This window comes from Amycolatopsis sp. NPDC051758 (assembly GCF_044453095.1).
GTDB lineage: Bacteria > Actinomycetota > Actinomycetes > Mycobacteriales > Pseudonocardiaceae > Amycolatopsis.
Map to the genome: position 1 here is coordinate 1 of NZ_JBITCJ010000008.1, position 55,813 is coordinate 55,813.

Here is a 55,813-nt window from a genome sequence, read left to right on the forward strand (position 1 = left end):
GGCCCCGCCCACATCGTGGTCCCGGGTGTGGCGGGCCGCCGGCGTGCCCGCCCCCGCCGCGGGGGGCGTGGCCTTGGGGCCCCCCCGCCCCCCCCCGGGGGGGGGGCCCCCGGGGGGCCCCCCCCCCGCCGGTACGGTGACGGCGTGAACCCGCCGCCGGATGGCGAACGCCGACGCCCTCGTGTGCTGGTCGAGCTGGTCTTCCTGGTGCTGTGGTTTCTGCTCTTCGCGCGTCTCGACGCCGCGGTGGGCAAAGACTTCGCGACTGCCCACGCCCATGCGCTGGCCCTCCAGTCCGCGGAACAGGCACTGCACATCAACATCGAGCGCAGCGCGAACGACTGGCTCGCTGGGAACCCGCTCCTCGCTCAGTTGGCGGTGTACCTGTACCGGCTGTACTACGTGGTGGTCGCCGGTGTGCTGCTGTGGGTGTTCGTCCGGCACGCCGGCGTCTACCGCCAGGTCCGCCGGACGATGGTCGCGATGATGGCCCTCGTGCTGCCGGTCTACTGGGCGGTGCCGATGTCGCCACCTCGCTTTTCGCTGCCGGGTGCCGTCGACATCGTTGCCCGGTACGACATCCTGGCCGTGGAGAGCTGGACACATCCCACCCACTACACGGCCATGCCCAGCATGCACGTGGGCTGGTCCCTGTGGTGCGCCTACGCCGTGTGGTCGGCGCTGCGGGGCACCCATCCACGCCTGGCACTGGTGCCGTGGCTGTTCCCGCTGCTCATGACGGCGATCGTGGTCGGCACGGGGAACCACTACGTTCTCGACGTCGCGGGCAGCGTCACGCTGCTGGCCGTCTCGATCCTCGCCGCGTCGTTGTGGGGCCGCTTCGCACCAGGGCGACAACAAGAAGACTGACGGCCCGGTCAGAACAGGGTCGCGGGCTCCACCGGCTCCGGCTCGGGCAACGCCTCGAGCCCCGGCACCAGCGCTCGCACGTCGTCGTGGAACCGGCGGGCCAGCGCCGGCGCGTCGACGTTGTCGGGGGTGTGCAGGAAAACGGTCGGCGACCGGCCTTCGCGCAGCCAGCCGGCGACCACCGCGGTCCACGGCCGCCACCCTTCGACCGTCTCCTCGACCGAGTCGCGGCCCAGGTAGCGGACGATCGGCCGGTCGGTCAGCGCCCGCGTCCGCCGCGGCAGCCGCGGTTTCTTGGCCCAGGCGTCCTGCTCGGCTTCGCTGGTCGGTGGCTTCCGGAAGAAGACGGTGGTGTCGAACGGCACCCACTCGGCGGCCGCGCCGGCGAGCGCCCCCTCCAGCAGCGACGTCGAGCCGGCGTCGGTGAAGAACCCGGGGTGACGCACCTCCACGGCACGCCTGCGGTCGGCGGGGAGCCGGCGCAGGAAGCGGCGCAGGTCGTCGACGTCCGAAGGGCCGAACGAGCCGGGCAGCTGGGTCCACAGGACGGCCCGCTCGCCGAGGGGTTCGATCGCGTCCAGGAACGCCCGCATCTCGGCCTCGACCCCGGCGAACCGGCGCTCGTGCGTGACGACCTTGGGCAGCTTGACCACGAACCGGAAGCCGGGGCCGGTCTGCTGCGCCCAGCTCTCGACGGTGTCCCGGGCGGGTGTCGCGTAGAAGGTGGTGTTGCCCTCGACCGCGGTGCACCAGCCGGCGTAGGCGCGCAGGCGCTCCTTGGCCGGCAGCGACTGCGGCACGAACCGCCCGTGCCAGGCCTTGTGCGTCCACATGGCGCAGCCGACGTGAAGACGCATCACTCCCCCTTCGTGCGGCGGCGGGGCGCCGCCGAGCGAGGGGGTGTCGAGCGCATGTGGTCCCGCACCGGCGCCAGCAGGCCGGCGAGGGTCTCGACGTCCTTGCGCGAGAGCGGCTCGAAGAGCAGGCCGCCGACCACTTCGACGTGCCCGGGCAGCACTTCGGCGAGCCGCGCGCGCCCGGCATCGGTGATGGTGACGGTGGTGCTCCGCTCGTCGTCCGGGGACGGGGTGCGCACGACCAGGCCGGCCTTCTCGAGCAGGCCCGCCTGGTAGGTCAGGCCGCTGCGGCTGTAGACGACGCCGTCGGCCAGGTCGGTCATGCGGTGGCTGCCCGACGGCGAGTCCCCGAGCCGGGCCAGCAGCTGGAACTGCACGTAGCTGAGCTCACCGGCCTCGCGCAGCTGCTGCTCGACCGCGTGCCGGAGCAGGCTGGTCACCTCGATGAGGTCGAAGTAGGCGCCGAGCTGCACGGGGTCGAGCGTCGGTGGTGCGTCTGACATGACCGGAGCTTACTGCTTTGAATTCGAAGGGGTCTCTGCTGCACACTGGCGCCATGTCCCTGTCCGAATTGGGCGCCGCGGTCCGCTGGTTGCGCGAACACACCGAGCCCGTGGCCGCCGGGCTGCCGGCCGGCGGCCTGCGCACCACGGGACGGCGGGTCCGCGGACTGCGCCGGGAGGAGCTCGCCGAGCTGGCCGGGGTGTCCGCGGACTACATCCGGCGGCTGGAGCAGGGACGGCGGCACCCGTCGGCCGGTGTGGTGACCGCCATCGCCCGCGCGTTGCGGGCCGGCCGGGCGGACTACGAACGGCTCTGCGCCCTCGCCGGGTATGCCGCGGTCGACGGGCAGGTGCCGCGCGACGCCGGGGCGGCGGCGACGCAGCTGCTGGAGCGGTTCGACGGCACCCCCGCGTTCCTGACCGACGCGGCGTGGAACGTCGTCGCCGTCAACGGCGCGTGGCTGGCGCTGGGCGGCGGGACGGCGGCCGGGTCCGCCCGGGACTGGAACGTCGCGTGGCGCACGTTCTGCAACGCCCGCGGGGAGATCGACCGCACCGAGGAGCACCAGGCCGGCTTCCAGGCCGTGCTCGCCGCCCGGCTGCGCGACACCTACCTGCGCTACCCCACCGACGCGTCGCTCGCCGAGCTCGTCGACGAACTGCGGAGCACCAGCCGGCCGTTCGACACCCTGTGGCGCACCCCGAAAACGGCCTCCGCCTACGAGAACCGGGCCGTGTTCAGCCATCCCGATGGTGACGCCATCACACTCGACGGCGCCCTGCTCGAGGTGCCCGGTGACGGCCTGATGGCGGTGGTCCTCACCGCGGCGCCGCACTCGGCCGACGCGGCCCGGCTCGACGAGGTCGTCCGCGCGTCGGGCGGGCCGGCCGTGGTCAGGGTGGGCCAAACCGGCCCAGGCTGACCGGGCCCGCACCCACGATCCTGAGGTCCGCGTGGATCAAGGTCGCCGCCGGACGGCGGTGACCGGTATCACTTGCTTCGAATTCGAAGCAGCAGTACCGTGATCCGTAGTTGCTTCGAATTCGAAGCGAACCGGACTCAGCAAAGGTGAGAACTCCGATGAAGGCAGTGCGTTTCCACGAGTACGGCGCCCCCGACGTCCTGCGCTACGAAGACGTGGAGCAGCCGGCTCCCGGGGCCGGGCAGGTCCGGCTCCGCGTCGCCGCGACGTCGTTCAACTCCGTCGACGGCAACATCCGCGGCGGTTTCATGCGCGAACCCATCCCGGTGGAGCTGCCCCACACCCCCGGCATCGACGTCGCCGGCACGGTCGACGCGCTCGGCGAGGGCGTGACCGGCATCCAGGTCGGCGACGACGTTGTCGGCTTCCTGCCGATGGACGGCAACGGCGCCGCCGCGGAGTACGTCCTAGCGCCGGCCGAGGTCCTCACGCCCGCCCCCAAGAGCGTCCCGCTGGCCGACGCGGCCGCACTGCCGCTGGTCGGGCTGACCGCGTGGCAGGCGCTGTTCGACCACGCCGGGCTGCAGTCCGGACAGCGCGTGCTGATCAACGGCGCCGGCGGCGCGGTCGGGGGTTACGCCGTGCAGCTGGCCAAGGGCGCCGGCGCCTACGTCATCGCCACGGCGAGCCCGCGCAGCGGCGACGCGGTCAAGTCGGCCGGCGCCGACGAAATCGTCGACCACACCACCACCGGGGTGACCGCGGCGGTGACCGAGCAGGTCGACGTCGTGCTCAACCTGGCGCCGGTCGACCCGGCCGAACTCGCCGCGCTCGTCACGCTGGTCCGGCCGGGCGGGGTCGTGGTGAACACGACGGTGTGGATGCCCGCTCCCGCCGACGAGGAGCGCGGCGTGCGCGGCATCAACCTGTTCGTCCGCAGCGACGCCGGCCAGCTGGCGAAGCTGGTGGCGCTGGCCGACCGCGGCGAGCTGCGGGTCGACGTCGCCGAGCGGGTGCCGCTGCCCGAGCTGCCGGCACTGCACGCCCGGGCCGCCGAGGGCGCGGTGCACGGCAAGGTCGTCGTCGTCCCGGCGAGCTGACCCCCGAGGGGTGTGCTCAGCTGCCGAACTGCTGTTTGACACCACCGATGAAGGTGGTGTCATCGGCAGCGGCACGGTTGGCGAGCAGCTCGGCCGCGTACGGGCCCGCGGTGTAGCGGAGCCGGTCCGTCCCGTCGGTCGCCGCCCGGTAGACGACCTCGGGCTCGTCTCCGCGGAAGTGCGGCAGGACGGCCTTGGTCGTGTCGAGCAAGCCCAACACGTTGAGGTCGTACTGCCGCCGGATCTTGTCCGCCGGTACCTGGCGGACAGATCCCTCACCGTCTCCCACGGGATGACCACTCGTGCCGGTCATTCCTCCTTCGGTGCCGCCCGCAGCCGGGCGGCGTAGAGCTTCATGAGCGGGACGGGCGCGAACGAGCCGACGACCACGACGAAGAGCAAGGGCCACCACAGGTCCAGCACCACCATCAGCACGACCCCGGCCGCGATCAGCGCGGCGTACCCAGCCGAGAACACGATCACGAACCGGCGATACTTGCGCAACACGAACGCCGTCTGCTCCGGGTCCGGCTCCGCCGCGGGCTTCGCTGCGGCTCGCAGGTCCAGCGCGTAGGCCGGGACCGCGTAGGGCGGCTCACGCCACCGTCCGTGCGGGAAGAGGACCACCATGTCGCGGTCGGTCCCGCCGATCCAGGCCTGCCGGTCCGGCTCGTGCTTCAGCGGCACCGAGCCGTGTGACGACGTCGCCGCGCGCAGCGTGATCCGGGTGCCGTCGCGGTAGACGACGTTGATGTCCGGCATGTGCCGGCCGCGGCGGATCGGATAGTCCGGCACGACGGTCACCGACGCGATCCGCCAGCCGGTGGCGCGGACCGCGCGATAACGGCGCCGCCAGTTCACCGCGGCGATGACCGAAAGCACGAGCCCGCTCACCCCGGCGACCAGCCCGATCACCAGGGCCCACAGCCAGGTCTGGTCGTTGTTGGTCTCCTCCAGCGTGCGCACCCGATCGGGGTCGTCCCGGTCGTAGACGACCGTGATCGGCTGCCCTTCGGCGTACGGCCGGCCGGAGTCCCAGATGATGTCGGCGTACCGGTAGCCACCGGAGCCCGCCGGGTACACCACGTAAATGGTGTCGTCGCCCCGGACGTGCCGGTAGACGCCCAGCACCTCGCCCGTCACGCGGACCCCGGTCTTCAGCAGGTGGTCGGACGAGGCGCTCATCGCGAAGAATCCCGCGCCCACCCCGGCGAGCACGGCCATCCAGACGAGCACCAAGCCCACCGAGCGCAGCACCAACGTCCGCAACCGGGTGGTCTCGACGTCGAGGTCGACCTGCCCTTGGCCGTCGTGTCCGGCCGGCTCCGGCAGCCAGCGCTCGGGCTCGGCGACCAGCGCGGCGCGGCGCCGGTCGTGCCGCCGCCCGAGGGCGACGCAGCCGAGCATCAGCGCGACGGCCAGGACGAAGACCATGAGCTCGCCCACGAGTTCGCCGTCCTCGAAGACGTAACCGGGGGCGGTCAGCGCGTAGACCGTCCCCGCCGCGTCACCGAGCGCGACCAAGCCGAAGACGATCGCTCCGGCCAGAAAGGTGTTCTGCCACCGGCGGTGCGTCGTCGCACCCCGGTCCATCCCCAGCGTCATCGCCTCACCGTAGACCCGGAAAACCCGCCGCGAACTGCGATGAAGCAGACACCGGGAGAAGGCAACCGGCCGGGCCCGCCAAGCGTGTAAGCGAGCAGTGCCTACTGCGACGCCTGGAAGCCGCCGATCTTCTGCTCGAGCAGCTCGGCCAGCCGCAGCGGGGTGCGGTCCTCGAACGCCGGGCCGATGAGCTGCACCCCGACCGGCAGGCCCTCGGGGGACCGGCCCGCGGGGACGGCGGTGGCGGGCAGGCCGGGCATGGTGGCCAGGCCGGCCCAGACGAGCTGGTCGAAGTACGGGTATTCGGCGCCGTCGATGGTGATGTGCCGTTCCATCGGGTTGGGGTGGTGGTCGTGCGGGAACGCGGGTGTCGGCGTGATCGGGCACACCACGGCGTCGAACTCGGTGAACAGCTGCCGCCAGCCGTGGCGGTGGAGCTCGCGGCGGCTGTCCGCGTCCATCCAGTCGCGGTGGCTGAACAGCATGGCGCGCAGCCGCACGGCGTCAAGACTCCGGTCGTCCGCGCTCATTCCGGCGACGCGGGTCCGCAGCTGCTCGAGCGATTCGACGGGAAACCGCGCGACGGAGCCCGAGATCAGCAACTGCATGTAGAGCGTCGCGGCCTCGGTCGGATCGGGCAGCAGCGGACTGTGCCGTTCGACGCGGGCGCCGCCGTCGACGAGCGCGTCGGCCACCCGGTGCACGCCCGCGCGCACGGCGGACCCGGTCGGGATGAGCGGATGGTCGTCGACGACCAGGACCCGGAAGTCGCCGAGCCGCTCGTGACGCGCGGGCGGCAGCGCCAACCGGTGCGCCACGCCGAGGGTCAGCGGGTCCGGTCCGGCCATGACGTCGAGCAGGAGCGTGAGGTCGCGGGCGGTGCGCGCCATCGGACCGACCACGGCGAGGTCGAGGTCGACCGGCAAGGCCGGCTCGGCCGGCGGGACCATGCCGCGGTTGGCCACCAGCCCGAGTGTCGGCTTGTGCGCGTACACGCCGCAGAAATGCGCGGGGGTGCGCAGCGAGCCGGCGATGTCGGAGCCGAGGGACAGCGCGCCGAACCCGGCCGCCAGGGCCGCCGCCGACCCGCCGGAGGACCCGCCCGCCGTGCGCCCGCGGTCCCACGGGTTGGTGGTGGTGCCGTAGATCTCGTTGAAGGTCTGGATGTCTTGCAGCCCCAGGGGCACATTGGTCTTGCCGAGAATCACCGCGCCCGCGGCCTTGAGCCGCGACACCTGCACCGCGTCCTCGGCCGGCAGGTAGTTCCGGTGCGGCGGCATCCCCCAGGTCGTGGGCAGCCCGGCGATGTTGTAACACTCCTTGACCGTCACCGGAACGCCGAGCAGCGGCCGGTCCTCACCCCGCGCACGTGCCTGATCGGCACCGCGGGCGGCGGCCCGCGCACGGTCGAAGTCCGGCACACAGATCGCGTTGATCACTTCGTCGTCGCGCTCGATACGGGCGATCGCTTCGTCGGTCAGTTCCACCGACGTCACTTCACCGGAACGCAACGCGGCAACGAGTTCTTCGGCTGATCGAAAGCTCCATTCCATGAATCGGGAAGTTATCGGCCTGCCGTGGCAGCCATAAAATCCCGCTTCGCGCAACGGAAAAGCCACTCGTCTTACCACCGAAAGTGGCCCGCCGCAGGTCACAGCACTGAAAGCGGGGGCCCTGTTCTGGACAAGCCACGGACTTCCGCATCGCGCAACAGGATGCACGTCTCAATTCGTGGCCGCCGACCGTCGGCTTTCCGATCGCCCATTGGGCTTTCTCCAACACATCGTCCCGGCGAACGGGTCGCCGGTCGAGGACCTGGCCCGCCGCGCCGCGGAGTGGTTCACCCGGCCGAAGCGGGGACGATGGGCCGGCTAGCCCGACTTCCTCATCGTCCGAACGTCCACGCCACCATCAACGGGAACTCTTCACGCCAGAATCCGTCACCGTGTGATCCAACCCGCTCCTTCGACACGACATCCGCCCCCGCAGCGCGCAGAGCGGCCGCCCACCGGGTCGCGTTCTGGAAGAAGAACGGCTCCTGCGTGCCCGCAACGAGGTACGTGCGCGGCAGCGAACCCGGCATGGCGGCAGGTGGCCGATAACCTCCGCCGGGCGAGGCGGCCAAGACCGTGCCGTAGACGTCCGGATGTCGAAGCCCCAGCGCCAGCGCCAGCTCTCCGCCCGCCGAGACACCGCACACCGCGGTGCGCTCGGCAGGCAGGGTGACGTCGAACCGTGAGCGCACCCATTGACCGACTTCCTCGCCGAAAAACCGTTCGTGCGCCAAGAACCGCTCCGGATCGAAGCCGGGTGAGTACTCCTGAAGCCGGCGGGTCTCATCGGCCGATCGGTGCACCCCGACGATCATCGTCGGCGGAACGTCCGCTTCGAGGTCACCACCCCAGGGTGAGATCAGCCGGCCGTCGCCGGCGAACACCACGGCCTCAGGCCGATCCGCCGGGAGGTAGACCGTGACCTCGCGACCGCCGTCGTACTCGAACGTCTCGGTGACCAGCTCGCCCGGGAGTGACATCTAGCGGGCGTCCTCGAAGCGCTGGTTGCCCAGCACACCCAACAGCTGCAGCTTCTCGAACGCCTCCGTGCGCGGCGCCGCGGTGAGCACCAGCAGGGCCTGCGACTGGTCCTCGGTGAACAACGCCTGGCAGTCCACCTCGATCTCGCCCACCTGCGGGTGTACCAGCACCTTGTGGTCCACGAACCGCTTCGCCACCTCGTGGCGCTCCCACAGCCGCGCGAACTCCGCGCTTTCCCGCAGCAGCGCCCGCACCAGCTCCCCCGCCCGTGAAGCCGGGCCCATCGACCCGTGCGCGGCACGCAGGTTCGCCACCAGTGCGCGGCTTTGGCGCTCGCGGTCGTGTTCCGGGTAGATCAGGCGCTCCTCCGGATCGGTGAACCAGCGGTAGATCTCGCTGCGCGCCAGGCCTTTGTAGTCGGTCCGGCCGCCGTAGAGCGCCTCGGCGAGGCGATTCTGGACGAGGATCTCGCCGAGGTTGGACAGGATCAGCGCGGGTGTGTCCGACAGCCGGTCCAGCACCCGCAGCAGCGCCGGCGCGACGTGCGTGGCCGTCACCGCCGACGAAGGGGCGTTGCGGCCGGCCACCACGAACAGGTAGTCACGCTCGTCGTCGCTCAGCCGCAGCGCGCGGGCGAGCGACGCCAGCGTCTGCTCGCTCGGCTGCGGACCGCGCTGCTGCTCCAGGCGCGTGTAGTAGTCCGTCGACATCGCGGCCAGCGACGCGACCTCCTCCCGCCGCAGCCCGGCCGTCCGGCGGCGCGCCCCCGGCGGCAGGCCGACGTCCGCCGGCCGCAGCTGCTCCCGGCGGCGCCGCAGGAAGGCTGCCAGCTCCGTTCGATCCATACCCCCAGTATCCCGCTGCTCCGGACGCCTGCCAGGGATCGCCGGTCCCCCGATATCCGCTCTCTGGCGACGCCGGGGACGGTGGCCGAAGCTCGGGGCATGAACATCACCGGAAACACCGTCTTCATCCCCGGCGCCACCAGCGGCATCGGCCTGGCCCTCGCGCTCGCCCTGCGGGAGCGGGGCAACACCGTGATCGTCGGCGGCCGGCGCACCGAGCTGCTCGAGAAGATCGCCGCCGAGCACCCGGGCATCGGCACCGCGGCGATCGACACCGCGGACGCCACGAGCGTCGAGGCCGCGGCGAAGGACGTGCTCGCCCGCTATCCCGAGCTGAACGTGCTGGTCACCATGGCCGGCGTGATGCGCGTCGAGGACTGGCACCGGCCCGAGACGTTCCTCGAGTCGGCCGAGAACGTCGTGACGACCAACGTGCTCGGCCCGATCCGGCTGATCGCGGCGTTCGTCGAGCACCTGCAGAGCCGGCCGGACGCCACCATCGTCACCGTCTCCTCCGGACTGGCCTTCGCCCCGCTCAAGGTCACCCCGAGCTACGGCGCGTCCAAGGCGGCGATCCACATGCTCAGCGAGGCGCTGCGGCTGCAGCTGGCCGACACGTCGGTGCAGGTGCTCGAGCTCGAGCCGCCGTCGGTGCAGACCGACCTGCTGCCCGGCCAGGCCCAAAACGAGCACGCCATGCCGCTCGACGAGTTCGTCACCGAGGTCATGACCCTGCTGGAAACCCGGCCGGACGCGAAGGAGATCCAGGTCGAACGGGTCAAGTTCCTCCGCTACGGCGAAGCCCGCGGCGACTACGACCAGGTCGTCGCGACCCTCAACCAGACCGATCCGCACGGGAGCTGACCACCCCGTAGGTCTCTATGCAGCCGGGCGGCCGTCCGCGACGCTGGACCGAGCAAGCGCTTTCCCGGCTCCGGAGGAGTTCGCATGGACAAGGTGTTCAGCCGTCGCACCGCTTTGGTCACCGGAGCGAGCGTCACGGCCGGCCTGGTGTTGCCGGGCGTGGCCCACGCCCACGAGACGGACGGCGTGGGCTTCGTCCTCGGCGCGGTGACCCTCGACGGCGGTGAACAGGTCACCTCGCTCACCCTCGCCACCTCCCGGTTCGGGCCGATCGACCCGGCGAGCCTGACCACCGGCACGTTCAGCGTGCACGCGAAGGCCACCAGCCCGATCGACACCGGCGGCCAGGACATCGGGTACAACCTCGACCGGCCGGTGACGGCCGCGCGGCTCGACCACCGCGGGAACGTCGTGCTCGAGCTGAGCCACGGCGAGGGCCAGCCCGGCGGCGGCACGCTCGGCTACCTCAACAGCAAGAGCCGCAACTTCCGGCTCGACCTCGTCTACACCGTGACGCAGAACGCCCCGGTCCGCCTGCGGCACGGCCGGCCGCTCACCATCACCCGGTTCACCCAAGGCCGGCTGGCCAACCCCGAGGTCGACGCCTTCACCTACCACGCTTCGCGCTCCGGGATGAAGTACCGGCTGTACTCCCCCGGCCGACGACACGGCCGGCGTCCGTTGGTCGTCTGGCTGCACGGCGGTGGTGAAGGCGCCTCCCTGCCCGACAACTACTACGACAACGAGACCACGTTGCGCGCCAACCGCGGCGCACTCGGCTTCGCCACCCGGGAAGCGCAAGCGATCTTCGACGGCGCTTACGTGGTCGCCCCGCAGAGCACGGCCGCCTGGATGGACGACGGCCCCCGGTTCGCCCCGCTCATCAACGAGATCATCCGGGACGTGCTGCGCACCCGGCCGGTCGATCCCAGGCGCGTCCACGTCGTCGGCTGCAGCAACGGCGGTTACATGAGCCTGAAGATGACCACGGTTTACCCCGGCACGTTCGCCGCGTCCGTCCCGATCTGCGGAGTTGTCGCCGCCCGGGAAGCGGGCGGCCCACCGCTGATTCCCGACGCCGAACTGGCGGCGATCAGCACCCCCACGTGGCTGGTCGCCTCCCGCGACGACGACACGGTGGACCCGCAGGCCAACACCGTCCACGCGCACGAACTCATCCCCCGCTCGTCGCTGACGCTCTACGACCACGTCGTCTGGAACGGCCACCAGTTCCCCGGTCACTGGTCGTGGATCTACGTGGCCCGCAACGACCCGAGCCTCGACGGCACCCACGTCTGGCAGTGGCTGGCCCGGCAGCACCGCTGAACGGGCTCAGGGACGTCGGAGCGGGACCAGCTGCAGGGTGGCGGCCGCGGCCGAGGCACTCACCATGTTTCCGACCCCCGCGTCACCGAAGCCGCCGTACTTGACGCGGTAGGCGGCATCAACGGCGGCGCGCTGCCCGGGGCTGCCCTCGCCGACGTCCTCGACCGCGACGTCGGCCTCCAGGCCCTCGACCCGGACGTGCGCCCGGCGAGTTCGCAGCGCCTGGCCGAACCACCCGGTGTCGCGCCGGTGCCAGGTCCGGACGTACACCCGCGAGCCCGCGCACACGACCCAGATCGGCACCGCTCGCCGCAGCGTGCCGTCGGCGCGCCGGACGCCGATCTCGAGTTCCTGGGCCGCGTCGAGCAGCTCCAGTTCCGCTGAACTCCACAGTGCTTCGCCGACTTGGTTCTCTGCCATGGGAAAACCGTAAAACCTCGACCGAGATCGAGGTCAAGATTCCGGACCGTCAGCCGATCGTGGACCTCACCCGGACAGGCGCAACCCACCGATGTCGTGTAGAAGATCATGAACCACACCACACCGGAAAGGACCGCCGCATGGCCGTCGCCGAAGATCTCGACCGCGCCACCGACTCGAAGTGGGACTGGGTCGCCGAGCAGACCCGCACGTACCTGGCCTCGGGCGGCACCGAGGGCCACGAGTCGAACGGGCTGTACACGCTCGTGCTCGCCACGACCGGCCGCAAGACCGGCGAGCCGCGGCGCACCTGCCTGATCTACGGCACCTCGGGGGACGACCTCGTGGTGGTCGCCTCCAAGGCGGGCGCCGACGAGGACCCGGCGTGGTTCAAGAACCTCGAGGCGAACCCGGAGGTCGGACTGCAGGTCGGCACCCGCCGCTGCAACGCCCGCGCACGCGTCGCGGGCCCGGGCGAGCGCGAACGGCTCTGGGCCCAGATGGCACGCACGTTCCCGCTCTACGACGAATACGCGCAGAAGACCGACCGCACGATCCCGGTCGTCCTGCTCACCCCGCGGGACTGACCACTCCCGAACCGTAGATCGAGCCGGCCCGCTCGGGGTGGTCGATGAACGGGTTGCGGTCGTCGGTGAGGTTCCCGGGCGCCTGGCCGACCGGGGAGCTGCCAGCGTCGAAGTCCTTGTTCCCCCGCTCGGCGTGGACCGAGACGTCTTCGGCGCGCAGGTGGTGCAGGTCCGTGCCCGGCCCGGTCTCGGTGCCGAAGTCGCCGGGGGACTTGGCCCAGACGTGCTCACGGTTCCAGTCGTCGGGCTCGCCGCCGTTGGCGGTCTTCGCCTGTGAGCGCCCGCTGTAGAGCAGGACGACGTTCGCCGGGTCGGCGGGATTCTCGTCGGCGGCTTTGATCCCGTCCCACACCGGCGCGCTCACCGCCGCCGGCTCAAGAAGTGACGGGCAGGCGGCCGGCATCGTCATCCCGGACCATCGGGATGGGTCAGGTCGTAAGCGCGGGAAACCTTCTGCGGAACCACCATCCGCCACGCGTCCACGACGAACTCGCGAGCCTCGATCGGGTCCAGCGCGGCAAGCTCGGCGTCAACCCAGTTGAACCGCATGTCCGACTCCGACGGCAGCCGGAACTTCGCCGGCTCGCCGGCGACCAGCGCGGCACGCTCCTCCTTCGGGAACGCGAACCCCATCACCGCCTCGTCGAGCGAGAACGCGACATAAACGATCTGCTTGACCCGGAACTTCAACCGGCCACGCACGTACACCGGATAGGACCGCTCGAGCTCCGAGCCCAGAGGAAGCACATCCCCGATGACCGCCATGCCCCATCTTCCCATGCCACGAAGCCGGCGGGGCCCGGTGAACGAGCCCCGCCGGCGGATGGTCAGCTGATCGGTTCTATCCACACGTTGCGGAACCGCACGTTCTCACCGGGGTCTCCGTGGTCCTGCAGCCGGATCGCGCCCGGGCCGGCACCTTCGGGATCGCCGGCTCCGGTCGATCCGGTGATGCCGACGTCGTTGTGGACGGTCACGCCGTTCCAGACGACGGTCACCCTGGCGTTGTCGGTTTTCGTCCCGGCGCTGTCGAACCGTGCCGCGCGGAACGTGACGTCGTAGGTCTGCCACGTCAGCGGCGCTGTCGCGGCGTTCACGTCCGGCGCCTTCTGCGTGTAGATCGCGCCGGCCTCGTCGTTGGCGAGGCTGGTGTCACCGAAGGAGTCGAGCACCTGGAGCTCGTAACGGTCCTGCAGATACACGCCGCTGTTGCCCCGCGCCTGCCCGGTCACGTTCGACGGATAGCTCGGCTCGTACCACTCGACGTGCAGCTTGAAGTCCCCGAACTTCTGCCTGGTCCGGATGTCCCCGCCGAGTGACTCCATCGAGCCGCCGGAGACCGGCCACGGCGCCGCTCCACCGGAGCGGAGTTCCCACGCGTTCAGATCGGTTCCGGTGAACAACGGGATCCGGGTGGCCGCGGTGACGGTGATGTTGTCGAGGTTGACGTTGCCGACGTCACCGCTGTCGAACCGGTAGGAGATCGAGTTCGCACCCGCCGTCAGCGGCAGCACTTCCGGCTGGCGTGCCCAGCTGTCCCACGTAGTCGTGCTGGCCAGCCGGGTCTGCCGGACCTTCGTGCCGTTGACGTAGACGCTCACGGACTTCGTCCCGGCGCTGGGATTCGGGCCGTTCGCATACCGCAGGCCGACGTTGTAGCTCCCGGCCGTGGGCACGTTCACCGCGAAGGTCGTGGACGCGCCCTGATTCCAATACCCGTCGACGAATCCGGTGGCTTCGTAACCCGTGTGGTCGGTGTTGACGCCCGCGCCGCCGCTCAGCGTCGCGCGCTCGGCTTCGTAGGTCACGGCGGCCGGCGCGCCCCCCACCGTCGAGTTGAGGGTGTACCACGCTTCCGTGCTCCACAACGCCGTGCCGGATTCGGACGCGAACGGCCGCGGCGACCGGACGTGGACGACCCGCCCGGGCAGCAGCCCGGAGATCTGCAGGGTGACCTTCTTGCGGTCGGCGGACACCGCCGCGCCGGTCACGGTGAGGGTCTGCTCGTCGACCTTGGGGCCGCCGTACGTGGCCGTCGGCGCGTAGCGCCATTGCGAGACCTGGTACTTGGTGATCAGGTCCTGGGCCGTCGCGGCGGACAGCGGCTGCGTGTATTCGAACTCGAACCCACCCGGGACCGCCCGCATGGCGAGGATGTCGAAGGTGTTCGTGCCGTTGGGAGTCAGCTTCTGCAGGCCGTAGGCGAGCTTGCCCGGCTGGCCCCAGTTGCCGCCGCCGTCGATCCCGCCGGTGTAGATCGCGCCGTCCGGGCCGAGGCTGATCCGGCTGACCCCGGACTCGAGGCCCTGGGTCATCCGGAAGACCGCACCCTGGTACTCGCCGTTGACCTTCTCCAGGTAGACCCGCTGCAGGCCGCCGTAGGTCACGTCACCGTAGACCAGCTGGCCGGCAAAGGTGCCTTGGGTCAGCTGGACCGGGTTGCTGGGCGAGTTGGCGATTTCGTTGTGCGGCAACCACACCACCGGCGCGGTCACCGGCTGCGCGTCGAACGGGCCCGCCGGGTTCGTGTAGTGGTTGAAGAACCGGTTCTGCTTGATGCGCACGAGTTTGTTCGCGGGCAGCCAGGCACCCTGGTTGTCGGTGACGAAGATGTCGCCCTCCGGACCCCAGCCGATGCCGTGCGGGGTGCGCAGGCCGCCGGCGATGGTCGAGACGGCGCCGGTGTTCTTGTCGACCTTGAGGGTGACACCGCGGCCCGGCGCGGGCTGGGGGTTGGTGGTCGCCCCGCCGAGGTCGATCGCCACCGACAGGTTGACGTAGAAGAATCCGTCCTTGTACAGCAGGCCGAAGGCGAATTCGTGGAAGTTGCCGCTGAACGGCCAGGTCGCCACCGTCCGGTAGACGTCGGTCACGCCGTCGCCGTTGGTGTCGTTGAGTTCGACGAGCCGCGTCTTCTCCGACACGTACAGCTTGCCGTCGACGTACTTGATGCCCATCGGTTCCTTCAGCCCGCCGGCGATCCTTTGCGTCCGGACCCGGGACGGGTCGGTGGTGCCGGTGGCGTTGCTGATCAGCTGGACCTCCCCGGCGGTGTTGTCCGAACCACCCCAGGTGGCGATGGCGAGCCGGCCGTCCGGCAGCCAGTCCATCCCGGTCACCTGCGGCTGGAAGCCGCCGGGGCGCAGGTCGGTCAGCGTGAAGCCGGGGTGGACGCCGGTCAGCGGCAGGCCGTCACCGGGAGAGTCGGCCGTGCCTTCGCATTCCTTCTTCCCCGGCGAGGTCACCCGGACGACCCCGGCGTCGGTGCTGAGCACCGAGGTGGGCACCACCACGAAGGCCGACGAGCCGGGAGGCTGCCATTCCAGCGTGATCTGCTGGTCACCGGCGTTGTCGAAGTGCTCGATCCGCAGCGCGTGGTAACCGGTGGTCAGCTGGACCGAGCCGGTCACCGCGGTCGCCCCGTGCAGGCCGTCGTTGGTGATCACCACCTGCCCGTCGATGCGCAGCCGGGAGCCGTCGTCACTGGTCAGCCGGAACTGGTAACTGCCGGCGGTCGCGATGGAGATGTTGCCGGTCACTTCGGAGACCAGGAAGTCGCTGACGCCGAAGTCGGCGGTGCTGGTCCAGTTGATCGTCGGCGTCAGCTTGTCGACGTTGGGGGTCAACCCGGGCTTGATGGTGCACAGCTTGCTCAGTTCGGTTTGCATGTCGAACACCCGAAGGGTCACGCCTGGCTCTTGCGGTGGGACGGCGGCGTGAGCGGGTGTGACGACGGCGGCCGACAGGGCTGTGAGCAGGACTGTTACCACCAGAACCGCTCGGCGGCATCGTTCGCGGGCAGCCAGAAGCATCGTTGCTCCTCGGGGAAGAGCCAGGCTCTCTACCTGACGCTCGGTGAGCGTAGGGAGAACTTTTGCATCAAGTCAACGAAAGTATGTCCCGTTTGAGCGAAATTACGCCGTCTAGACGCGTAAGTGCCCGTGCGCTCGGCGTCGCGGAGACGGCTCCTCGGCCGTCTCGTTTCCGTGCTCTACTTTGGAGAGCCGTCGTTTCCGGCGGTGTTCGGAGGGGGCAGTACGTGGTCACGATGGTGCGTTTGCTGGGGGAAGTGGACGTGCTGGTCAACGGGCGGCCGGTGGATCTCGGCACACCGCGCCAGCGATGCATCATGGCGGTGCTCGGGCTCGAAGCGGGCCGCGTCGTGCCGGCCGACCGGTTGGTCGGACGCGTCTGGGGCTCCGACGTCACGCCGCGGACGCGGACCACCCTGCACGGGTACATCTCCCGGTTGCGCGCGGCGATGGCCGGTGCCGACGGGATCAGCCTCGCGCGCCGTTCCGGTGGTTACGCCCTGATGACCGACCCGGAGCTGGCCGCGGTCGACGTGCACCTGTCCCGTGAGCTCCGCACGAACGCCCGGGATGACGACGAGCGAGCGCTGCCGTTGCTCACCGAAGCACTGGGGTTGTGGCGGGGAGAGTCGCTGACCGGGGTGGGCGGGGAATGGGCCGAAGCCGAACGCGAGCGGCTCGAGCAGGAGCGGCTGGTCACCTGGCAGGACCTCGTGGACGCCAAGCTCCGGCGCGGGTTCGGGGAAGAACTGGTGGTCGCGCTTTCGGCCCATGCCAGGGAGCACCCGCTCGACGAACGAACCGCGGGCCAGTACATGCTGGCGCTGCACCAAGCCGGACGGAGCGCCGAGGCGCTGCAGCACTACCAGCACGTCCGCAGCCTCCTGGTCGACGAGCTGGGTGCGGACCCCGCCGCCGCGCTCCAGGAAGTGCACCGGCAGATCCTGGCCGCCGACCCGGCGCCGGCACCGGTGGCCGACCCGCCGGGGGCGGCGAGTGAGCCGGTGCTGCCGCGGCAGCTTCCCGCCGCGCCGGCGTCGTTCGTCGGCCGCCGTGCGGATCTGGCCGATCTGGACGGTTGGCTGACCCCGCCGGGTGCTGCCGCCACCGTGGTGATCTCGGCGATCACGGGCGCCGGCGGGATCGGCAAGACCTGGCTGGCCCTGAGCTGGGCGCACCGCCACGCCGACGAGTTCCCGGACGGCTGGCTCTTCGTCGACCTTCGCGGGTTCAGCCCGGCGGACGAGCCGATGGCCCCCGAAGTGGCGGTGCGGGGGTTTCTCGACGCGCTGGGTGTGCCGTCGGCGCGGATCCCGCCTGCCTTGCACGCGCAGACCGCGCTGTTCCGCAGCCTGGTCGCGGACAAGCGGATGCTCCTCCTCCTGGACAACGCCGCCACCACCGCCCAGGTCGAACCGCTGCTGCCGGGGACCTCGACCTGTGCTGTCGTGGTGACGAGCCGAAAGCGGCTGTCGGGTTTGATCACCGGGCACGGGGCCCGGCAGCTGCTGCTCGACGTGCTCACCGACGGCGAAGCCCGCACGTTACTGGCCGACCGCCTCGGTGCGGCCCGGCTCGCCGCCGCCCCGGCCGCGATCGACGAGCTGATCGGGCTCTGCGGCGGGTATCCGCTGGCGTTGAGCATCATCGCGGGCCAAGCCCACACTCGCCCGCACCTGCGGCTGTCGGTGCTGGCGGACGAGCTGCGCGAACTGGGTCTCGGTGCGCTGGAGGACGACGACCCGACCGCCAGCCTGCCCACCGTGCTGTCCTGGTCCTACCGGACCCTCACCCGCGATCAGGCCGCGATGTTCGCCCTGCTCGCCATCTCACCCGGCGCCGACATCAGCCTTACCGCCGCCGCCGGTCTCGCCGGATTCCCGTCGACGAAGGCTCGGGCTCACCTGCGCGCGTTGGAGGACGCTTCCCTGATCACGCAAGACGCGCGCGGCCGCTACGGCATGCACGACCTGATCCGGCACTACGCCGGCGACGTCGCCCAGCGAGACCTGACCGGAGAAGAGCGCGCCGCGGCTCTGCGGCGAACCATCGACTTCTACATCCACACCGGCTACGCCGGCGAACGGCTCCTGGCGCCCTACCGCCAGCCGATCCGGCTCGAGCCGCCGGCGCCGGGAAGCCGGCCGCAGCCGTTGTCCGACGTGGCGGGAGCGGTGGCCTGGTTCGAGTCCGAATACGCCACTCTGCGGGCTGCCCAGCAGCTGGCCATCGGGCTCGGCTGGCACCGCGAGGTGTGGCAGCTGGCCTGGACCTTGATCACGTTCCACTATCGCCGGCGTGATCGCGAGGAGCGCCGGGCGGTCTGGCAGATCGCGTTGGAAGCCGCGGAGCGGCTCGGTGATCCCGAGGCTGTCATCGTCGCCCACTCGTACCTCGGCCACGCGCATGCCGAGCTCACGAGGTACGAGGAGGCTGCCGAACACCTGCGCACCGCTCTTGCGCTGGCCGAGCAGCACAACGACCTGGCCGGCCGGGCCTACGCCCACTACCTGTTCGGACAGGCCCTGGGGTACCAGGAGAAGCACCGGACGGCGATCGACCACGTTCACCGGGCGTTGGAGCTGTTCCGCACGCTCGACCAGCCGGTGTGGGAGGCGTTTGCGCTCAATCACCTCGGCTGGCATCTCGCCTGTCTCGCCGAGCACGAGACGGCTCGTGAGCACCTCGAGGCCTCGGTCGCCTTGCACCGGCGGAATCATTCGACGCCGAACGACGCGTATCCCCTGGGCAACCTGGGCTACGTCGCCCACCACACCGGCCGGTTCGACGAAGCACTCGGCTACTACGCAGAGTCCCTCGCCCTGCTGCGTGAGTTGGGAGACTTGCGCTACGTCGCCGTGGCGCTGGACTGGATCGGCCAGACCCACTACGCGCTCGGGCACTACGACCACGCCGGCGCGAAGTGGAAGGAAGCAGTCGAGCTCTACCGAGAGCAGGGCCGCGATCACGCGGCGAACGGGCTCCAGGACCAGTTGGACGCCTTGGAAAACCGATCCTGAGCAGCGAGGCTCACAGGCCCAGATCGCGGCCGACGATCTCCTTCATGATCTCCGTGGTGCCGCCGTAGATGGTGGAGATGCGCGAGTCGAGGTAGTCGTGCGCGATGCGGTATTCGAGCATGTAGCCGTAACCGCCGTGCAGCTGCAGGCACCGCCCGACGATGTCGACGTACTGCTCCGTCGTCCAGAATTTCGCCGCCGCGGCGTCCACAGCGGACAGTTCGCCGCGGGAATGCCGGGTGAGCAGATCGTCGATGTAGCTGCGGCTCACCCGCACCGCGGTGACCATTTCCGCCAGTTCGAAGCGCGTGTTCTGGAACGACCCGATCGGCTTGCCGAACGCCGTGCGCTGCTTGACGTAGTCCAGGGTGCGCTCCAGGACACCCTCCGAGGAGGCCACGGCGTTGGCGGCGATCGAGATCCGTTCCTGGGGCAGGTTGCGCATCAGGCCGAGGAAGCCCGCCCCCTCCTCGCCGAGCAGGTTGGCGGCCGGCACCCGGACACCGTCGAAGAAGAGCTCGCTGGTGTCCTGGGCGTGCAGGCCGATCTTCTCCAGGTTGCGGCCGCGGGAAAAGCCGGCGCGATCGGCCTCGATGACGAGCAGGCTGAGCCCGCCGTGGCGGTCCGTGCCGGTCCGGACGGCGGTGACGACGAGGTCGGCGTTCTGGCCGTTGGAGATGAAGACCTTGCTGCCGTCGACCACGTAGTCGTCGCCGTCGCGGACGGCGGTGGTGCTGATCCCGGCCAGGTCGCTCCCGGTGCCGGGCTCGGTCATCGCGATCGCGACGATGAGCTCTCCGGCAGCGATGCCGGGCAGCCAGCGGGCCTTCTGCTCGTCATCGGTCAGGTCGGTGAAGTAGGGCACGACGATGTCGTTGGAGAGCGCCACGCAGGCGAGCCCGTCCGACACGGGGTTGCGCGAGAACTCTTCACCGATCACGGCGTTGAAGCGGTAGTCGGTGATGCCGCCCCCGCCGTACTCCTCGGGAACGGAGAAGCCGAGGATGCCGGCGCGGGCGGCCTCCCGGAAGAGCTCGCGGTCGACCTTGCCCGCCGCCTTCCACCGCTCGGCGTGCGGCGCGGCGTGCTTGTCGACGAAGGCGCGGACCGTGTCCCGCAGGAGCTCGTGGTCCTCGTCGTAGAGCGGCCGCTTGGCCGGGAAGACAGTCGTCACACGAACTCCTTCGACGTTGCGAACCGGTTCAGGCCGGTCAGGGCCTTGCTGAGCGGCACCCCACTTCGATATGTTAACGAGAAATCGCACGACTAGACAAGCTCGGGCACGACGTCGTGCCGCCAAGTCCAGGCCAGACAGCAGAGATGCACGGATACGCCTCCAAGGAAGCAGGTATGTAAATGAGCAATCTCAGCAGGCGGAGCGTCTTGTCCCTCGGCGCGGCCCTCGGGCTGGCGGGTGTGGCGAGCACGGCCGCCCCCGCGTGGGCCTGGTCGTCGACGGGCTCGGTGGCCGGCACCGGCTCGGGAGCCGACCCGTGGCAGGTCTGGGACGACCCGGTCGACGGTCTGGTGGCATCGCTGCTCGACAACGGCCAGGTGCCGGCGGTCAACGCCGCGCTGGCGTCGTGGGCGAACAACAACGACCCGGTGCCCAGCAGCCTGCCGGCCGCTCTCGCCACCCACCTCCAGCAGGCCAAGAACCTGCCCTCCTGGGCCGACCGCGCCAAGCTCCGGCTCGCCGCCGACTTCAACCGGCGCAAGGACACCTACCTGTTCATGCTCTACGGCCTCGGCAGCGGCATCATGAGCACGGTCATCCCGCGCGAGGCCGAGTCGGTCTACTGGTCCGCGGGCGGCGCCAACATGAAGGACCGCGCGGCCAAGACGTTCACCTTCGGCTACGACCTGAGCGAGCTGACCGCCTACGAACCCACCGGCCAGTTCGTGGTCACCGCCAACAAGACACGGCTGGTGCACGCCGCGGTGCGGCACCTGCTGCCGCAGTCGGCGCACTGGCGGGAGGTCACGGACACGCAGATCCCGATCAGCAACGGCGACATCCTGGTCACCTTCCACAGCCTGGGCACCTTCGTGCACCGGAAGCTGCTCGAATGGAAGGTCCCGATGACCGCCGCGGAAGAGGAGGCCTTCCTGCACATGTGGCAGGTCGCCGTCCACCTGCTCGGCGTGCGGGACGAGTTCATCCCCAAGACCTGGGCCGACGCGAACGCGCAGTCGGCGTACGCGCTCACACCGATCCTCGCCCCGACGACCGAGGGCAAGGCACTGGCCAAGGACCTGCTCGGCCTGACCGCGCAGGTCGACCTGGGCGTCACCCGCGGGTTCCTCAACGAGTTCGTGCGCTACGTGCTGAACGACAAGATCGGCGACTGGCTCTCGCTGCCCCGCGACTACGCGGCGGCCGCACTGGTCCGCACCGGGTGGCCCACCTACATCGCGTTCCGCGAGGGGCTGTTGCCGGTGCTACCCGTCGGGTTCTACATGTTCGACCAGTTCGTGCGCGCCCTGGCGATGCTGTTCCTCAACAACGGGACCTCACCGACCAGCACCACCATCGTGATCCCGACCGGGAACCGGCCGGGCGCCTGACCCGGGCGTCCGACGGCGTGACGGCCCACCGCGGGTCGTCACGCCGGAAGGCCCAGCGCTCCCACGACCAAGGCGGTGACCGCGGCACGATGATCCGGGCTGTCCTGCCACCGCAGTCTTCGCCCTGCCTCGACGACCACGCCGAACCCGGCGTGCACCAAGGCCCGGGCCTGGCGCGGATCGAGGTCCGGGCGAGCCAGTCGCAGCTGCTGCTCCCAGATGGCGATGTGCTCGCGCTGGGCGACGGCCAAGGGGCGCTGCAAGGCGGCCGGCAAGCCGGCCACCTCGGCGTCGGCGACGCTGGTGAGGGCGGTGTGCTCGAAGCTGTAGGCCACGTACGTCGCCGCCAGGGTGATCACGGCGTCGTGCGGGCCGGCCACCCCGTGCAGGTTCTGCTCCACCGCTTGGGCCAGCAGCCCCGCCGCCTGCAGGCAGGCCGCCGCCAGGATGTCGGCCTTGCCCGGGAAGTGCCGGTAGATCGTCGACGGGACCAGCCCCGCGGCCTCGGCGATCCGGCCGTTCGTGACGTTGGCGAAGCCGTCCTGCTCGAACAGCGGGATGGCGGCGGCGAGGATCTCCGCGCGCCGGGTGCGCGGCACGGGCAGGACGGGCAGCTCGACGGAGCGGGCACTCCCGACGGGCGCCGCGGGGCTGGTCGCGACCACGCGCACGGCCGCCGCCAGCAGCAGGTCCTCGGCCCGGCGCGGGGCGATCGAAGTGTGGTGCATCGTGATCGACCCGATCGCCCCGAGGGCCGCCGCGGCCCGCAGGTGCTCGTCCGGCAGCGGGTGCTCGCGCCGCACCACCTCGGTCACCCGCTCGACGACGTGCGCGAACTTCCCCCTGAGGACCCGGCGGTCCGCCCGCTCGAGGTACCGCGCCTCCCACCGGTACAGCCCGCCCGACGCGCGATGGGCGACGGTGACCCGGGTGACGGCGGCGAGCAGGTCCGCCAAGGCCGCCTCGCGCGGCACCTCGTCGACCGCGGCGACGAGCCGGTCGACCATGACGTTCGCGCACTCGGCGAACAGCGCGTACTTGTTCGGGAAGTGCCGGTACAGGGCCGCCGCGGTGATGCCCACGGTGGCGGCGATCTCCTCCATGGACGCGGCGTGGTAACCGCGCTCGCTGAACACCCGGCCCGCCGCTTCGACGATGAGCTGTCGGCGGTTGCGCGGGCGGGTGGCCGCGGGCGACTCGGCGGTCACCGGCGGACCCGGGCGAACGGACGCGGGAGCAGGGCCATGCGTGCCAGTCAATCACGAGCCGGACCGAGGCCCCGAGAGCAGCACGACCACCTGACCCCCACCTCCCGAGGAGTGCCCCGTGCCGACCGACGCACCTCCCGCCTGGTCCTTCCGGCACCACTGGATGGCCCACGCGGCCACCCACGCCGTGATGCGACCGGACAAGCCCGCGTTGCGCCATCTCGGAGAGACGACGACCTGGGCGCAGCTGTCGCGGCGGTCGTTGCAGCTGGCGGCCGCGCTTGCCGGCCGTGGGGTCGCCGAGGGTGACCGCGTGGCCCTGCTCACCCTCAACCACCCGTGGTTCGTGGAGAGCGTGTTCGCGGCGAACAGCCTCGGAGCGATGGCCGTCCCGCTCAGTTTCCGGCTCGCACCGCCGGAGCTCGGCCACATCCTGGCCGACTGCGCGCCGTCGGCCGTCATCGTCGACGCCCAGCTGCTGCCGCTGCTGCAGGCCGTGCCGGCCGCCGCGTCGATCGGCACGGTGATCGTCATCGGTGAGGAGGCCGGGAACCTCTTGGGGTACGAGGAGTTCCTGTCCGCCCACGAGCCGATGGACCTGCCCGACGTCGGTGAGGAGTCGACGGCGCTGATCATGTACACCTCGGGCACCACCGGCCGGCCGAAGGGAGTCCTGCTGTCCCACCGGAACCTGCAGCTGCAGGCGCTCACCTGCATCCGCGCGATGGAGATGTTCGACGACTCCGACATCGGCTTCCTGACCGCGCCCTTCTTCCACATCGCGGGCCTGGGGTCGATCGTGGCGAACTTCGTCGTCGGCGGCACGGTCGTGCTCCACTCGCTGGGCGCGTTCGACCCGAAGGCGGTGCTCGACGCGTACGAGCGCGAGGGCGCCACCGTCGTGTTCAACGTGCCGCAGCAATGGGATCTGCTCTGCGCCCAGCCGGACATCGGCGAGCGTGCGCTGAAGCTGCGGATCATCAGCTGGGGTGCCGCACCGGCGAGTGACGCGACGCTGCGAGCCATGGCCGAGAACTTCCCCGGCGCGCTGAACGTGGCGGTGTTCGGGCAGACCGAGACCTCGCCGATCACCTGCGTGCTCCGCGGCGAGGACTCGCTGCGCAAGCTCGGCTCGGTCGGGCGGCCGATCCCGACCCTCCAGTACCGCGTTGTGGACGAGTCCATGAACGACGTCGCCGTGGGCGAGGTGGGCGAGATCGTCTACCGCGGCCCCACGGTGACCCAGGGGTACTGGCGGAAACCGCGCGAGACCGCGGAGGCCTTCGCCGGCGGCTGGTTCCACTCCGGCGACCTGGTCCAGCAGGACGAGGAGGGCTTCGTCTGGGTCGTCGACCGCAAGAAGGACATGATCATCAGCGGCGGCGAGAACATCTACTGCGCCGAACTGGAGAACGTCATCGCCGACCACCCGTCGGTCCGGGAGGTCGCCGTGCTCGGCCGGCCCGACGAACGCTGGGGCCAGGTGCCCGTCGCCTTCGTCGCCGTCGTCCCGGAAGCCGGCCTGTCCCTGCGGGAGCTGACCGGCTTCCTCGACGGGAAGCTCGCATCGTTCAAGATGCCCAAGGATCTCGTGGTGGTTCCCGGGCTCCCCCGCAACGCGGGCGGAAAGGTGGACAAGGGGTTGCTGCGGTAGTCCCGGTCGGCGAACAGCTTGTACTCCTGGGTCAGGCGCAGTGGCGGGCGGTGAACTTCGAAATCCCGGAGCCGACCGGGATCTGTTTCCCCGTGGGCAGGGTGACCGTGGCGGTCGTGTTGCCGGGCACCGTGACGGTGAGGTCGAACCGGCAGCCGGTCTGCGTCCACGCCGAGGCGACCACCCCGCGGACCGTGTCGATCGAGGCCGCGACGTGCCCGAGCCCGGCCGGCACCCGCGGGGCGATCGTGATCGCCGCGTACCCCGGCACCGCCGGCGTGATCCCGGCGAACTGCGTGTAGAAGGCCGCGTTGATCCCGGCGAACATCGCGTGGTCGTGGGTTTCCATGCCCGACTCGTAGGTCCACTGCTCCCACGGCGTTGTCGCGCCGCGGCTGATTTCGTACCCGAAGCCCGGGTAGGTCTGCTGGCGCAGCACGGTCAGGGCGACGTCGATCCGGCCGGCCTTCGCCAAGGCCTCGGGCAGGTACCGGGTGCCGAAGATCCCGGTGTCGAGGTGCCCGCCGTTCTTCGTCAGGATGGTGTCGACGAGCTTCGCGCCCACCCCGGCCACCTTGTCCGGCGGCACCATGCCGAAGGCCAGCGGGAGGATGCTGGTCGTCTGGCGGCCGTCGCCGTAGGTGGTGCCCGAGGCGTCGAGGAAGTGCGCGTTGAAGGCGTTCGCGATCGACGTCGCCAGCCCGGCGAAGTGGGCCGCGTCGGCGGTGTTCCCCAGTGCGCGTGCGGCTTTCGCGACGTCTTCGGCTTGCCGGTAGGACAACGCCGTGTTGACGATCGACCGCTCGCTGAAACAGTCGCCCGCCGACGGGTTTCCCTGTCCCCCGTTGGCGTTCGGGCTCCGGTCGGGCGGGCACCAGTCGCCGAAGCCGCGGTCCTCCGGCCAGATGAACCCCGGGTAGGCGGCGGCGTTGGTGTCCACGAACGCCTTCATCTTCGGATAGGCCGCGCCGAGCCGGCCGAGGTCGCCGTACTGCTCGTAAAGCGACCAGGCCAGGTCGACCGATCCCCCGCCCATGTCCGGCAGCTGCGCGTTGCCCGCGTCGCTCGGCAGCGCCGTCCCGGGCGGCAGGTCGAGCAAGTACTTGCCGTAGAAGGAATCCATGCCGAAGTCCAGGACGGACGCGTCGTGGTAGGCCTGCACGTCCATCCCCGGCGGCGTCCGCTCGTCGCGGACGGGGTTGTCGGTCGGCAGGCTCATCGAGTTGTTCAGGACCGCTCGCCGGTTGTTCGCCCAGATCGTGTTCAGCAGCGGGTCGGACGTCTCGACGTGCCCGGTGGCGGCGACGTCGGCGTGCACGACCCGGCCGGCGACGCTGCCGAGGTCCGGCGTCCCCGGGTAGCCGGTGAGCTCGAGGTAGCGGAAGCCGTGGTAGGTGAACCGGGGCTCGTAGACCTGGACACCCGGCGCGGCGCCGAGCGTATAGGAGTCGGTGGACGCGGCGTTGCGGTTGGTCGTGGTGTCGAGCGTGCCGTCGGCTTCGAGTTCTTCCGCTGTGCGCATCCGCACGGTCGTCCCGGCCGGCCCGGCGACGCGCAGCTGCGCCCAGCCCGCGAAGTTCTGGCCGAAGTCGTAGACGTACACCCCGGGCCGAGGCTGCTTCACCGACACCGCGCGCAGGGTCTGCACCACACGGATCGGCGGCGCGGTGGCCGCGGTCAAGGTGGCGCTGGGCGCCTGGACCGTGCGCACCGGGTGCCAGGCCGCGTCGTCGAAGCCCGGCCGGTCCCAGCCGTCCTGTGCGAGCCGGGCGTCGTAGCTTTCGCCCGCGTAGAGGTCGTTCGCCGTCACCGGGCCGTCGGACCACCGCCAGGACTCGTCGGTGGTGACCGTCCGGCGGGTCCCGTCGGCGAAGGTGACGACCAGGGCCACGATCCCCTGTTTCGGCCCGGTCCAGCGGAACCCGTACTGGCTGAAGCGCGGCCCGTACCCGTTGCCCAGCCACAGCCCCGCCGCGTTCCGTCCGATGTGGACCTGGTTGGTCACGTCGAAGGAGTCGTAGAGGTTTTGCTGGTCGTAGGGCGTGCTCCCGGGCGACAGCACCTGGTCGCCGACCTTGCCGCCGTTGAGGCGCAGTTCGTAGAAGCCGAGCCCGTACACGTACGCGCGGGCGCTCGCGACGGGCTTGTCCAGGACGAACTCGTGGCGCAGCAACGGCGCGTCCGGCGACTGGGCGAGCAGGAGCGGATCACCCTGCGGTTCGAGCTGCCCGCCGGTGACCGTGGCCCCGGGGAACCGGGCGTCCGGGGTCGCCGAGAAGTCGTCGGAGAACAGCGGTGTGCCGTCGAGACCGTGCACGGCCAGGTTGTCGTAGGCCGCGGCTTCGGGCGTGCCCTGGCTGACCGAGGTCCGGAACCCGATGGTGCCGGTGCGCACCGCGTCGACGGTCCGGGAGTCCACTTCGGTCCCGTCGATGACCGTCACGATGGTGCTCCCCCGCGCTTCGATCCGCAGGTGGTGCGGCGCGCCCGCGTTCTGCGGGGTGATGACCGCACTCAGGTCGGTCTCCCCGAGGAGCGCGAAGGACCCGTGGCTCTTCTCGTGCGGCCGCAGCAGCACCTTGCCCGGTGTGGTGGCGGCGTTCACCTGCCACATCAGGAAGTCGTCGGAGCCGGCGGCCCGGAAGACCACGCTCGCGGCCGCGGCCTTGATCGTGAAATCGACGTCCAGTGCGAAGTCCTGCCACGCGTAAGCGCCGCCGGTGTCCGGCGTGATCCACTCGGCGCCCGCCCAGTCGGCCGGCGTGGGCCCGCTCTCCCACCACGCCGCCTCGGCCCTGGCCGGAGAGCCTCCGCGAGCTCCCCACACCTCGACGGTCCAGTAGTTCCGCTTGCCCACCGCTGCAGCGGGCCCGCGGTAGGGCACCGCGACCGACTCCGCGCTCACCACCTTGCCGCTGTCCCAGACATCGGCGCGCCCCGCCGCGAGCAGCTTCGTGCTGGTGGCGACGAGGATCCGGTACGCCGTCTGCCGCTCTCCGGAGCGCAGCTTCCAGCTCAACGTCGGCGCACTGCCTGCGGCGAGCGGGTTGACAACGTTGTCCGCCCGCAGATCGAAAGCCGGGACGGGAGCGGGAGAGGCAGCGGCACTCACCGCAGACGTCGCCGGACTCGTCACCAGCACCGCCAGCAGAAAAGTGAGCACCACGCGGGCGCGATGACGGGACATGACCACTCCACTCGCCAGTCGACTTCGTTGTTCGATCCTGGGTGGAACTCAGCTGCCTTGAAACGTTTCAAGCATCCTAACAACCCTCTCCCGACTCGCCAAGACTGTCGACGAGACAAGAACGGGACGAACGCCTATGCCGGGGCCAGTGCCCGGCGCCAGTAACCGGTGACACTGCGGCGCACTTGCTCGACCTCAACACCGCGGGGATCCAGCAGCCGCTGCAAGGCGATCCCGCGCAGCTGCCCGACAACGGCGATCGCGACGTCGTCCGGCTCGAGGCCGGGATCGATGTCACCGGCCGCGATGCCGGCCTCAACGTCGTCGCGCAGGTCGGCGCGGAAGGCGGCGTCCCGCTCGCGGAAGATCGGGGCCAGGTCGGGTTGGGTGGCGGCCTCGGCCCACAACAGCAGGAAAGCCTGGTTGAAGACGCCGAGCCGGCCGAGTTCGCCGAGGTAACCGTCGATCAGCCGCAGCAGGCGGTCGAGCCCGGGAGGCAGCTCCCCCAGGCCCGGCACGAACCCCGCCTGCGTGGCCCGGGCGAGCCGCTCGACCAGTGCCTGCTTGGCACCGAAGTGGTGCGTGACGATGCCGCGGCTGTACCCGGCGCGTTCCCCGACGCGCGCCAGCGTCAGCGAGCGCACGCCCTGTTCGACGACGAGTTCGGCGGCCGCGGTGAGCAACGCGGCCTCGGCCTGGTCCCGGCGTTCCTGCTGGGTGCGGCGGATGGTGACCATGGGCCGAGCTTAGCAAACTAACTTGCGTGTTACTCAGCAAGTATGTGTACCATCGGCCCAGCAGGCGGATCCGCCCTGTCGTCAGGAGGAGTCGTGCAGTCCGAGTCGCACATCGCCGTCGCACCCTGGAACACCCTCGCGAGCGGTCACTGGAACCACTTCGCGGAGGGCGACCGGGTGCTGGTGTTCGGCGAACCGGACCCGGCGAACGGCAGCCGCCGGGTCCGGCGGGGAAGGGTGCTCGCCCCGCCTTCAGCCGAGATCATCACGATAGGTTTCGAGAATGCCGGCCAGGAGGAGTTTTCGCCGGCCGATCAGGTCCACGTCAGCCACGCGGCCGGGGCCTGCCGGTGCGTGGTGGCGATCTCGTGAAGCGGCGCCACCCGGTCGCTGACCGGGCGCTTCTCAGGCCACCTTGATGACGACCTTGCCCGCGGCGTGGCCGTTTTCGACGGTGGCCAGAGCCGCCGGGGCGTCGGAAAGCGGATGGACCGCGGTGATCACCGGCGCGAGGACGCCCTCGAGCGCCAGCCGGGCCGAGCGCGCCAAGTTCTCACGGTCGAGGCGGCGCTCGACGAACCGGCCACCCACCTCCGACACGGACTGGTCCCCCACGGCGATCACGTTGCGCGGCTCACGAGCCAGCCGGGCGACCGTCCGCAGCGAGGTCCCGCCGACCAGGTCGACGATCCCGTCGACGCCGTCCGGAACCAGCTCGCGGACCGCGGCGGCAACGTCCTCCGCGGTGTAGTCGACGAACTGCACCCCGGCCGCCTCGGCCTGCTCGCGCTTGGCGGCACTGCCGGTGCCGAGCACGCGCAGCCCGCGCGCCGCGGCCAGCCGGGCGACCGCGAGGCCGACCCCGCCGCCCACCCCGTTGACCAGGATCGTGGCGCCGGCCGCGAGGCCGAGCTGATCCAGCGCGTCCACCGCGGTCGTCCCGGCCACCGGCAGCGTCGCCGCCACGGTCGCGGACAGCCCCGCCGGGATGCGCGCGGTGTTCGCCGCCGACAGCACGGTCGTCTCGGCGTACGTGCCGCCGCCGGTCAGCGCGAAGCCGAAGACCGCGTCCCCCACCTCGAGCCCGTCGACGTTCTCCCCCAGTGCCAGCACGGTCCCGGCTGCCTCCATGCCCAGCACGAGCGGGAACGGGCGCCCGCCGTCGAGCCCGGGGACCAGCCCTGCGCGCAGGAGGTGGTCGAGCGGGTTGACGCCGGCGACGTCGACCCGGATCAGCACCTCACCGGCACCGGGCGCGGGATCGGGGCGATCGAAGAACTCCTGCACCTCGGGCCCGCCGTGCCTGCTGAAACCCCACGCCTGCCCCATTTTCCGCCGCCTTCCGGATGACCACCCGGTGGTTCCGGGCTCTGCGGCCATCGTCACCGCTCACACCGGTGTCAGGGGCAACCGGCTGAGGCGCGGGTCACAACGTCAGGCCGGCTGGCCGGCCAGCACCGCGCGGTGCCGGTTGTTGGCCTCGATCACCACGTCGAGCGCGTCCCGCGCCTCGATCAAGCGCGCGATCTCGACGTCGATCCGGTCGCGCTCGCGCGTCATCGTCGCGAACGCCTCCTCGACGACACCCGCGTCACCCGGGGTTTCCACGCACGGCAGCACCGACGCGATCACCCGGCTCGACAGGCCCGCGTCGAACAGCTGCCGGATGAGTGCCACGCGCTCGACCACGGTGTCGGAATAGTGCCGCTGCCCGGCGTCGGAGCGTGAGCTGGTCAGCAAACCCTGCTCCTCGTAATACCGCAAAGAACGCGAACTCACGCCCGTACGCCTGGACAGCTCACCGATCCGCATGCCCGAAATGCTACGCCGCCCGCTCCGGGCTACCGAGGAGATGACGCGGGGATGGCGTTGTTGATGAGGACAACGGCGATGGCGGCCGCGGCGGGAAAAGAATTGCTGTCGAGGACTCGGGTGCGGGCCGAGGCGCCGTCGATGAGCAGGGCCAGTTGTTCGCCGAGTTGTTCGGGGTCGGTGGCGCCGGCCTCGCGGGCGGTTTCGGTGAGCCGCGCGGCGATGGCGGTCTTGTAGTCGCGCGCGTACCGGGATGCGGGGTGCTGGGGGTCGTGGAGTTCGACGGCCGCCGCGATGTAGGGGCACAAGGGTGTCGACGCGGGCATCTCGAACGCGGCGAGGAGTCGTTCGCGGGGCGTGAGGTCGGGGCGGTCGAACACTTCGGGCATGACGTCGGGATCGAAGCGGCGCAGGTATTCGGTGACGAGTTCGTCCTTGCCGGCGAAGTGCTGGTAAGCCGTGCGCTTGGACACCTGGGCCACGGTGCAGAGCTCGTCCATGCCGGTGCGGTTGATGCCCTGGTTGCGGAAAAGTTGCTGTGACGCAGCGAGGATGCGCTCGCGTGCGCCCCGGCCGCGGCGCTGACCCAGCGGGCCCTTCTCCAACTCCGTCATGCCTGCAGCGTACACCGTTCGGTACCGACCGGTGTACATAGCTTGCGCTCCCAGCAGCCGCCAGCTACGTTACATACACAGATTGGTGTACATAACGCTGATCCGGTCCGGATACCCAGCAACGCAACGGAGTGATCGTGGGAAAGCTCGAGGGCAAGGTCGCGGTGATCACCGGCGGATCCACCGGCATGGCACTGGCCGGCGCCAAACTGTTCGCCGAAGAAGGAGCGCACGTCTTCATCCAGGCCCGCCGGCAGGAAGCACTGGACGACGCCGTCGAGTTCATCGGCCGCAACGTCACCGCCGTCCAGGGTGACGCGGCCGACCTGGCCGACCTGGACCGCTTGTACAACACCGTAAAGCGGGAAAAGGGCTCGATCGACGTGCTCTGGGCCAGCGCCGGGATGGGCGAACCCGCCGTCCTCGGCGAGATCACCGAGGAACAGTTCCACCGGGCCTTCTGGCTCAACGCGCGCGGCACCCTGTTCACCGTGCAGAAAGCGCTTCCGCTGATCAACGACCACGGCTCGATCTTCATGACCGGGTCCAACGCGTCCCTCGGCGCCTTCCCCGGCTGGAGCCTCTACGCGGGAAGCAAAGCCGTCCAGCAGGCGTGGGCCCGCGTCTGGCTCAATGAACTGCGCGACCGCAAGATCCGGGTCAACGTCCTGACCCCCGGCCAGGTCGCCACCCCCAAACAGGAAGAACTGTTCGACGAGGCGACCAGGGACGCGTTCGAGTCCCTCATCCCCCGCGGAAAGATGGGCCGCCCCGAAGAAATCGCCACCGTCGCCCTGTTCCTCGCCTCCGACGACTCCAGCTACGTCAACGGCCTGGAACTGGTCACCGACGGCGGCACCACCGCCATCTGAGCGTCACCTCGAAACAGGAAGAGAGCACACCTCATGAGCACCATCACCCTCATCGGCACCGGGAACATGGCCCGCACCATCGGCACACGCGCGATCGCGGGCGGCACCACCGTCGAGGTCATGGGACGCGACCAGGCCAAGGCCGACGCCCTGGCCAAGGCTCTGGGCGGCGGCGCGACGACGGGCACGTGGGGCGCCGTCCCGGCCGGGGACATCGTCATCACGGCCCTGTTGTACAACGGTGTCGTTCCGGTCGTCGCCGAGTACGGAGACGCCCTCGCCGGCAAGGTCGTCGTCGACATCAGCAATCCGTTCAACACCACGTTCGACGGGCTCGCCCACAGCGAGGAGACCTCGATCGCGCAAGAAGCCGCCAAGGTGGCCCCGGCCGGCACCAGCGTGGTGAAGGCGTTCAACACCATCCTCCGCAACGTCCTCGAGAACGGCCGGCCCACCGTCTTCATCGCCGGCGACAACGCACCGGCCAAGGCGAGCGTGGCGGAATTCGTCACGAGCCTCGGGCTGCGCCCGCTGGACGTCGGCGGCCTGAAAATGGCGCACTGGCTGGAAGGAATGGGCCTGATCACGGTGAGCCTCGCCGGCAACGGGATCGGTCACGGGGACTTCGCCCTCGGCGTCGACGAATTCGCCGGCTGAACCGCACTGACCGGAGGAAATCTCGGCTTCCCCCGTCCCGTCGTCGGGCGGCCGCGATCCTGACGCGCGGTTCGATATTGCGTTGCCGCCCCACGGAGGCGGTGTCTACGTTGCGGTGATGCATTCGCGACTGCTGGCGGTGGCCTTCGAGGCGGACGACCCGGCTGAACCGGCGCACTTCTGGGCCGGCCTGCTCGGCCGGGAGGTCGTCGAGGACGCCGGCGGTGTGCTGCTCCCGGGCGGGGACGCCCAGCTCGGCCTGCGGTTCGTCCCGGGCCGCGCCGGCCGGCTCGGCGCGAACCGGATGCACCTGCACCTGACCAGCGCCGACCTCGACGACCAGCGGCACACGGTGGCCACGGCGATCAGGCTCGGTGGCCGCCACGTCGATGTCGGGCAGCGCGCCGAGGAGACGCACGTCGTCCTGGCCGACCCGGCAGGCTACGAGTTCTGCGTGATCGAGCCGGGCAACAGCTACCTCGCCGGGTGCGGCCCGCTGGGCGAGCTCACCTGTGCCGGCACCCGGCAGGTCGGCCGGTTCTGGAGCGAGGCGCTGGGCTGGCCCCTGGTGTGGGACCGGGGCGAGCAGACCGCGATCCAGTCACCCCGCGGCGGCACGAAAATCGCCTGGGACGCATGGGACGGCACGCCCGAGGCGCCGAACCGGCAGCGCTTCGAACTGCTCCCGGCGGACGGCGACCAGCGAGCGGCGGTCGACGCGTTGATCTCCCTCGGCGCCGCCCGGCTCGACACCCGCAACGACGGCACCGCCGTGCTGGCGGATCCGGACGGCACCGAGTTCTGCGTGCGGCCGGCCGGTCACGACACCACGGGGCTGCGTGGGTGAGCCTGAGTCCGCGAAGCACCTTCGCGGCAACCTGAGCCCTGTTCTGCGGGTTGGACGGCGTACTCGGCGGCGCCATCCCGCCGCTGGTCGCCGCGACCATCATCGGCAGCTTCACCTTCGGCGTCCTGCTCGCCGCCTACTGCCCGGTTCCGGCCCCCGTGGAGGAGACGGCGTAGAACTATCGATCACTGTCCCCCGGCTGCCCAGCCGCGCGCGCTGAGCACCTGGGGAGGACCGCGCCGGCGAGGTAGCCCGGGCCGAGCGGGCCCGGACCGGAGCCGCCAGGAATCATCTCCTCATGCCGACCTCCTCACCTCGGGCGCGAGTCCAGCGGACCGAACGCTGGTTCCTCCGGCGCGGGACCCCGACGATGATCGCCGGGTACGGCTTCACCGAGCACGTCCTGCCCCGCATGCTGCCAGCGCTCGTGTTCGTCACGCTCGCGAGCCTCGCCTGGCTGGTCCCGCTCAAGACCGCCGGCTCGGGCCGCTGGGTGCTGCTCGGCATCGTCGTCGCGGTGACCATCGCGGCCTGGGTGACGATCTCGCTGTTCGTCCGGCGCCTGCCCCGCTTCTCCCGCGCCGCGACGATCGCCATCCTGATCACCTACGCCGTGATGCCGGTCGCCGTCCCGCTGCTGCAGCTCGCCGTCGACGGCGACATCACCCTCCCGGGCGCCCGCGCGCTGGGCGTTCTCGCGTTCCTCGTGTTCTTCGCCGCCGTCTTCGCGGCCACCTACCTGGCCACCACCTACGGCGTCGGCACCCTCGTGCGTCAAGCCGTCCGGCAAGCGATCACCGACCTCCGCAACAGCGTGCAAGTCCTCGGCCGGGCCCTGCCGGTCCTGCTCTTCGTCACCCTGTTCCTCTTCTTCACCGGCGAGCTGTGGCAGCTGATGAACCAGCTCGCCTGGTGGCGCCTCGCCCTGGTCGTCGCCCTCTTCGGCGCGGTCACCGTCCTCGCCGCGGCCGCCCGCCTCCGCGAGGAGATCGGCCGCGTCGAGCAGGACTTCAGCCCACCCATGCTGACCGCCGCCTGCGCCGGCACCCCACTCGCCGCCGTCACCATCGACGGACCCATCCACGCGGTCAGCCTCAACGGCCGCCAGAAACGCAACTTGCTGCTGATGCTGGCCACCCGCCAGCTCGTCCAAGCCGCGGTCATCGGCCTCGCCTCGTTCGCCTTCTTCGTCCTCCTCGGCGTGATCATCGTGACCCCCGCCGCAGCCGAACAGTGGATCGGCGCAACACCGGCGATCTCACCGCTGCTCCCCGGCGTCCCGGTCGCCCTGCTGCGCAACGCCACCCTGCTCGCCGGATTCGGCAGCATGTACTTCGCGGTCACCTCGATGAGCGACACCGAGCACCGCAAACAGTTCTTCGCCCCGATCATCGACGAGATCGAACGCACCCTCGCGGTACGCGCGGTCTACCTCACCCTCCAACCGAACACCGCGACGTCCATCCAGTCCTGACCACGCGACACGATCGATCCCGGAGCGAATAGGGCGTTATACAACCACCGTGCGCGAGGGAACGAGCCTCTTCACCACATGTCATCTTTTCGATGACCACCTACTTGTCATCACTTCGATGACATGTTAGAACAGTGGAGCGTGTTGACACCACAGATCAACGAATCCGGAGGTGGAACCCGATGTTGATGCGCACCGACCCCTTCCGTGAGCTGGACCGCTTCGCCCAGCAGGTCTTCGGCGGCCCCGGAACCTGGTCGAAGCCGGCCACGATGCCCATGGACGCCTACCGCGCCGGCGACGAGTTCGTCGCCTGCTTCGACCTGCCCGGCATCACTCCCGACGCCATCGAGCTCGACGTCGAACGCAACGTCCTCACCGTCAAGGCGGAACGACGGCCCGCACCCGGCGGTGACGACGTGCAGATGCAGGTCTCGGAACGGCCACTCGGCGTGTTCTCCCGCCAGCTGTTCCTCGGCGACACCCTCGACACCGACCGCATCGCCGCCGACTACGAAGCCGGGGTGCTGACCCTGCGCATCCCGATCGCCGAGAAGGCCAAGCCCCGGCGCATCAAGATCACCGGCACCACCGACCGGAAGGAAATCCAGGCCTGACGGCCCCGCTGTCCGGGCAGGACCGGCAACCCCGAGCCGGTCCTGCCCGGTCCGCTGTCCCAGAAAGGCATCTCCACCCGTGACCGCATCGCTGTACACCCCGACCGGCCACCCCCACCCGGCCTTCACCGCACTGCAGAGCTACCTCGCCGACGTGACCACCACCCTCGGCGTCGGTCTCGAGTCCTGCACCGTCGACCACGACAGCCCGGTTTCCGCCTACGTCGCCCTCGACGAACACCTGCCCGGCTACCCGGATCGCGACGTCGCCCTGCTGTGGGACGAGGTCCGCGGCTGGGCCGCCGCCATCGAAACCCACTCCGGCGAAGACCTCATCGTCCTTCGTTATCTCGGCGGCACCACCGTCACTCCGGCACCCGAGGCCATCACGCGGTTCATGACGGCGCTGCGCGAGGACGACCACCACGTCGGCCGCCTCGACCCGCCCGTCATCCGCACCGCCGGCACCCTCACCGAACTGCAGGCCATCCTGTCCGGCCGGAGACCAGCGTGAACTCGCCAGCCTTGCCGCTGCCGGTCAGTTTTGCCCTCGCCGTGCGCGGATACGACCGTGTGCAGGTCGACGAGCACCTCGCCGACCTGCACGACGAAATCCGGCTCCTGACTCTCGACCGCGACGCCGCGCTCACCGAAGCCGAAACCCTCGCCCGGCTCCTCGAAAACACCCGCGTCGAGGCGGGTGACCTGCGCGCCCGCCTCGACCGCGTCGTCCGCGCCCCGGCCGACCCAGCGGCCGTCGGCGACCGTGTCCAGCGTTTGCTCGAGCTCGCCCGCGCCGAGGCCGACACCATCGTCGCCACCGCGCGCGAACGCGCCGCAGCCATCCTGCGGCACGCCACGACGGCCGAGCGACGCACCGCCGCCCGCCTGCGGGCGATCGACGACTACCTCGCCCGGGTCGAGCACATCCTCGCCGAGGAACCGGAGCCCGCGGTCCGCGAGGAAAGCCTCGCCGCCGCCTGACATCCGCGATCACCACGGAGAACGACATGACCAAGTCCGCGCACGAGGCGGCAGAGAGGATTCTCGCGGCGGCCGCCGAAATCGGTGTCACCCGGCAAGAAGTCGTGCTGGTGACCCGGGCGGTGCACACGATCAAGCAAGGCCGCTCAACAGATGTCGCGCTCACCGACACCGAACAACACCGGCGCCGGAAGCTGGCTCACCTCGTCGGCACCGAGATGTGGGACCCGTACCTGGACCCCGACGCCATCCTCGCCGCCGTCACCGGGACGAACCCGCCGGTGGGCCCGGAGCCCCGGTCACCTGCCCTGCACACCTAGCCGAGCGGTGCGCTCGCGATCGAGCGCACCCCGGGTTTCCGGGCCTGCCAGGAGCGCGATGATGAACACCAAGGTCGCGCCCACCAAGAAGATCGCGAGCCGTGAGGGGACGTCCGACAGTTCCGGGCTGAGCAGGCTCACCAGGGTCGGCATCAGCCCGCCGAGCATGAAGCCGAGGTTCCAGCTCACCGCGGTGCCCCTGGCCCGCAGTTCGGTCGGGTACTGCTCGTTGAGGAAGATCATCAGCGGCGAGTACGCGGCGTTGGACAGCATCACCATGACGACGCACAGCAGCGCCGCGCCGGCCGGCCGGGATCCCGACCACCTCGCTGCGCAGGGTGGGCAGGTACCCGGACGTCAGGTAGTACTGCGCACCACCACCGGCGGCCATCGCGATGTTGAGCGCGAGGATCTTCTTGCCCCGGCCGCGAACCAGCTCCCGGAACGCCACCGGCGCACGCTGTTTCGCTCGGAACTCCGGGGATTCCTCGACCTTGCGCAGCACGAACAGGCTCAGCAGCGCGCTGAGCAGCCCGCACGTCGCCCGTGCCTCCTCTCCTACTCAGCGGCGCCCTCCTCCGACTCGAGCTCCAGCACTCCCCATCCCTCGGGAAGACGGCCGGCCTCGCCGGGCACCCGGATCACCGTCCCAGGCGGCCAGATGCTGTCCACCTTCAGCTTCCGCTTGTGCCCGCCCAGGCGGACCCACACCCGCGCGATCTCGGGCGGCTGCGCGAAGCGCGCGCCGGCGAACCCGACCGGGCCGTCGAAGCGCACGTCGTCGAAGACGACTTCACCGTCGAAGCGCGCGTGGACGAACCCGCCGACATCGCCGAAGCGCGTATCGAGGAACCGCGTCGATCCGCCGAACTCCGCCTCCCGGAACCAGGCCCGGTCGGCAAATTTCGTGTTCTCGAACCACACGTCCGCGGCGAACCGGGTGCGCTCGAACTTGACCCAATTGCCGAAGTGGCATTCGTAGAACCTCGTCACGCCATCGAACTTCGCCTCCGTGAACACCGCGAACTGCGCGAACCGCGTGCCGTCGAAGTTGACGCCGTCGAACTCCGTCCGGACGAACTCCACTCCTCCAGGGAACTTCGCCATGTTGAACACAGCGTCGCCGGTGAACCGGGTCTCAGTGAAGTCGGTGTTGCGGCCGAATTCGGCGGCGGAAAAGTCCGACGAGGCGAGCGTGGCGCTGCCGAACCGAGTGAACGCGCCGGCGAACCGAACCTCCTTGAAACTGGCGTAAGCGCTGAACTTCGCGTGGGTGAAGTAGACGTTGCCGGCGAACTGGGCGCCGGCGAACCGCCCCCGGACGAAGCGCGCCTTGTCGAACTCGGCTCGGTCCCCGAACCGCGCACCCACGAAGGACCCCTCTTGCGAGAACTTCGCTCCGGTGAACACCACGGACGAGCGGAAGTCCGCCCAGTCGAACTTCGCGCTCCCGCCGAAATCGGCGTCGTCGAAGCGGGCATAGCCATCGAAGGTCACCCGCCCGAACCTGGCGTCGTGGTCGAACCGCGCATGGCTGAAGCTGGCTTCGCCCATGAACCGCGCCCCGGTGAACACGGCGCTCAGCCCGAAGCGCGTCCCGCCGAACCACACGTCACCGGTGAAGGTGACGCCGGTGAAGTCGACGGCGACGACGCGGCAGCCGATCAGGTTGGCCGGCCCGAGCACGGCACCGGTGAGGTCCAGGCTGATGTCCGCCCAGAACGTGCCGACCGGCTCATCCTTGGCGCCGTACATGAGGTGGCGGAACAAGATCGCCTGCGCGGTCCGCCGGACCTGATACTCCGCCTCCGCGTCCGTCGCCATGGCGGCCGGGGTGCCGGCACGGGGCGCGGGCGGGGCGAGCCGCACCGAGGCGCGTTGCCGGGCCGCGCCGCCCAGCAGCGGCCGCGGCACCCCCGACGGCCGGGCCGTCGGCCGCGCCGCCGGTTCGCGCCGCGGTGGGTTGTACGGCATCCGCAGGTAGGCACACAGCAGGTCGACGATGGTCTGCCGCTGGGCGGGGTTGTCCTGCGCGAGCCGCTCCAGCGCGTACAGCCCGGCCAACCGCGCCGGGGCCTGCGGCGAGCCGAGCTGGTCGGCCGCCTTGCCGTACAGGTCGGTGATCCTGCGGGCCTCAGCGTCGGCGACGGTGGCCGCGTGGGCCGCGCGGACCTGATTCAGGCTCAATTCCGAGGTCCGCTGCCGGCGCGCGGTCAGCCACAGGGCCGCCGCACCCCCGGTGCCGACCACGATCGTGCCGGCTGTCTTGATGGCGTCCAGCTGGTCGGAGTGCCCGCCGCCGCCGAACGCGACGAGCAGCCCGACGGCCAGCCCGACACCGAGCACGACCAGCGCGACGGCCGCCCAGGCCATCGCCCGGTGGGAGAGCACGGGCAGCTCTTCCGGCGGTGTCACGGGCGGCCGGTACACCAGGAGCGATTGCGGTGGGGAATCCGGCGGCGGGACGGGGTCGAGCAGATCCGGAATGGGCGGCTGCGTGCTCACCCGCTCATCATGGCGGTCCCCGGCCATCGCCGGGGCTCGATCAGGGCACGACGAGGAACCCCGTGGTTACTCCGATGACCGCGGCCCGAACTCCTCGCGGATCTCGTCGACGGACATCATCGCCAGGCCGTGGTCGGTGGCGAACGCCGTGATCTCGCCGCCCGTGGCCGTGTCGCCGCAGGCGTTGATGACGTGGGCCAAGACAGCGGCCGGGCGCCGTCCCGCAAGCCGCGACAGCGCCACGGCGGCGTCCGCCGGTGTTGCGATGCCGTTCTCACGAGCACGGATCGGCACGACATGGCCGGGCCGGCGCAGGTCGGCCGGGCCGGTGGACGGGTCGGCCAGCAGAGTGATCGTGCGGGCGCGGTCGCTGGCCGAAATTCCTGTGCTCACCCCGTGCGCGGCGTCGACCGCCACGCACTGGTCGACGCCGGACCGGACCCAGCTCGTCGCCGGCATGGGTGGGAGCTGGAGCCGGTCGCAGTCGTCTCCGGTCAGCGCGACGGTGAGGAATCCCGACGTATGCCGGACGAAGAAGGCGATCCGGGACGCCGTGGCGGCCTCGGCCGTGAGCACGAGCACACCCTCGCCGGCCGCGGTGAGCACCGTGGGCTGACCGAGCTCGACGGTGCCGAGGGCGTGACCCACCCGGGAGCGGGCGGCCACGTCAATCGCTCTCGGGCTGCAACCGCACGAACGGCGACAGTTCGCGGGACTTGCGCTGGATCTCGGCGGCGAACGGGGCGCGGACGTCGCTGTAGTGCCGCAGCGCCGCCGGGATGTCGCCGGGCCCGGCTCCGCGCAGGTGCTCGGCCAGTGCGACTGCGTCCTGGATGGCGAGGTTGGCGCCCTGCCCTTCGGACGGCAGCATCGGATGGGCCGCGTCCCCGAGCAGCGTGACGCGGTTCTGCGTCCACCGCTCGATCGGGTCCCGGTCGTACATGCTGAAGGCGATGACCTCGGTCTCCTCCACCCGGCGCACGAGCTCGGGAACAACCGGGTTGAAGCCGTCCAGGCGCTTCGCCAGCTCGTCACGGGAGACCGTGTCGCGCCACGTCTCCCCACCGGGCTCGTCCGATGGCAGCACCGCGTCGAAGCCCAGATACCTGCCCTGCTCCACCGGCATCATCACGAAGAACGAGCGTGCCTCCGCCCGCTCCCACATCAGCGCGCGGGCCTCCGGAATCAGATCCTGGACGCGGCCCGCGGGCACGATCCCGGGAAAGCTCCGCAACCCGGAGTACACGGCCTCGTCCGGGCCCAGCATCCGCCGGATCCGGGAGTGGATCCCGTCGGCACCGATGGCGGCGAGAGCGCGAGCCGAACTGCCGTCCGCGAACCGGAGTTCCACGTGGTCGCCGTGATCGAGCACGGCCTCGCACTTCGCGGACAACCGCACCGACTCCGCCGGCACCCGCGCGGCCAGCAGGCGGTGCAGGTCGCCCCGCCGGATGCTCTCGTGCCAGTTCTGGCCGGGTTCACCGCCGGGGTCTGCGAGCACGATCTCCCCGTGCTTCTCGCCGGTGTCGCCTCGCAGCAGGCGGATCGTGTCGAACCGGAACACGCACGGCTCGTACCCGGGGTCGAGTCCCCAGCCGTGGAGAATCCGCACGGTGCTGGAGCGCAGGCCGATCGCCGCCCCGCGCTCCCGTTTGGTGGACGCCTGTTCGTACACCTGCACCGGGATGCCTTCCGCGTGCAGGGCGACGGCCGCGGCCAAGCCGCCGATCCCGGCGCCCACGATCGCGATGGGCAGCGACTCTGGTGAACTCATCCTTGCTCCTTGACGATTTCGGGACCGTGTACCGGTGGGGCGGCGATGTTCACGCCGCTCCAGTGCTCGGCGAGCATGCCGCCGCGCACCCGGTAGGCGTCGTAGACGTAGTACGGGTAGGTCGTTCCGCCGAGGCCCGGCTCGGGCTGGGGAAGCAGCCCGGCGATCACGACGAGGTCGGCCTCGGCGACGACGACCGACGGTGGAACGGAAATTTCGGCCGGAGCCGGAATCGGGCCGCCGGGGAACGTATCCCGGACGAACTGGGCTACGCCGTCCCGGCCGGGCAGGGCGTGGCTCGCGTGCTGCCGGTAGTCCTCGGCCAGGAACTCCGCGACGGCGTCCGGGTCGTGGGCGTCGAAGACGCGGCGGCAGAACTCCAGCACGAGGCGTTTGCCGGCGGCCAGGTCGTGCGGCTCCGGCGAAAGGTCGGCCGCGGCCCAGCGCGCTACGCCGGGGTCCGGAATCCGCAGGGGTGGCGCGGCTTTGTCGGAGGAAGGCCAGTGCTCGGCGATCCGGCCGTCGCGAACGCGATACGTGTCGAAGGAGTAGTACTGATAGGTCGAGCCGGGATGGCGCGGATCGGGTTGCGGGAGGTAGTAGCACGTCGTCACCAGGTCGTTCTCGGCGATGACGAACACGGGATCCAGCAGCTCGGCTTTGCCCGCCCCGGAAGCACGGCGGATGAACTCGGGCAACGCCGAGGCGGTGCCCGGCAGGCCGGAACCGTGCTGGACCAGGTCGGTGGCAACGAAGTCATTCGTTGCGCCGATGTCGGCCACCGCGGCGTCGAAGAAGTCCAGGACCAGTTTCTTGGCGGGGTTCACGAACGCGTCCTCTCGGGTGCCGGTGCCCGCCGGGCGAAGCCGGAGAACGCGTCGAGCGCGGTGGGGTCACTGAGCGAGCCCGGCGCGGCGACCGTGTCCGGGGCCGCGCCCCGCAGGAGGTGTTTGACGGGGATTTCGAGCTTCTTCCCGGTGCGGTTGTACGGGATCGCGGGTACGGCTTCGATGGTGTCCGGCACATGCCGGGGCGACAACGCCGACCGGATAGTGGCCTTCAGGTTGGCGCGCAGGGCACCGTCCAGCGGCTGCCGGGTGACGACGAACAGCAGCAGCTCGCCGGGCCCGCCCGCGGAATCCTCGAGGTGGACGACGAGGCTGTCGTCGATCTCGGGCAGCTCCTCGACGACGCGGTAGAACTCCGCGGTGCCCAGCCGCACGCCGCCGCGGTTGAGGGTGGCGTCGGACCGGCCGGTGATCACACAACTCCCGGCCGAAGAGAAGCGGACCCAGTCGCCGTGCCGCCACACGCCCGGATAGGTGTCGAAATAGGTGGCGCGGTAGCGGCTTCCGCCGGGATCGTCGCCCCAGAGCCCGACCGGCATGGACGGCATCGGGGCGGTGACGACCAGTTCGCCCAGCTCGCCGACCACCGCGTGGCCCTGGGGGTCGAAGGACTGGGCGTGGACGCCCAGCGCGGGCCCGGACATCTGGCCGGCCCACACCGGTTGCAGGGGTGAGCCCTGGACGAGCCCGGTGCACACGTCGGTGCCGCCGCTGCCGACGTTGAGCAGCACGGTGTCGCCGAGCTGTTCGTGAATCCAGCGGAATCCCTCGGCCGGCAGGGGGCTGCCGGCCACGGGGAGGTGCCGGAGGGCGGCCAGGTCGAACTCTTCGCCCGGCCGCACGCCCTCCTTCCGGCAGGCCATGAGATAGCCGGGGCTGGAACCGAAATGGGTGGCACGAGCCAGCTCGGCCATTCGCCACTGGTGCCGCAGGTCCGGGTGCAGCGGGTTGCCGTCCAGCAGCACGATCGAGGCGCGCACGAGCAGGCAGGACACCAGGACCTGCCACATCATCCAGGCCGTGGTGGTGAACCACAGCATGCGGTCACCGGCCCGCAGGTCCCAGTGCAGGGCCAGGCTTTTGAGGTGTTCGAGGAGGATCCCACCGTGGCCGTGCACGATCGCCTTGGGTTTGCCGGTGGTGCCGGAGGAGAACAGCACGCACAGCGGGTGGTCGAACGGGACCGGCTCGAACTCCAGCGGTCCCGGTTCGGCGAGCAGGTCGTCCCAGGCGAGCGCGTCCGGCAGTTCGTCGGGTCCGTAGTGGACGTCCACGACGTGCTCGACGCCCGGCAGGCCGTCACGGATCAGCGCCACCTCCGCCCGCCGGTCGATTGGCTTCTCGCCATAGGTGTAGCTGCTGACGGTGAGCAGGACTTTCGGTTCGAGCTGGCCGAACCGGTCGAGCACGCTCGGTGCGCCGAACTCCGGCGCGCAGGCGGCCCAGACCGCGCCCAGGCTCGCGGTGGCGAGGTACGCGACGATCGTTTCGGGGATATTGGGCAGGTAGGCGACGACCCGGTCGCCCTTGCCGACACCGAGCCCTCGCAGCCCCGCTCGCGCGCGGGCCACCTGATCGCGCAGATCGGCACGGGTGAGCCGGATCGGCGCCCGCGTCTGCGAATAGGCCAGTACCGCCGGGCCGTCGTCCTCCTCGCCGTCGAGGCAGTGCTCGGCGTAGTTGAGGCGGGCGCCGGGGAACCAGACGGCGCCGGGCATCCGCGCGTCGGCCAGCACCCGCTCGTACGGTGCCCGCGACCGGACGCCGAAGTAGTCCCACAGCGACCCCCAGAAACCTTCGAGATCGGTGACCGACCACCGCCACAGCTCGTCCCAGCCGGGCAACGCCAGGCCGCGGTTCTCGCGCAGCCAGCCGAGGTAGCCGGCGGCTCGGGTCTCCTGCCGCAGCGCCGGCGGCAGCGTGTACAGCGGTTCACTCATCGGCCGTGCACGCCGACCATCAGTTCGGCCAGGTCTTCGGGTTCGAGGAACGACGGCGGTGGCGGCGGCCCCCAGCTGTAGAGGGCACGGGCGTCGGTCCAGTCCTCGGGCGTCCAGAGCTGGTCGTCGACGACGCAGTCCATGTCGGAGTAGTACTCGCTGAAGGTGCCCGCCGGATCCTTGAGGTACCAGAAGAAGTTCGAACCGATGTGGTGGCGGCCCAGGCCCCACACGTGCCGCGCCGGGTCCTTGGCCAGCATCGCGGTCGCGCCGCGCCCCACCTCGTCCACGTCGTCGACCTGCCACGACGTGTGGTGCAGCAGCGGCACCGGCGCCTGCTGGACGAGCACGTTGTGGTGGTCGGTGGAACAGCGCAGGAACGCCGCGGCACCAGGGATCCGATCGCTGACCTTGAACCCGAGCCCCTCGGTGAAGAACCGCTCGGTGGTGGGCTGGTCGGTGGAGCCGAACACGACGTGGCCGAGTTTCCGGGGCCGCACCGCGCTGTCTCGCAGCACCCCCGGGGCGCGACGGGTGGCGCGCACGACGTGTCCGGGCGCGTTGTACCCCGGTGCCGGGGTCCTCGCCACGTCCGGCCGGGACGCGACCTCCAGCCGAACTTCGACGCCGGTCGCCGGGTCCGCGGTGCTCAGCGCCGTCTCCTGACGAAGGGAACGGACGCCGAGCCGGGTCAGCGAGGCGGCGATGCGGTCGAGGTCGTCGGGGTCGTCCGCGCCGACGGTGAGCGACCGGAGTCCGCGTCGCGGGGCCGTGACGAGCTTGAGCTGCTCACCACCATCCACGGTCGACAGTCCCGCAGCGCAGCCGTCGCCGGGCGTGGAGAGGCTGAGCCCGAAGTCGCGGTAGTAGTCCACAGTGGACGCCACGTCGGGCACCCCGATGGTGATGTCCCGGAGTCCGTGCAGTGCCATGTCATTCCTCCGTGGCGGCGTCGTCGAAGCCGGCGCCGGCGGTGAAGGTCGTGTGGATCGTCCCGGCCGACTCGACGAAGGTGGTCAGCGTCTCGCCGGGGCGCAGGAAGCGGGGCGGGGTGTGACTCAGGCCGACTCCGGCCGGGGTGCCGGTGAAGACCAGGTCCCCCGGCAACAGTGGGCACACCCGTGACAGCCGCGCGACCAGCTCGGGCACGGGGAAGATCAGGTCCTTCGTGGTGCCGGCCTGCAGCACCTCTTCACCCACCGAGCAGCCGAGCTGGAGGGCGTCGGGGTCGGCGAACTCGTCGGGTGAGACGATGGCGGGGCCAGTCGGCCCGAACCCCGGAAAGGACTTGCCCAGCGAGAACTGGGGCACGGGGCCGGCGAGCTGCACCGCCCGTTCGGACAGGTCCTGACCCACCATCAGCCCGGCTACGTGGTCCCACGCGTCGTGCTCGGCGACGTGCTCGGCCCGTCGGCCGATCACGACCACCAGCTCGGCCTCGTAGTCCACCCCGGCGCTGGGTAGCGCCACCGTCGCCTCGGGGCCGGTGACGCACACCGGGAACTTCGTGAACACCGTCGGGGACGGCGGCAGTTCCGTGAGACCGGACTCGGCGGCGTGATCGCGGTAGTTGAGGCCGATGCCGAACACCTGCCGAGGCAACGGCACCGGCGCCCCCAGCCGGGCCGGATCGATCGGCCGTACCGGCCCGCGCACCGCGGCGACCGCCTCGGTCAGCTCGTCCCAGTGCTCGAGCGCGTCCAGCGCGTCGGTGCCGAACCGGCCCCCCGTCGCCTCCGCGACGTTGATGCCGCCGCCGTCCACCAGCGCGGTCAACCGGCCTTCGTAACGGGCAATCTTCACGTTCTGCTCCTGTTCAGGATGGAGAGGTTTGCGTCTCGGCGTGCACCGAGCCGGTCTTCCAGTGCGGCGGGAACTTCGGCAGCAGAGCAGCGAGGACCACACCGATCGCCGTCAGCACGGTGAGGACGATCACCGGCACCAGGTAGCTCCCGGTCGCCACCTGCCCGGCGCCGATCAGGTAGGGCGACAGGCCGAGCGACAAGGTGGAGATTGCCAGGGTCAGTCCCTGTAGCTGCGCGAAGGAGACGAGGCCGAAGTACCGAGCTATCAGGTACGGCCCCAGCGACGACTCCGCACCGGTGGCGAAGCCGAGGAGGATCATCGCGGCGAACAGCAGCGGCGTCGAGCCGTGGTTGACGAATGCGAGCACGAGCCCGGCCGGCACCGCCGCCATGATCGGGGCCACCACCCAGGGTCGGTGGGTCCGGTCCAGGATCAGCCCGCCCAGGAGGAGCCCGGCGATGGAGGCGATGAACAGCGCGGACAGCGACACCGAGATCGTCGCCGGGGTGAATCCGCGCTCACCGAAGAAGCCGACCGCGTTCTGCCGCACTCCCATCGGGCCTGCCGCCGCGAACGCGAGGAAGAGCGCAATGAAGATCCACGTGCGGGTCCGTACCGCCTTGTGCAGCGGGACACCCGGAAGACCTGGCAGCGCTTTTCCGGGCCGCGCCGGCATCGTCATCCGTTGCGCCGTCGGCTCCGAGATCAGGAAGACCGCACTCGGGATGCCCACGAGCGCGATCACCGCGGCCACGAGGAGGTAGGTCCCCCGCCAGCCGAGGCCGGTCGACCCCGCCGCCGCGTCGCCGTTGATCAACCATGCGAAAAGGGGGGAGAACACGGCCGAGGCGAGGCTGGAGACGACGCCGATGAGCGCGAATCCGATGCCCTTGTGTCCCGGTAGCCAGGTCGAGATCACCTTGAAGACCACGCTGAGCGTGGTCATGAAGCCGAACACCGCCGCCAAGACCAGAACGACCGCCAGCAGCGGCACACTGAATCCGCACAGCGGCACGAGGGCCGTCAGCACGGCGTAGGCGACGGCAGCGGGGACCGCGATCCGGCGTGCACCTCGTCGATCCACCCAGCGGCCCGCGACGGGTAGGACGATCGGCCCGATCAGCAGCGGGATCGTGACGAACACCAGAATGGCGTCGGGAACCGCGACACCCGCCGAGTGTGCAGCCGCCGGCACGACGAACGTCGTCATCGCTGAAAGGCCGGAGGGACTCACCACCATCAGGAGCAAGCAACCGGCCAGCGCCGCCTTGGCTCTCTGTGGTGCCTGCCAGAGGTCGACGAAGTAGGACCGCCATCCTGCTTCGGACGAAGACGGGACGATGTCGCCCGCCGGCACGGAAGTGGCCATGGGAAATCCTTCGTTGCGGATGCGTCGCGGCCCCGTTGGCGCGACGAGTCAGTCGGGTAGAACCGGTTCACGCAGGGCGTGCCATCGAAGCCGGCATGGTGCCGTCAGCCGGGTGCGGAGGCGCCTTCGCGGGAGGCGGCGAACCGAGCGCGGCGATCATCGGCAACGGCTCCATCCCGAAGATGTCCCGGCCGTTGATCTCGGCCATCGGGTCGATCCGGAACGCACCGTGGGTCGCCAGCACATGCACGTCCCGGACGAAGCGCTGGATCGGGTTGGCCAGGCTGACGGTGGAGGAGCCCAGGGCCAGCTGCAGGCCGTCGATCGTGTGGAGGCACTGGTGGATCTGGTGGACCAGATCCATCGTGATCTCCGGTTCCTCCCACGGGTGGAAGTCCTCGCCCGCCAGCGCGCGCCGGTCGATCTCGTCGGCCTGGCGTTCGATGACCGCGGCCGCGGTGTTGACGACGGCCCGCGCCTTCCCCGCCACGACCTGCGTCGACGCCATGTCGGCCATGGTCGGATACGGCAGGTTGAACGGCGCCCGTTTCGCGGCCTGCTCGACGAAGGCCTCGAGCGCGCCCTCGGTCATGCCCAGGGCGAGGGCAGCGAACGCCGTGGTCGTGGCGACCATGGTCCCGATCGCGGAGTGCTTGAACCCGGTTCCCCGGTACGTGCCGCGGAGGGCGTCCATGCGCGCGGGCATGTCCGCGGTGTGCACGACCCGGTATTCGGGGACGAACACCTCTCCGTCGGCTTGCACGCTGTTGCTCGACGTGGCGATCATGCCCATGACGTGCCAGTCGTCGACGATCGTGTACTGCTCACGCGACAGCAGTCCCATCGCCCGGCGCTTTTCCCCGGTACCGGGATCCTCGTACTCGAAGCCGACCGTGCCCCACCGCGCGATCTTGCAGCCGCTGCCGAACGCCCAGCGACCCTTCACCATCCAGCCGCCGTCGACCTTGCGCCCATCGCCGACCTTCGGGGAGAAGACGGTGGCGCCGAACATCAACGGCCCCGGCCAGGTCCCGGCGTCCGCGAAGATCTCGTCCCGTACCTTGTCGCCCATGGCGAGCCCGCTGCGGGAAGCGCTGGAGACGATGACCGTCCAGCCGGCCGATGCGTCGACGCGGCCGAGGGCCCGCACGACCTCCGCGGTGTCGCGCGCGCCGAGCGCGAACCCTCCCAGCTCTACCGGAATGGTGATGCGGAAGACGCCGATCTCGTGCAGCACCGAGACCGTCTCCGGCGCGAGCACGCCCAGCTCCTCCCCCGCCCGGGCGCGTTCGGCCAGGTCCGGCGAAGCGGCGCATACCGCCTCACGCATGCGCCGCCCCTCCTCGGTGAGGTAAGGCGACTCGGCGAACCTGCTCAGCTTCGGCGATGTCATGGTCATGTCAGCTCTCCTTCGCGGTCCTTCGGCATCGCCGGAAACACGTTCAGCGGCGCACCCGGTGGCGGCATGGGCGGCAGCGGAGGTGGCGGCGGGTTGTGCCGCAAGTCCTCGAGCGCTCCGGCCCACCGGAGCAGCTCGTCCAGCATGACCGGCACGGCGGCGTCGATGATCGGCGTCGACGTGAACCCGTTGTCCCCCAGGTGGTGCATCACCATGGGGATCGCGACGCCTTCGGGCACCGGCATCATCTTCACGGTCGTGACGACCTGCTTCATGACCTGAACCGACCGCAGGCCACCGGACAGGCCCCCGTAGCTCACGAAACCCACCGGCTTGTACTGCCACTCACCGCTCAGGTAGTCGAACGCGTTCAGCAGGCTCACCGACGGCCCGTAGTTGTACTCGGGTGTGACGAACACGAAGGCGTCGCCGTCGGCGATCTTGGCACTCCATCGCTTGGTGTGCTCGTGCTCGTACCGCCCCATCCGCGGGTGGCGGGGCTCGTCGAGCACCGGCAGGGCATAGTCTTCGAGATCGACCAGCTCCACCTCGAACCCGCCGTGCGCCACCGCGCGGTCGAATGTCCACTGGGCGATGGGAAGCGCGGCGCGCCCGGGACGGGTGCTGCCGACGACGATCTGCAACCGGGCCATGGTCGCCTCTCAATTTCCCGGCAGCGGCGCTGCCATCTTGCGGAAGGCGCTCCAGTGCTCGACGAGTTTTCCCTCGCGTACGCGGAAGACCGTCACGATGTACCAGTCGTAGATCTCGCCGGGGTTCGCCGGATCCGGCGTCGGCGCCTGCATCATGACGCAGGCCAGTTCGCCGTCCAGGACGACGCTCACCACGGGTGGTGGCGTTCCGTTGCCGGTCGGCACGTTGCGGAAGTGCTCGATGATGTTGTCCCGGCCGTGGCCGGGCGCGTTCGGGTCGTGCTGGACGTAGTCCTCCACGATGTACCGGTTCATCACGTCGGCGACGTTCTCCTGGACCGTTTCGTCGCGCACCATGCGCGCGAGGTCTGCCTCGAAATCGACCAGCAGACGCTTGACGGCGGTCCGCTCGGGCGTGTCGGCGGCGGCGACGGCGGCCTTGTAGTCCTCGCGGTCGAGCCAGGTCTCGTACAGCGCGGGATCGTGGATCTGCGCGACGCCGTCGATGATGCTGAAGTCGTTCATGCGCGGATGGGTTCCTTGTCTTGAGACGGGTCCGTCGAGGCACGGCGTTCGGGGACGGCGCTGCCGAACATCGCGAAGGGGGGCAGGCCCAGAACGCGGCGCCCGTTCTGCTCGGCCAGCGGGTCGACGCGGATCGCGCCGTGCGAGGTGAGCACGCGGACGTCCCGGACGAACCGCTGGATCGGGTTCGACAGGCTCACCGTGGACGAGCCGATCGTCTTCTGCAGCAGGCTGATCGCTTCTTCGCACAGGTTCGCGGCGTACGCGAGGGAGAGACTGATCTCCGAGTCTTCCTCGTGGGTGAAGTCGAGTCCCGCCGCCGTCCGCGCGTCGATCTGGTCGGCCGTGCCCTCGATCGTCGCGGCGGCGAGGTTGATCATCGCCAAGGCCTTGCCCGCCGCAACCTGTGCCGACGCCATGTCGCCGATCGTGGGATAGGGAAGGCTGAACGGCTTGCGCTTGACCGCCTGCTCGGCGAAGCAGCCGAGCGCGCCCCGCGCCATCCCCAAGGCGATCGCGATGTTCACCAGCGCCGCGCACAGCAGCGACGCCTGACCGCGCTGCGCGAACCCGGCACCCGTGTAGCGGTTGCGTAATTCCTGCATCCGCACGGGAAATTCGGCGAGATCGAGGAAGCGGTGGGCCGGGACGAACACCTCATCCGGCACGCGAAGACTGTTGCTGGCCGTTCCCGACAGGCCCATGACGTCCCAGTCGTCGAGGATCTCGTACTGCTCCCGGCGGAGCACGACCACCCCGCGGCCGGAGCCCGGTCCGGATTCGGCGGGGTCGAACGCGACTCCGGCCAGCGCCCACTGCGCGTGCTTGCAGCCGCTGCCGAACGCCCAGCGGCCCCGCACCAGCCAGCCGCCGTTGACGGCGCGGGCCGCACCGACCTTGGTCGCGTACACCGAAGCGCCCACGACGGCCGGCCCGACCCAGCCTTCCGCGTCGGCGCGCACCTCCTCGACCACTTGCGGATCCATGGCGAGGAGGTTCTTCAAACCCACACCGACAAAACCGGCCCACCCGGCGGAGCCGTCGCCCTCGCCGAGCACGCTGACGACCTCGATCAGATCCCGTGCGCCCAGCCCGTACCCGCCCCACTCGACGGGCATGGACATGCGGAAGACACCGGCGTCGTCGAGGGCGTCGAGCACGTCGGGGGTGAGCGCCGAGATCCGCTCCCCCTCGCGGGCCTGGGACCGGATGAGCGGGATCAGTTCCCGCACCCGGTCGCGGATCCGCCGCCCTTCGTCGCTGATCCACGGGGAGGCCACCGGTGCGGCCGGAACCGTGGGTGGCGGGGGTGACGTGCTCATCGAATCACCATCATTTCGATCATTGATCAGTTGGGGATGAGGTCGGTCTCCGGCCGGGAAGGCGAACGTCAGCCGACCTTCGCGTCATCACCGAAGGCGAACCACGTCCGTCCCAAGTAGACGAGTGGCTTCCGCTGGGGCGAGACCGCCATCACGGCGTCGAGGACGTGCGCCACGACGAGCACGGACGTCCCTGCGGACAGGCTGTTCGCGGCCTGCGCACGCATTCGCACGGACGGCCGCACGAAGTACGGCTCGCCGGTCTCCAGCCGCGCCCACGACGACGAATCCGCGAAGCGGTCGACGCCGCTGGTCGCACCGAGCCGCGCCAACTCAAGCTCCTCTTCAGAGAGGAGGTGGATGACGAAGGTCGAAGAGCGACGTAGCGACGGGGTCGCCGAAGACAACTCGGAAAGCGAGAATGCGATCAGAGGTGGGTCCGCACTCAGGGACACGAGGCTCGTGGCCGTCAGTGCGACGGGTCCGTCGCCCGGATCGGCCGTGATCAAGGCGACCCCGGTCGGATGATGGCGCATCAGCGTGCGGAAGTCGTCGCCGCCGATCCCCGCGTGCGCGGCCGGCCACCCCGGCGCCGCGGACCGGCCGGCGCGCGGTTCTCCGCCGGCAGTCGTATCTGCGATACGAGTGGTCATCGTCGGACCTCCGAAGCCTCACCATCGAAACGAAACAACTTCGTTTCGATGGTGACGTTACGCCTCTCCTCCGGCGAAGTGCAAGCAATGGACCCCTCGCGCTCGTCAGCAGGGCAAAGCAAAGGGTCCCGGCCACCGTGGCCGGGACCACTCATCGCGCGAGAACTACGCGCGGCGTTGGGGCGCGCCTTCCGTCAGCGCGGGAATGAGGACGGAGTCGATGAAGCCGCCGAAGTACACCTCGTCCGGGCCTACACCCTCGATGATCTGCCGCGACATCGCGATCGACATCATCATGTGCTGGCAGTAGCCCCTTGCCCGGTTGTCCGGCGCGATCTCGCCGCGAGTGACGGCACGATCCAAGATGCGCTCGATCATCGCGCCGACCGGCGCGGCGACCTCTTCACGCATCGCCTTGGCCACATCGTCGTCTCGGATGGCGGCATGCGCGAGCGCCGCCATCAGTTCGGTCTCCCCCGATGCCACGTCCGGAAGCTGTCGCACGAACACCTGCAGGTCTCCCCGGAGGGAACCGGTGTCGACATCCGCGTCGGCCGGCAGCCTGGGGCGACGGCTGGCCAGCGCGGCGACGACCAGCCCCACCTTGCCCTGCCATTGACGATAGATCGTGGCAGTGCTGCACCGTGCCCGCGCGGCAACCGCCGGCAAGGTCATCCCTTGGTAGCCATCCTCGCGAAGGAGCTCGATGACGGCGTCGTAGATCTCGCGCTCGCGCCCCACCGAGAGGCGCCGCGTCGATCCGGTAGCTGACGACATCACCCGACCGCCCCTTCCCGTCCCGGCTACGACAATACCTCCCACCCACACAGCCGACCCACTGGCGGCCGACGTGGCGCCGGACGACGTGGCGAGCGTCCGATGCCTCGTTCTGGCGCCCCCTGGGACTGGATAGGCGCGTGTGCGCCCCCTTCGGGCATGAAGCCATGCCGTCCGGGTCGTAGATCCCGATCAGTGGCCTGGTGAGCAATTCCAGCTGCACCCTCGCTGCTTTGAAGCTGGGCGGAGGGGGCCGTCAGTTCCGCGGCGTTGCGGGTCAGGGTTTCATCTCGTGCACAGCCAGATCACCCGCCGGTCCGGCGCAGCGGTCTTGATCTCGTTGTCGAGGGTGCGAGCCTTCAGGACCTCGTCCTCGATGCGCCGCCGGCGCCGCATATCGAGTCGACTGCCAGGCCGATGCGGACGTCGCGCGGGCAGGACGGGGTGTCTGACGATCGCCGACTGCTACGGCAGCGACGTCTACCTCGGCGATGACTTCGAGCGCCTCATCGTCAACGTAATCGCCTGGCTTGGCGGACGAGTGGGTCGCACTTCTCACCCTGCTGTTGAAAGACCCGCCCCCTGCGCCAAGGCCCCGCCGGGGATGACCGTGTCCGACAAGGTGATCGCGAACTGTGACGTCCTGGTCATCGGATCAGGTGCCGCGGGAATCGCCGCGGCGCTGAGGGCAGCTCACGACGGGCACAGCGTGGTGGTCGTCGAGAAGGAGCCGTACCTCGGCGGCACGACGGCCATTTCGGGTGGCTGGTTGTGGGTTCCCGGAAACGAGCAGGGAATGCGCGAGGGCGACACCCGCGCGGACACCGAGTCCTACCTCAAGCACCTGGCGGGCGATCGGTACGCCCCGGAGAAGGTGAAGGCGTTCCTCGATGAGGTGCCGGAGGCGATGCGGTTCTTCGCCGACGACGCGGGAATCGTGTTCCAGTACCCCGAGAAGGCGCCGGACTACCGGAGGGAGATTCCGGGCGCGAGGGTGTCCGGCCGCGCGGTGACGGTGCGGGCGGCCGACGCCCGGATGCTGGGCCGCAACCGGCTGCGGGTGCAGCCGTACCTGCAGTCCTACACGGTCTTCGGATACATGCCGGAGATCGGGATGGACATCGCGATGCTCCTCAAGGCGAACCAGAACGGCAAAGCCTTCGCGTACGCGGCGCGCAAGCTCACCCGGACCTGGCCGGAAACCCTGCTGCACCAACGCGCGTACCTGCGGACGAATGGTAACGCGCTGATGACCCGGATGATCGCGGCGGCCGACGAGCTGGGCGTCGACCGTCACGGAAGTTTCTCCGGCGACACCCGAGTCACGCAAGCGCTACTTCCCACACGACCGGGCCGGCACCGACCACACGACACCGACGATCGGGCATGACGGACACGGACTGCCGGGGAACGCCGGATGCCTTGCAGGTTCCAGGTCCGCGAGTCACTCGTCCCGGTGATCTCAAGCGCCAGACGTCATTGCGGACGCCGCAGCCCGGCCGTCCCGATCATCGCCAGTCCTGGCTCGGCGGCACAACGCCCCCCGATGTGGCGCCGAGCCTTGATCCCCATCCCCGCCACCACGGACGGTGCCGCTTGACAGCCGCATGACGTGCCGACCACGCCGCACGCCTGAGCCCCGGCAAGCGCGCTGCGGCGCCAAACCGCGCCGACGCATAGGACCCGAGGAACCCCGCATCCGCGGAACAGCCGAACACGCTGGACGACGGCTCAACCGGACGAGCTCGGCGGTCAGGTTGGCGTCCGAAGAGATAACCGGCAGCTTTCGTGCACGCTGCGACTCAGAGTCTGTCGATGTCCGATCGCACTGAAACCGAACGCATCGAGGAGCTGCAGCCATGGGTCGCGGCCCATGGCTGCCTGACGCCTCCGCGCCAGGAGGTGTGCGAGACTCTCGTCGGGCCCACCGCCACCCGCAAGTTTTGTTGCCACGATCGGGAATGCGGCGCTCTTCGCCCGGATGCCGACCCACAGCGTGCGTGAGGGTACGTCTTCGATCAGCGGTCGATGGCGGCCATGTTGTCCGCGTCGTAACGCTCGCCGGAGGCCGGGGGCAGGTCGTTCAGGCGGGCGACGTGGCCGGCAGTGAGCTCGATGTGGTCGGCGGCGGCGTTCTCCTCCAGCCGGCCGACTCGCTTGGTGCCGGGGATGGGCGCGATGTTGTCACCCTGGGCGAGCAGCCAGGCCAAGGCGACCTGCGCGGGCGTGGTGTCGATCTCGGCGGCTACGGCACGGACCTCGTCGACGATTCGCAGGTTGCGTTCCAGGTTGCCGTCGGCGAAGCGGTGGTTGGTGCGGCGCCAGTCGTCGGTGTCAAGATCGTTCAGGGAGCGGATGTTGCCGGTCAGGAAGCCGCGGCCAAGCGGGGAGTACGGCACGAAGCCGATACCCAGTTCGCGCAGGACGGGCAGGATCTCGGCCTCCGGGTCGCGGGTCCACAGCGAGTATTCGGACTGGACCGCGGCGACCGGATGCACGGCGTGCGCACGGCGGATCGTGGTGGGGCCGGCTTCCGACAGGCCGATGTGGCGGATCTTGCCTTCGGCCACCAGTTCGGCCAGCGCGCCAACGGTCTCTTCGATGGGCGTGCCGGGGTCCACCCGGTGCTGGTAGTAGAGGTCGATGTGGTCGGTATCCAGGCGCTTGAGTGATCCCTCCACGGCCAGGCGGATGTTGGCCGGGCTGCTGTCCGCAGCCGAGCCGCCGGTGTGGGAGATCAGTCCGAACTTGGTCGCCAGCACGACCTCGTCCCGGTGCCCCCGCACGGCCCGGCCGACCAGCTCCTCGTTGACGAAGGGGCCGTACCCCTCAGCGGTGTCGATGTGGGTGATCCCGAGGTCGAGCGCGCGGTGGATCGTGCGGATCGACTCGTCGTCGAACTGGCCGGCGCCGGTGTAGAACGCCGACATTCCCATGGCTCCCAGGCCGATCCGGGAGACCTCGAGGCTCCCGAGCGAGACGATTTTCATGGCGCGGATTTCCCTTCACATCAGTTAAGTACCGTTCGGTGCAGAACTCTAGCACATCAAGACCGATCGGTACGGAACTCCGCGTTCGGAGTAAAGCTGCTGGTCAGTACATATCTGTACCGAGGGGTACACTTGTGGCATGGATGACTCCCGCAGGGCCGTCATGGGCCGGCCCCGAGCATTCGACATCGACCAGGCGCTGGAACGCGCGATGCGGGTGTTCTGGGCGCGCGGTTACGAAGGTGCCAGCCTCGCCGAACTGACCGGCGCCATGGGGATCACCAAGACGAGCATGTACGCGGCCTTCGGCAACAAGGAACAGTTGTTCCGCAAGGCCCTCCAGCGCTACGGCGCGGGGCCGGCCGCCTACGCCACGCGCGCCCTGGAGGAGCCCACCGCACGGGCCGTGGCCGTGGCGTTCCTCCGCGGAGCGGT

The 55,813-nt window shown here is 70.2% G+C and carries 54 protein-coding genes and 1 pseudogene (1 of these 55 cut by a window edge); 21 read left to right on the forward strand and 34 right to left on the reverse strand.

Annotated features, from left to right (window positions below):
- The first annotated feature begins 144 nt into the window (after positions 1–144).
- Complete coding sequence (locus ACIA5G_RS33050) at positions 145–870, forward strand: phosphatase PAP2 family protein (protein WP_395930359.1); 726 nt, start codon at positions 145–147, stop codon at positions 868–870.
- A gap of 8 nt (positions 871–878) precedes the next feature.
- Here ACIA5G_RS33050 and ACIA5G_RS33055 read toward each other — a convergent pair whose 3' ends face one another.
- Positions 879–1,703: a DUF72 domain-containing protein gene (locus ACIA5G_RS33055; protein WP_395931332.1), complete on the reverse strand. Its 825-nt coding sequence runs from the start codon at positions 1,701–1,703 to the stop codon at positions 879–881.
- Positions 1,704–1,726: 23 nt separating this feature from the next.
- Complete coding sequence (locus ACIA5G_RS33060) at positions 1,727–2,230, reverse strand: MarR family winged helix-turn-helix transcriptional regulator (protein WP_395930361.1); 504 nt, start codon at positions 2,228–2,230, stop codon at positions 1,727–1,729.
- A gap of 53 nt (positions 2,231–2,283) precedes the next feature.
- Between ACIA5G_RS33060 and ACIA5G_RS33065 the strand changes: the two genes are divergently transcribed.
- The gene (locus tag ACIA5G_RS33065; protein WP_395930363.1) at positions 2,284–3,153 is read left to right on the forward strand and encodes a helix-turn-helix domain-containing protein; all 870 of its coding nucleotides are present in this window, start codon (positions 2,284–2,286) and stop codon (positions 3,151–3,153) included.
- A 158-nt stretch (positions 3,154–3,311) separates the two neighbouring features.
- On the forward strand, positions 3,312–4,253 hold the full coding sequence (locus ACIA5G_RS33070) for an NADP-dependent oxidoreductase (protein ID WP_395930365.1): 942 nt from the start codon (positions 3,312–3,314) through the stop codon (positions 4,251–4,253).
- 16 nt (positions 4,254–4,269) lie between these two features.
- Here ACIA5G_RS33070 and ACIA5G_RS33075 read toward each other — a convergent pair whose 3' ends face one another.
- From ACIA5G_RS33075 to ACIA5G_RS33095, 5 genes are all read right to left on the reverse strand, one after another.
- Entirely contained in the window at positions 4,270–4,566 is a 297-nt protein-coding gene (locus ACIA5G_RS33075; protein ID WP_395930367.1) for a hypothetical protein, read from the reverse strand.
- Entirely contained in the window at positions 4,563–5,858 is a 1,296-nt protein-coding gene (locus ACIA5G_RS33080; RefSeq protein ID WP_395930369.1) for a DUF3592 domain-containing protein, read from the reverse strand. Before ACIA5G_RS33080 ends, ACIA5G_RS33075 begins: the two co-directional genes overlap by 4 nt.
- Positions 5,859–5,959: 101 nt before the next feature.
- On the reverse strand, positions 5,960–7,411 hold the full coding sequence (locus tag ACIA5G_RS33085; RefSeq protein ID WP_395930371.1) for an amidase: 1,452 nt from the start codon (positions 7,409–7,411) through the stop codon (positions 5,960–5,962).
- 332 nt (positions 7,412–7,743) lie between these two features.
- Positions 7,744–8,391: an alpha/beta hydrolase gene (locus ACIA5G_RS33090; RefSeq protein ID WP_395930373.1), complete on the reverse strand. Its 648-nt coding sequence runs from the start codon at positions 8,389–8,391 to the stop codon at positions 7,744–7,746.
- Complete coding sequence (locus ACIA5G_RS33095; RefSeq protein ID WP_395930375.1) at positions 8,392–9,237, reverse strand: helix-turn-helix transcriptional regulator; 846 nt, start codon at positions 9,235–9,237, stop codon at positions 8,392–8,394.
- Between the two features lie 99 nt (positions 9,238–9,336).
- Between ACIA5G_RS33095 and ACIA5G_RS33100 the strand changes: the two genes are divergently transcribed.
- Together ACIA5G_RS33100 and ACIA5G_RS33105 are read left to right on the forward strand one after the other, a co-directional pair.
- On the forward strand, positions 9,337–10,101 hold the full coding sequence (locus tag ACIA5G_RS33100; protein ID WP_395930377.1) for an SDR family oxidoreductase: 765 nt from the start codon (positions 9,337–9,339) through the stop codon (positions 10,099–10,101).
- Positions 10,102–10,185: 84 nt separating this feature from the next.
- A complete protein-coding gene (locus tag ACIA5G_RS33105; RefSeq protein WP_395930379.1) occupies positions 10,186–11,427 on the forward strand; it encodes a hypothetical protein in 1,242 nt (413 codons plus the stop codon).
- Between the two features lie 6 nt (positions 11,428–11,433).
- Here ACIA5G_RS33105 and ACIA5G_RS33110 read toward each other — a convergent pair whose 3' ends face one another.
- Positions 11,434–11,847 carry a DUF2255 family protein gene (locus ACIA5G_RS33110; RefSeq protein ID WP_395930381.1) on the reverse strand — a complete coding sequence of 138 codons (414 nt, stop codon included), beginning with the start codon at positions 11,845–11,847 and terminating at the stop codon, positions 11,434–11,436.
- Between the two features lie 140 nt (positions 11,848–11,987).
- Between ACIA5G_RS33110 and ACIA5G_RS33115 the strand changes: the two genes are divergently transcribed.
- Complete coding sequence (locus ACIA5G_RS33115) at positions 11,988–12,434, forward strand: nitroreductase family deazaflavin-dependent oxidoreductase (protein ID WP_395930383.1); 447 nt, start codon at positions 11,988–11,990, stop codon at positions 12,432–12,434.
- Between the two features lie 58 nt (positions 12,435–12,492).
- Here the strand turns inward: ACIA5G_RS33115 and ACIA5G_RS33120 are convergent.
- The 3 genes and pseudogenes from ACIA5G_RS33120 to ACIA5G_RS33130 all read right to left on the reverse strand — a co-directional run.
- Positions 12,493–12,786, reverse strand: a pseudogene (locus ACIA5G_RS33120) (endonuclease); the annotation flags it as partial.
- Between the two features lie 53 nt (positions 12,787–12,839).
- Positions 12,840–13,199 (reverse strand): hypothetical protein, encoded by a 360-nt coding sequence (locus tag ACIA5G_RS33125; RefSeq protein ID WP_395930385.1) that lies wholly within the window; start codon positions 13,197–13,199, stop codon positions 12,840–12,842.
- A gap of 62 nt (positions 13,200–13,261) precedes the next feature.
- Entirely contained in the window at positions 13,262–16,246 is a 2,985-nt protein-coding gene (locus tag ACIA5G_RS33130; protein WP_395930387.1) for a family 16 glycoside hydrolase, read from the reverse strand.
- Positions 16,247–16,482: 236 nt separating this feature from the next.
- Between ACIA5G_RS33130 and ACIA5G_RS33135 the strand changes: the two genes are divergently transcribed.
- Positions 16,483–19,266: a BTAD domain-containing putative transcriptional regulator gene (locus ACIA5G_RS33135; protein ID WP_395930389.1), complete on the forward strand. Its 2,784-nt coding sequence runs from the start codon at positions 16,483–16,485 to the stop codon at positions 19,264–19,266.
- A 10-nt stretch (positions 19,267–19,276) separates the two neighbouring features.
- Here ACIA5G_RS33135 and ACIA5G_RS33140 read toward each other — a convergent pair whose 3' ends face one another.
- A complete protein-coding gene (locus tag ACIA5G_RS33140) occupies positions 19,277–20,440 on the reverse strand; it encodes an acyl-CoA dehydrogenase family protein (RefSeq protein WP_395930391.1) in 1,164 nt (387 codons plus the stop codon).
- Positions 20,441–20,622: 182 nt separating this feature from the next.
- Between ACIA5G_RS33140 and ACIA5G_RS33145 the strand changes: the two genes are divergently transcribed.
- Positions 20,623–21,834 carry an oxygenase MpaB family protein gene (locus ACIA5G_RS33145; RefSeq protein ID WP_395930393.1) on the forward strand — a complete coding sequence of 404 codons (1,212 nt, stop codon included), beginning with the start codon at positions 20,623–20,625 and terminating at the stop codon, positions 21,832–21,834.
- 38 nt (positions 21,835–21,872) lie between these two features.
- Here ACIA5G_RS33145 and ACIA5G_RS33150 read toward each other — a convergent pair whose 3' ends face one another.
- Positions 21,873–23,042 (reverse strand): TetR/AcrR family transcriptional regulator, encoded by a 1,170-nt coding sequence (locus tag ACIA5G_RS33150; RefSeq protein WP_395930395.1) that lies wholly within the window; start codon positions 23,040–23,042, stop codon positions 21,873–21,875.
- A 118-nt stretch (positions 23,043–23,160) separates the two neighbouring features.
- On the opposite strand from ACIA5G_RS33150, the gene ACIA5G_RS33155 reads away from it, so the two are divergent.
- Entirely contained in the window at positions 23,161–24,696 is a 1,536-nt protein-coding gene (locus ACIA5G_RS33155) for a long-chain-fatty-acid--CoA ligase (RefSeq protein ID WP_395930397.1), read from the forward strand.
- A gap of 31 nt (positions 24,697–24,727) precedes the next feature.
- On the opposite strand, the gene ACIA5G_RS33160 is transcribed toward ACIA5G_RS33155, so the two are convergent.
- Together ACIA5G_RS33160 and ACIA5G_RS33165 are read right to left on the reverse strand one after the other, a co-directional pair.
- Positions 24,728–27,883: a family 78 glycoside hydrolase catalytic domain gene (locus ACIA5G_RS33160; RefSeq protein ID WP_395930399.1), complete on the reverse strand. Its 3,156-nt coding sequence runs from the start codon at positions 27,881–27,883 to the stop codon at positions 24,728–24,730.
- Between the two features lie 134 nt (positions 27,884–28,017).
- The gene (locus tag ACIA5G_RS33165; RefSeq protein WP_395930401.1) at positions 28,018–28,620 is read right to left on the reverse strand and encodes a TetR/AcrR family transcriptional regulator; all 603 of its coding nucleotides are present in this window, start codon (positions 28,618–28,620) and stop codon (positions 28,018–28,020) included.
- A gap of 93 nt (positions 28,621–28,713) precedes the next feature.
- Between ACIA5G_RS33165 and ACIA5G_RS33170 the strand changes: the two genes are divergently transcribed.
- Positions 28,714–28,992: a hypothetical protein gene (locus ACIA5G_RS33170; protein ID WP_395930403.1), complete on the forward strand. Its 279-nt coding sequence runs from the start codon at positions 28,714–28,716 to the stop codon at positions 28,990–28,992.
- 33 nt (positions 28,993–29,025) lie between these two features.
- Here ACIA5G_RS33170 and ACIA5G_RS33175 read toward each other — a convergent pair whose 3' ends face one another.
- From ACIA5G_RS33175 to ACIA5G_RS33185, 3 genes are all read right to left on the reverse strand, one after another.
- Positions 29,026–29,949, reverse strand: coding sequence for a zinc-binding alcohol dehydrogenase family protein (locus tag ACIA5G_RS33175; protein ID WP_395930405.1), 924 nt, complete (start codon positions 29,947–29,949; stop codon positions 29,026–29,028).
- 105 nt (positions 29,950–30,054) lie between these two features.
- Positions 30,055–30,432, reverse strand: coding sequence for a MerR family transcriptional regulator (locus tag ACIA5G_RS33180; RefSeq protein WP_395930407.1), 378 nt, complete (start codon positions 30,430–30,432; stop codon positions 30,055–30,057).
- Between the two features lie 29 nt (positions 30,433–30,461).
- Entirely contained in the window at positions 30,462–31,046 is a 585-nt protein-coding gene (locus ACIA5G_RS33185) for a TetR/AcrR family transcriptional regulator (protein ID WP_395930409.1), read from the reverse strand.
- A gap of 137 nt (positions 31,047–31,183) precedes the next feature.
- Between ACIA5G_RS33185 and ACIA5G_RS33190 the strand changes: the two genes are divergently transcribed.
- From ACIA5G_RS33190 to ACIA5G_RS33230, 9 genes are all read left to right on the forward strand, one after another.
- Complete coding sequence (locus ACIA5G_RS33190; protein WP_395930411.1) at positions 31,184–31,918, forward strand: SDR family NAD(P)-dependent oxidoreductase; 735 nt, start codon at positions 31,184–31,186, stop codon at positions 31,916–31,918.
- A gap of 33 nt (positions 31,919–31,951) precedes the next feature.
- Positions 31,952–32,575: an NADPH-dependent F420 reductase gene (locus ACIA5G_RS33195; protein ID WP_395930413.1), complete on the forward strand. Its 624-nt coding sequence runs from the start codon at positions 31,952–31,954 to the stop codon at positions 32,573–32,575.
- 118 nt (positions 32,576–32,693) lie between these two features.
- Entirely contained in the window at positions 32,694–33,422 is a 729-nt protein-coding gene (locus tag ACIA5G_RS33200) for a VOC family protein (RefSeq protein WP_395930415.1), read from the forward strand.
- Between the two features lie 50 nt (positions 33,423–33,472).
- Complete coding sequence (locus ACIA5G_RS33205) at positions 33,473–33,598, forward strand: hypothetical protein (protein ID WP_395930417.1); 126 nt, start codon at positions 33,473–33,475, stop codon at positions 33,596–33,598.
- Between the two features lie 122 nt (positions 33,599–33,720).
- Positions 33,721–34,896 (forward strand): hypothetical protein, encoded by a 1,176-nt coding sequence (locus tag ACIA5G_RS33210; protein ID WP_395930419.1) that lies wholly within the window; start codon positions 33,721–33,723, stop codon positions 34,894–34,896.
- A gap of 182 nt (positions 34,897–35,078) precedes the next feature.
- Complete coding sequence (locus tag ACIA5G_RS33215) at positions 35,079–35,513, forward strand: Hsp20/alpha crystallin family protein (RefSeq protein ID WP_395930421.1); 435 nt, start codon at positions 35,079–35,081, stop codon at positions 35,511–35,513.
- Between the two features lie 79 nt (positions 35,514–35,592).
- On the forward strand, positions 35,593–36,027 hold the full coding sequence (locus ACIA5G_RS33220) for a DUF6292 family protein (RefSeq protein ID WP_395930423.1): 435 nt from the start codon (positions 35,593–35,595) through the stop codon (positions 36,025–36,027).
- Entirely contained in the window at positions 36,024–36,497 is a 474-nt protein-coding gene (locus ACIA5G_RS33225) for a hypothetical protein (RefSeq protein ID WP_395930425.1), read from the forward strand. The genes ACIA5G_RS33220 and ACIA5G_RS33225 overlap by 4 nt, the downstream gene beginning before the upstream one ends.
- A 26-nt stretch (positions 36,498–36,523) precedes the next feature.
- Positions 36,524–36,817: a hypothetical protein gene (locus ACIA5G_RS33230; protein ID WP_395930427.1), complete on the forward strand. Its 294-nt coding sequence runs from the start codon at positions 36,524–36,526 to the stop codon at positions 36,815–36,817.
- Here the strand turns inward: ACIA5G_RS33230 and ACIA5G_RS33235 are convergent.
- The 15 genes from ACIA5G_RS33235 to ACIA5G_RS33305 all read right to left on the reverse strand — a co-directional run bounded on the left by ACIA5G_RS33235 (position 36,797) and on the right by ACIA5G_RS33305 (position 52,388).
- Positions 36,797–37,096, reverse strand: a complete 300-nt coding sequence (locus ACIA5G_RS33235; RefSeq protein ID WP_395930429.1) for a hypothetical protein — start codon at positions 37,094–37,096, stop codon at positions 36,797–36,799. The genes ACIA5G_RS33230 and ACIA5G_RS33235 overlap by 21 nt on opposite strands.
- A gap of 279 nt (positions 37,097–37,375) precedes the next feature.
- Positions 37,376–39,322 (reverse strand): pentapeptide repeat-containing protein, encoded by a 1,947-nt coding sequence (locus ACIA5G_RS33240; protein WP_395930431.1) that lies wholly within the window; start codon positions 39,320–39,322, stop codon positions 37,376–37,378.
- A 66-nt stretch (positions 39,323–39,388) separates the two neighbouring features.
- Positions 39,389–39,988, reverse strand: a complete 600-nt coding sequence (locus ACIA5G_RS33245) for a 3,4-dihydroxy-2-butanone-4-phosphate synthase (RefSeq protein WP_395930433.1) — start codon at positions 39,986–39,988, stop codon at positions 39,389–39,391.
- Position 39,989: 1 nt separating this feature from the next.
- Positions 39,990–41,096: an FAD-dependent monooxygenase gene (locus ACIA5G_RS33250; RefSeq protein WP_395930435.1), complete on the reverse strand. Its 1,107-nt coding sequence runs from the start codon at positions 41,094–41,096 to the stop codon at positions 39,990–39,992.
- Positions 41,093–41,923 carry a nuclear transport factor 2 family protein gene (locus ACIA5G_RS33255; protein WP_395930437.1) on the reverse strand — a complete coding sequence of 277 codons (831 nt, stop codon included), beginning with the start codon at positions 41,921–41,923 and terminating at the stop codon, positions 41,093–41,095. Before ACIA5G_RS33255 ends, ACIA5G_RS33250 begins: the two co-directional genes overlap by 4 nt.
- Entirely contained in the window at positions 41,920–43,884 is a 1,965-nt protein-coding gene (locus tag ACIA5G_RS33260) for an acetoacetate--CoA ligase (RefSeq protein WP_395930439.1), read from the reverse strand. The genes ACIA5G_RS33255 and ACIA5G_RS33260 overlap by 4 nt, the downstream gene beginning before the upstream one ends.
- Positions 43,881–44,816 (reverse strand): VOC family protein, encoded by a 936-nt coding sequence (locus ACIA5G_RS33265; protein ID WP_395930441.1) that lies wholly within the window; start codon positions 44,814–44,816, stop codon positions 43,881–43,883. Before ACIA5G_RS33265 ends, ACIA5G_RS33260 begins: the two co-directional genes overlap by 4 nt.
- 1 nt (position 44,817) lies before the next feature.
- Positions 44,818–45,687: a fumarylacetoacetate hydrolase family protein gene (locus ACIA5G_RS33270; RefSeq protein ID WP_395930443.1), complete on the reverse strand. Its 870-nt coding sequence runs from the start codon at positions 45,685–45,687 to the stop codon at positions 44,818–44,820.
- A gap of 13 nt (positions 45,688–45,700) precedes the next feature.
- Positions 45,701–47,059 carry an MFS transporter gene (locus ACIA5G_RS33275; RefSeq protein WP_395930445.1) on the reverse strand — a complete coding sequence of 453 codons (1,359 nt, stop codon included), beginning with the start codon at positions 47,057–47,059 and terminating at the stop codon, positions 45,701–45,703.
- Positions 47,060–47,126: 67 nt separating this feature from the next.
- A complete protein-coding gene (locus tag ACIA5G_RS33280; protein WP_395930447.1) occupies positions 47,127–48,458 on the reverse strand; it encodes an acyl-CoA dehydrogenase family protein in 1,332 nt (443 codons plus the stop codon).
- Complete coding sequence (locus ACIA5G_RS33285; RefSeq protein WP_395930449.1) at positions 48,455–49,111, reverse strand: NADPH-dependent FMN reductase; 657 nt, start codon at positions 49,109–49,111, stop codon at positions 48,455–48,457. The genes ACIA5G_RS33280 and ACIA5G_RS33285 overlap by 4 nt, the downstream gene beginning before the upstream one ends.
- A 9-nt stretch (positions 49,112–49,120) precedes the next feature.
- Positions 49,121–49,636 carry a nuclear transport factor 2 family protein gene (locus ACIA5G_RS33290; RefSeq protein WP_395930451.1) on the reverse strand — a complete coding sequence of 172 codons (516 nt, stop codon included), beginning with the start codon at positions 49,634–49,636 and terminating at the stop codon, positions 49,121–49,123.
- The gene (locus ACIA5G_RS33295) at positions 49,633–50,958 is read right to left on the reverse strand and encodes an acyl-CoA dehydrogenase family protein (protein ID WP_395930453.1); all 1,326 of its coding nucleotides are present in this window, start codon (positions 50,956–50,958) and stop codon (positions 49,633–49,635) included. Before ACIA5G_RS33295 ends, ACIA5G_RS33290 begins: the two co-directional genes overlap by 4 nt.
- 68 nt (positions 50,959–51,026) lie before the next feature.
- On the reverse strand, positions 51,027–51,611 hold the full coding sequence (locus tag ACIA5G_RS33300; RefSeq protein ID WP_395930455.1) for a flavin reductase family protein: 585 nt from the start codon (positions 51,609–51,611) through the stop codon (positions 51,027–51,029).
- Positions 51,612–51,776: 165 nt separating this feature from the next.
- Positions 51,777–52,388 carry a TetR/AcrR family transcriptional regulator gene (locus ACIA5G_RS33305; RefSeq protein ID WP_395931334.1) on the reverse strand — a complete coding sequence of 204 codons (612 nt, stop codon included), beginning with the start codon at positions 52,386–52,388 and terminating at the stop codon, positions 51,777–51,779.
- Between the two features lie 610 nt (positions 52,389–52,998).
- Here ACIA5G_RS33305 and ACIA5G_RS33310 point away from each other — a divergent pair.
- Complete coding sequence (locus ACIA5G_RS33310) at positions 52,999–53,778, forward strand: FAD-dependent oxidoreductase (RefSeq protein WP_395930457.1); 780 nt, start codon at positions 52,999–53,001, stop codon at positions 53,776–53,778.
- Positions 53,779–54,406: 628 nt separating this feature from the next.
- Here ACIA5G_RS33310 and ACIA5G_RS33315 read toward each other — a convergent pair.
- On the reverse strand, positions 54,407–55,378 hold the full coding sequence (locus ACIA5G_RS33315) for an aldo/keto reductase (protein WP_395930459.1): 972 nt from the start codon (positions 55,376–55,378) through the stop codon (positions 54,407–54,409).
- Between the two features lie 139 nt (positions 55,379–55,517).
- Between ACIA5G_RS33315 and ACIA5G_RS33320 the strand changes: the two genes are divergently transcribed.
- On the forward strand, positions 55,518–55,813 hold the 5' end (the start) of the coding sequence (locus ACIA5G_RS33320) for a TetR/AcrR family transcriptional regulator (protein ID WP_395930461.1). The gene runs 310 nt beyond the window's last position; only the first 296 of its 606 coding nucleotides appear in the window; its start codon is at positions 55,518–55,520; its stop codon lies beyond the right edge, outside the window.

Excerpts from the sequence above, each read along its gene's own strand:
- ACIA5G_RS33115 (WP_395930383.1), top strand. The coding sequence starts at position 11,988 with ATGGCCGTCGCCGAAGATCTCGACCGCGCCACCGACTCGAAGTGGGAC.
- ACIA5G_RS33085 (WP_395930371.1), bottom strand. The coding sequence starts at position 7,411 with ATGGAATGGAGCTTTCGATCAGCCGAAGAACTCGTTGCCGCGTTGCGT.
- ACIA5G_RS33065 (WP_395930363.1), top strand. The coding sequence starts at position 2,284 with ATGTCCCTGTCCGAATTGGGCGCCGCGGTCCGCTGGTTGCGCGAACAC.
- ACIA5G_RS33125 (WP_395930385.1), bottom strand. The coding sequence starts at position 13,199 with ATGGCGGTCATCGGGGATGTGCTTCCTCTGGGCTCGGAGCTCGAGCGG.
- ACIA5G_RS33080 (WP_395930369.1), bottom strand. The coding sequence starts at position 5,858 with ATGACGCTGGGGATGGACCGGGGTGCGACGACGCACCGCCGGTGGCAG.
- ACIA5G_RS33180 (WP_395930407.1), bottom strand. The coding sequence starts at position 30,432 with ATGCGGATCGGTGAGCTGTCCAGGCGTACGGGCGTGAGTTCGCGTTCT.
- ACIA5G_RS33300 (WP_395930455.1), bottom strand. The coding sequence starts at position 51,611 with ATGACCACTCGTATCGCAGATACGACTGCCGGCGGAGAACCGCGCGCC.
- ACIA5G_RS33095 (WP_395930375.1), bottom strand. The coding sequence starts at position 9,237 with ATGGATCGAACGGAGCTGGCAGCCTTCCTGCGGCGCCGCCGGGAGCAG.
- ACIA5G_RS33235 (WP_395930429.1), bottom strand. The coding sequence starts at position 37,096 with ATGGTGATGCTGTCCAACGCCGCGTACTCGCCGCTGATGATCTTCCTC.
- ACIA5G_RS33060 (WP_395930361.1), bottom strand. The coding sequence starts at position 2,230 with ATGTCAGACGCACCACCGACGCTCGACCCCGTGCAGCTCGGCGCCTAC.
- ACIA5G_RS33215 (WP_395930421.1), top strand. The coding sequence starts at position 35,079 with ATGTTGATGCGCACCGACCCCTTCCGTGAGCTGGACCGCTTCGCCCAG.
- ACIA5G_RS33260 (WP_395930439.1), bottom strand. The coding sequence starts at position 43,884 with ATGAGTGAACCGCTGTACACGCTGCCGCCGGCGCTGCGGCAGGAGACC.
- ACIA5G_RS33305 (WP_395931334.1), bottom strand. The coding sequence starts at position 52,388 with ATGTCGTCAGCTACCGGATCGACGCGGCGCCTCTCGGTGGGGCGCGAG.
- ACIA5G_RS33100 (WP_395930377.1), top strand. The coding sequence starts at position 9,337 with ATGAACATCACCGGAAACACCGTCTTCATCCCCGGCGCCACCAGCGGC.
- ACIA5G_RS33105 (WP_395930379.1), top strand. The coding sequence starts at position 10,186 with ATGGACAAGGTGTTCAGCCGTCGCACCGCTTTGGTCACCGGAGCGAGC.
- ACIA5G_RS33295 (WP_395930453.1), bottom strand. The coding sequence starts at position 50,958 with ATGAGCACGTCACCCCCGCCACCCACGGTTCCGGCCGCACCGGTGGCC.
- ACIA5G_RS33130 (WP_395930387.1), bottom strand. The coding sequence starts at position 16,246 with ATGCTTCTGGCTGCCCGCGAACGATGCCGCCGAGCGGTTCTGGTGGTA.
- ACIA5G_RS33200 (WP_395930415.1), top strand. The coding sequence starts at position 32,694 with ATGCATTCGCGACTGCTGGCGGTGGCCTTCGAGGCGGACGACCCGGCT.
- ACIA5G_RS33285 (WP_395930449.1), bottom strand. The coding sequence starts at position 49,111 with ATGGCCCGGTTGCAGATCGTCGTCGGCAGCACCCGTCCCGGGCGCGCC.
- ACIA5G_RS33165 (WP_395930401.1), bottom strand. The coding sequence starts at position 28,620 with ATGGTCACCATCCGCCGCACCCAGCAGGAACGCCGGGACCAGGCCGAG.
- ACIA5G_RS33055 (WP_395931332.1), bottom strand. The coding sequence starts at position 1,703 with ATGTGGACGCACAAGGCCTGGCACGGGCGGTTCGTGCCGCAGTCGCTG.
- ACIA5G_RS33160 (WP_395930399.1), bottom strand. The coding sequence starts at position 27,883 with ATGTCCCGTCATCGCGCCCGCGTGGTGCTCACTTTTCTGCTGGCGGTG.
- ACIA5G_RS33210 (WP_395930419.1), top strand. The coding sequence starts at position 33,721 with ATGCCGACCTCCTCACCTCGGGCGCGAGTCCAGCGGACCGAACGCTGG.
- ACIA5G_RS33110 (WP_395930381.1), bottom strand. The coding sequence starts at position 11,847 with ATGGCAGAGAACCAAGTCGGCGAAGCACTGTGGAGTTCAGCGGAACTG.
- ACIA5G_RS33070 (WP_395930365.1), top strand. The coding sequence starts at position 3,312 with ATGAAGGCAGTGCGTTTCCACGAGTACGGCGCCCCCGACGTCCTGCGC.
- ACIA5G_RS33075 (WP_395930367.1), bottom strand. The coding sequence starts at position 4,566 with ATGACCGGCACGAGTGGTCATCCCGTGGGAGACGGTGAGGGATCTGTC.
- ACIA5G_RS33090 (WP_395930373.1), bottom strand. The coding sequence starts at position 8,391 with ATGTCACTCCCGGGCGAGCTGGTCACCGAGACGTTCGAGTACGACGGC.
- ACIA5G_RS33135 (WP_395930389.1), top strand. The coding sequence starts at position 16,483 with ATGGTGCGTTTGCTGGGGGAAGTGGACGTGCTGGTCAACGGGCGGCCG.
- ACIA5G_RS33280 (WP_395930447.1), bottom strand. The coding sequence starts at position 48,458 with ATGACCATGACATCGCCGAAGCTGAGCAGGTTCGCCGAGTCGCCTTAC.
- ACIA5G_RS33265 (WP_395930441.1), bottom strand. The coding sequence starts at position 44,816 with ATGGCACTGCACGGACTCCGGGACATCACCATCGGGGTGCCCGACGTG.
- ACIA5G_RS33290 (WP_395930451.1), bottom strand. The coding sequence starts at position 49,636 with ATGAACGACTTCAGCATCATCGACGGCGTCGCGCAGATCCACGATCCC.
- ACIA5G_RS33275 (WP_395930445.1), bottom strand. The coding sequence starts at position 47,059 with ATGGCCACTTCCGTGCCGGCGGGCGACATCGTCCCGTCTTCGTCCGAA.
- ACIA5G_RS33230 (WP_395930427.1), top strand. The coding sequence starts at position 36,524 with ATGACCAAGTCCGCGCACGAGGCGGCAGAGAGGATTCTCGCGGCGGCC.
- ACIA5G_RS33250 (WP_395930435.1), bottom strand. The coding sequence starts at position 41,096 with ATGAGTTCACCAGAGTCGCTGCCCATCGCGATCGTGGGCGCCGGGATC.
- ACIA5G_RS33315 (WP_395930459.1), bottom strand. The coding sequence starts at position 55,378 with ATGAAAATCGTCTCGCTCGGGAGCCTCGAGGTCTCCCGGATCGGCCTG.
- ACIA5G_RS33185 (WP_395930409.1), bottom strand. The coding sequence starts at position 31,046 with ATGACGGAGTTGGAGAAGGGCCCGCTGGGTCAGCGCCGCGGCCGGGGC.
- ACIA5G_RS33195 (WP_395930413.1), top strand. The coding sequence starts at position 31,952 with ATGAGCACCATCACCCTCATCGGCACCGGGAACATGGCCCGCACCATC.
- ACIA5G_RS33175 (WP_395930405.1), bottom strand. The coding sequence starts at position 29,949 with ATGGGGCAGGCGTGGGGTTTCAGCAGGCACGGCGGGCCCGAGGTGCAG.
- ACIA5G_RS33145 (WP_395930393.1), top strand. The coding sequence starts at position 20,623 with ATGAGCAATCTCAGCAGGCGGAGCGTCTTGTCCCTCGGCGCGGCCCTC.